Source organism: Streptomyces sp. NPDC005794, assembly GCF_042871445.1.
In the GTDB taxonomy this organism is placed as follows: domain Bacteria; phylum Actinomycetota; class Actinomycetes; order Streptomycetales; family Streptomycetaceae; genus Streptomyces.
The window spans coordinates 113,525-169,556 of sequence record NZ_JBIAIN010000019.1 but is presented as its reverse complement, the minus strand read 5'-3'; the positions used below and the strand labels follow the sequence as shown (position 1 = coordinate 169,556).

Annotated in this window: 53 protein-coding genes (1 of these 53 only partly in view); 38 read left to right on the top strand and 15 right to left on the bottom strand. The window is 72.8% G+C overall.

Annotated features, from left to right (window positions below; genetic code table 11):
- Positions 1-163 precede the first annotated feature (163 nt).
- Positions 164-343 (bottom strand): hypothetical protein, encoded by a 180-nt coding sequence (locus ACFYQ5_RS27815; RefSeq protein WP_389201460.1) that lies wholly within the window; start codon positions 341-343, stop codon positions 164-166.
- 263 nt (positions 344-606) lie between these two features.
- Between ACFYQ5_RS27815 and ACFYQ5_RS27810 the strand changes: the two genes are divergently transcribed.
- The 12 genes from ACFYQ5_RS27810 to ACFYQ5_RS27755 all read left to right on the top strand — a co-directional run bounded on the left by ACFYQ5_RS27810 (position 607) and on the right by ACFYQ5_RS27755 (position 13,350).
- Complete coding sequence (locus ACFYQ5_RS27810) at positions 607-1,866, top strand: NYN domain-containing protein (RefSeq protein WP_389201458.1); 1,260 nt, start codon at positions 607-609, stop codon at positions 1,864-1,866.
- A gap of 127 nt (positions 1,867-1,993) precedes the next feature.
- Positions 1,994-2,977 carry an ABC transporter ATP-binding protein gene (locus tag ACFYQ5_RS27805; protein ID WP_389201470.1) on the top strand — a complete coding sequence of 328 codons (984 nt, stop codon included), beginning with the start codon at positions 1,994-1,996 and terminating at the stop codon, positions 2,975-2,977.
- Between the two features lie 55 nt (positions 2,978-3,032).
- Positions 3,033-3,881, top strand: coding sequence for an ABC transporter permease (locus ACFYQ5_RS27800; RefSeq protein WP_389201456.1), 849 nt, complete (start codon positions 3,033-3,035; stop codon positions 3,879-3,881).
- A 34-nt stretch (positions 3,882-3,915) separates the two neighbouring features.
- A complete protein-coding gene (locus ACFYQ5_RS27795) occupies positions 3,916-4,671 on the top strand; it encodes an ABC transporter permease (RefSeq protein ID WP_389201454.1) in 756 nt (251 codons plus the stop codon).
- A 298-nt stretch (positions 4,672-4,969) separates the two neighbouring features.
- Complete coding sequence (locus ACFYQ5_RS27790) at positions 4,970-5,095, top strand: hypothetical protein (RefSeq protein WP_262346869.1); 126 nt, start codon at positions 4,970-4,972, stop codon at positions 5,093-5,095.
- Between the two features lie 186 nt (positions 5,096-5,281).
- A complete protein-coding gene (locus tag ACFYQ5_RS27785; RefSeq protein WP_389201452.1) occupies positions 5,282-6,643 on the top strand; it encodes an MFS transporter in 1,362 nt (453 codons plus the stop codon).
- A complete protein-coding gene (locus ACFYQ5_RS27780) occupies positions 6,627-7,886 on the top strand; it encodes a tetratricopeptide repeat protein (RefSeq protein WP_389201449.1) in 1,260 nt (419 codons plus the stop codon). Before ACFYQ5_RS27785 ends, ACFYQ5_RS27780 begins: the two co-directional genes overlap by 17 nt.
- 3 nt (positions 7,887-7,889) lie before the next feature.
- Positions 7,890-9,815, top strand: coding sequence for a B12-binding domain-containing radical SAM protein (locus ACFYQ5_RS27775; protein ID WP_389201447.1), 1,926 nt, complete (start codon positions 7,890-7,892; stop codon positions 9,813-9,815).
- Positions 9,815-10,750 (top strand): DUF692 family multinuclear iron-containing protein, encoded by a 936-nt coding sequence (locus ACFYQ5_RS27770; RefSeq protein ID WP_389201445.1) that lies wholly within the window; start codon positions 9,815-9,817, stop codon positions 10,748-10,750. The genes ACFYQ5_RS27775 and ACFYQ5_RS27770 overlap by 1 nt, the downstream gene beginning before the upstream one ends.
- Positions 10,740-11,555 (top strand): hypothetical protein, encoded by an 816-nt coding sequence (locus ACFYQ5_RS27765; RefSeq protein ID WP_389201443.1) that lies wholly within the window; start codon positions 10,740-10,742, stop codon positions 11,553-11,555. The genes ACFYQ5_RS27770 and ACFYQ5_RS27765 overlap by 11 nt, the downstream gene beginning before the upstream one ends.
- Entirely contained in the window at positions 11,552-12,337 is a 786-nt protein-coding gene (locus ACFYQ5_RS27760) for a JmjC domain-containing protein (RefSeq protein ID WP_389201441.1), read from the top strand. The genes ACFYQ5_RS27765 and ACFYQ5_RS27760 overlap by 4 nt, the downstream gene beginning before the upstream one ends.
- Complete coding sequence (locus tag ACFYQ5_RS27755; RefSeq protein ID WP_389201439.1) at positions 12,334-13,350, top strand: metallopeptidase TldD-related protein; 1,017 nt, start codon at positions 12,334-12,336, stop codon at positions 13,348-13,350. Before ACFYQ5_RS27760 ends, ACFYQ5_RS27755 begins: the two co-directional genes overlap by 4 nt.
- Before the next feature lie 98 nt (positions 13,351-13,448).
- Here the strand turns inward: ACFYQ5_RS27755 and ACFYQ5_RS27750 are convergent, their stop codons facing one another.
- From ACFYQ5_RS27750 to ACFYQ5_RS27730, 5 genes are all read right to left on the bottom strand, one after another.
- Positions 13,449-13,772 (bottom strand): TraR/DksA family transcriptional regulator, encoded by a 324-nt coding sequence (locus ACFYQ5_RS27750; protein ID WP_389201437.1) that lies wholly within the window; start codon positions 13,770-13,772, stop codon positions 13,449-13,451.
- Between the two features lie 116 nt (positions 13,773-13,888).
- Positions 13,889-14,389, bottom strand: a complete 501-nt coding sequence (ybaK, locus tag ACFYQ5_RS27745) for a Cys-tRNA(Pro) deacylase (RefSeq protein WP_389201436.1) — start codon at positions 14,387-14,389, stop codon at positions 13,889-13,891.
- Between the two features lie 16 nt (positions 14,390-14,405).
- The gene (locus ACFYQ5_RS27740) at positions 14,406-15,182 is read right to left on the bottom strand and encodes an LON peptidase substrate-binding domain-containing protein (protein WP_389201434.1); all 777 of its coding nucleotides are present in this window, start codon (positions 15,180-15,182) and stop codon (positions 14,406-14,408) included.
- An 11-nt stretch (positions 15,183-15,193) separates the two neighbouring features.
- Complete coding sequence (locus ACFYQ5_RS27735) at positions 15,194-16,228, bottom strand: hypothetical protein (RefSeq protein WP_389201432.1); 1,035 nt, start codon at positions 16,226-16,228, stop codon at positions 15,194-15,196.
- A 221-nt stretch (positions 16,229-16,449) separates the two neighbouring features.
- Positions 16,450-18,051 carry an oxidoreductase gene (locus ACFYQ5_RS27730; protein ID WP_389201431.1) on the bottom strand — a complete coding sequence of 534 codons (1,602 nt, stop codon included), beginning with the start codon at positions 18,049-18,051 and terminating at the stop codon, positions 16,450-16,452.
- Positions 18,052-18,212: 161 nt separating this feature from the next.
- Here ACFYQ5_RS27730 and hisD point away from each other — a divergent pair, with 161 nt between their 5' ends.
- From hisD to ACFYQ5_RS27680, 10 genes are all read left to right on the top strand, one after another.
- Positions 18,213-19,535: a histidinol dehydrogenase gene (gene hisD / locus ACFYQ5_RS27725; RefSeq protein ID WP_389201428.1), complete on the top strand. Its 1,323-nt coding sequence runs from the start codon at positions 18,213-18,215 to the stop codon at positions 19,533-19,535.
- On the top strand, positions 19,532-20,659 hold the full coding sequence (locus tag ACFYQ5_RS27720; protein WP_389201426.1) for a histidinol-phosphate transaminase: 1,128 nt from the start codon (positions 19,532-19,534) through the stop codon (positions 20,657-20,659). The genes hisD and ACFYQ5_RS27720 overlap by 4 nt, the downstream gene beginning before the upstream one ends.
- Complete coding sequence (gene hisB, locus ACFYQ5_RS27715) at positions 20,656-21,249, top strand: imidazoleglycerol-phosphate dehydratase HisB (RefSeq protein ID WP_031098999.1); 594 nt, start codon at positions 20,656-20,658, stop codon at positions 21,247-21,249. Before ACFYQ5_RS27720 ends, hisB begins: the two co-directional genes overlap by 4 nt.
- Complete coding sequence (locus ACFYQ5_RS27710; protein ID WP_164493711.1) at positions 21,246-21,413, top strand: hypothetical protein; 168 nt, start codon at positions 21,246-21,248, stop codon at positions 21,411-21,413. The genes hisB and ACFYQ5_RS27710 overlap by 4 nt, the downstream gene beginning before the upstream one ends.
- Positions 21,414-21,422: 9 nt before the next feature.
- Positions 21,423-22,064 carry an imidazole glycerol phosphate synthase subunit HisH gene (gene hisH / locus ACFYQ5_RS27705; protein WP_389201425.1) on the top strand — a complete coding sequence of 214 codons (642 nt, stop codon included), beginning with the start codon at positions 21,423-21,425 and terminating at the stop codon, positions 22,062-22,064.
- A complete protein-coding gene (gene priA / locus ACFYQ5_RS27700) occupies positions 22,064-22,789 on the top strand; it encodes a bifunctional 1-(5-phosphoribosyl)-5-((5-phosphoribosylamino)methylideneamino)imidazole-4-carboxamide isomerase/phosphoribosylanthranilate isomerase PriA (protein ID WP_147962959.1) in 726 nt (241 codons plus the stop codon). Before hisH ends, priA begins: the two co-directional genes overlap by 1 nt.
- Positions 22,786-23,184 carry a RidA family protein gene (locus tag ACFYQ5_RS27695; RefSeq protein ID WP_389201423.1) on the top strand — a complete coding sequence of 133 codons (399 nt, stop codon included), beginning with the start codon at positions 22,786-22,788 and terminating at the stop codon, positions 23,182-23,184. The genes priA and ACFYQ5_RS27695 overlap by 4 nt, the downstream gene beginning before the upstream one ends.
- The gene (gene hisF / locus ACFYQ5_RS27690) at positions 23,181-23,936 is read left to right on the top strand and encodes an imidazole glycerol phosphate synthase subunit HisF (RefSeq protein ID WP_389201422.1); all 756 of its coding nucleotides are present in this window, start codon (positions 23,181-23,183) and stop codon (positions 23,934-23,936) included. The genes ACFYQ5_RS27695 and hisF overlap by 4 nt, the downstream gene beginning before the upstream one ends.
- A gap of 185 nt (positions 23,937-24,121) precedes the next feature.
- A complete protein-coding gene (locus ACFYQ5_RS27685) occupies positions 24,122-25,054 on the top strand; it encodes an alpha/beta hydrolase family protein (protein ID WP_389201420.1) in 933 nt (310 codons plus the stop codon).
- Positions 25,055-25,313: 259 nt separating this feature from the next.
- Positions 25,314-26,243 carry an alpha/beta hydrolase family protein gene (locus ACFYQ5_RS27680; RefSeq protein ID WP_389201418.1) on the top strand — a complete coding sequence of 310 codons (930 nt, stop codon included), beginning with the start codon at positions 25,314-25,316 and terminating at the stop codon, positions 26,241-26,243.
- Between the two features lie 65 nt (positions 26,244-26,308).
- Here the strand turns inward: ACFYQ5_RS27680 and ACFYQ5_RS27675 are convergent, their stop codons facing one another.
- On the bottom strand, positions 26,309-27,082 hold the full coding sequence (locus tag ACFYQ5_RS27675; RefSeq protein WP_389201416.1) for an alpha/beta fold hydrolase: 774 nt from the start codon (positions 27,080-27,082) through the stop codon (positions 26,309-26,311).
- A 159-nt stretch (positions 27,083-27,241) separates the two neighbouring features.
- Here ACFYQ5_RS27675 and ACFYQ5_RS27670 point away from each other — a divergent pair, with 159 nt between their 5' ends.
- Together ACFYQ5_RS27670 and ACFYQ5_RS27665 are read left to right on the top strand one after the other, a co-directional pair.
- Positions 27,242-30,043, top strand: a complete 2,802-nt coding sequence (locus ACFYQ5_RS27670; RefSeq protein WP_389201414.1) for an AAA family ATPase — start codon at positions 27,242-27,244, stop codon at positions 30,041-30,043.
- Positions 30,044-30,169: 126 nt separating this feature from the next.
- On the top strand, positions 30,170-31,522 hold the full coding sequence (locus ACFYQ5_RS27665) for a PucR family transcriptional regulator (protein WP_389201410.1): 1,353 nt from the start codon (positions 30,170-30,172) through the stop codon (positions 31,520-31,522).
- A gap of 124 nt (positions 31,523-31,646) precedes the next feature.
- On the opposite strand, the gene ACFYQ5_RS27660 is transcribed toward ACFYQ5_RS27665, so the two are convergent.
- Positions 31,647-32,279 (bottom strand): TIGR03085 family metal-binding protein, encoded by a 633-nt coding sequence (locus ACFYQ5_RS27660; RefSeq protein WP_389201408.1) that lies wholly within the window; start codon positions 32,277-32,279, stop codon positions 31,647-31,649.
- An 85-nt stretch (positions 32,280-32,364) separates the two neighbouring features.
- Between ACFYQ5_RS27660 and hisI the strand changes: the two genes are divergently transcribed.
- The 11 genes from hisI (at position 32,365) to lgt (ending at position 41,155) form a co-directional block, all read left to right on the top strand.
- On the top strand, positions 32,365-32,745 hold the full coding sequence (gene hisI / locus ACFYQ5_RS27655; RefSeq protein ID WP_389201405.1) for a phosphoribosyl-AMP cyclohydrolase: 381 nt from the start codon (positions 32,365-32,367) through the stop codon (positions 32,743-32,745).
- Positions 32,746-32,756: 11 nt separating this feature from the next.
- Entirely contained in the window at positions 32,757-34,250 is a 1,494-nt protein-coding gene (locus ACFYQ5_RS27650) for an anthranilate synthase component I (protein WP_389201403.1), read from the top strand.
- 14 nt (positions 34,251-34,264) lie between these two features.
- Positions 34,265-34,924, top strand: coding sequence for a TIGR02234 family membrane protein (locus ACFYQ5_RS27645; RefSeq protein ID WP_389201402.1), 660 nt, complete (start codon positions 34,265-34,267; stop codon positions 34,922-34,924).
- Positions 34,925-35,016: 92 nt separating this feature from the next.
- Entirely contained in the window at positions 35,017-35,268 is a 252-nt protein-coding gene (locus ACFYQ5_RS27640) for an HGxxPAAW family protein (protein WP_389201400.1), read from the top strand.
- An 85-nt stretch (positions 35,269-35,353) separates the two neighbouring features.
- Positions 35,354-35,836 carry a DUF2752 domain-containing protein gene (locus ACFYQ5_RS27635; protein ID WP_389201399.1) on the top strand — a complete coding sequence of 161 codons (483 nt, stop codon included), beginning with the start codon at positions 35,354-35,356 and terminating at the stop codon, positions 35,834-35,836.
- A gap of 113 nt (positions 35,837-35,949) precedes the next feature.
- Positions 35,950-36,759 carry an indole-3-glycerol phosphate synthase TrpC gene (gene trpC / locus ACFYQ5_RS27630; RefSeq protein ID WP_389201397.1) on the top strand — a complete coding sequence of 270 codons (810 nt, stop codon included), beginning with the start codon at positions 35,950-35,952 and terminating at the stop codon, positions 36,757-36,759.
- 10 nt (positions 36,760-36,769) lie between these two features.
- Positions 36,770-36,982, top strand: coding sequence for a tryptophan biosynthesis modulator TrpM (trpM, locus tag ACFYQ5_RS27625; protein ID WP_389201395.1), 213 nt, complete (start codon positions 36,770-36,772; stop codon positions 36,980-36,982).
- Between the two features lie 165 nt (positions 36,983-37,147).
- Entirely contained in the window at positions 37,148-38,428 is a 1,281-nt protein-coding gene (trpB, locus tag ACFYQ5_RS27620) for a tryptophan synthase subunit beta (protein WP_389201393.1), read from the top strand.
- Positions 38,425-39,237: a tryptophan synthase subunit alpha gene (gene trpA, locus ACFYQ5_RS27615; RefSeq protein ID WP_389201391.1), complete on the top strand. Its 813-nt coding sequence runs from the start codon at positions 38,425-38,427 to the stop codon at positions 39,235-39,237. The genes trpB and trpA overlap by 4 nt, the downstream gene beginning before the upstream one ends.
- Positions 39,238-39,312: 75 nt before the next feature.
- On the top strand, positions 39,313-40,134 hold the full coding sequence (locus tag ACFYQ5_RS27610) for a thioredoxin domain-containing protein (protein WP_389201389.1): 822 nt from the start codon (positions 39,313-39,315) through the stop codon (positions 40,132-40,134).
- A gap of 73 nt (positions 40,135-40,207) precedes the next feature.
- The gene (lgt, locus tag ACFYQ5_RS27605) at positions 40,208-41,155 is read left to right on the top strand and encodes a prolipoprotein diacylglyceryl transferase (protein ID WP_389201388.1); all 948 of its coding nucleotides are present in this window, start codon (positions 40,208-40,210) and stop codon (positions 41,153-41,155) included.
- A 75-nt stretch (positions 41,156-41,230) separates the two neighbouring features.
- Here lgt and ACFYQ5_RS27600 read toward each other — a convergent pair whose 3' ends face one another.
- From ACFYQ5_RS27600 to ACFYQ5_RS27570, 7 genes are all read right to left on the bottom strand, one after another.
- Positions 41,231-42,049: an HpcH/HpaI aldolase/citrate lyase family protein gene (locus tag ACFYQ5_RS27600; protein WP_389201386.1), complete on the bottom strand. Its 819-nt coding sequence runs from the start codon at positions 42,047-42,049 to the stop codon at positions 41,231-41,233.
- Positions 42,046-43,242: a CaiB/BaiF CoA transferase family protein gene (locus tag ACFYQ5_RS27595; protein ID WP_389201385.1), complete on the bottom strand. Its 1,197-nt coding sequence runs from the start codon at positions 43,240-43,242 to the stop codon at positions 42,046-42,048. Before ACFYQ5_RS27595 ends, ACFYQ5_RS27600 begins: the two co-directional genes overlap by 4 nt.
- Entirely contained in the window at positions 43,239-44,132 is an 894-nt protein-coding gene (locus ACFYQ5_RS27590; protein WP_389201383.1) for a ribokinase, read from the bottom strand. The genes ACFYQ5_RS27595 and ACFYQ5_RS27590 overlap by 4 nt, the downstream gene beginning before the upstream one ends.
- The gene (locus ACFYQ5_RS27585; protein WP_389201382.1) at positions 44,129-45,496 is read right to left on the bottom strand and encodes an ADP-ribosylglycohydrolase family protein; all 1,368 of its coding nucleotides are present in this window, start codon (positions 45,494-45,496) and stop codon (positions 44,129-44,131) included. The genes ACFYQ5_RS27590 and ACFYQ5_RS27585 overlap by 4 nt, the downstream gene beginning before the upstream one ends.
- Positions 45,493-46,689, bottom strand: coding sequence for an ADP-ribosylglycohydrolase family protein (locus tag ACFYQ5_RS27580; protein ID WP_389201380.1), 1,197 nt, complete (start codon positions 46,687-46,689; stop codon positions 45,493-45,495). The genes ACFYQ5_RS27585 and ACFYQ5_RS27580 overlap by 4 nt, the downstream gene beginning before the upstream one ends.
- Positions 46,625-47,875, bottom strand: coding sequence for an ADP-ribosylglycohydrolase family protein (locus ACFYQ5_RS27575; RefSeq protein WP_389201468.1), 1,251 nt, complete (start codon positions 47,873-47,875; stop codon positions 46,625-46,627). Before ACFYQ5_RS27575 ends, ACFYQ5_RS27580 begins: the two co-directional genes overlap by 65 nt.
- Positions 47,876-47,946: 71 nt before the next feature.
- Positions 47,947-49,029, bottom strand: a complete 1,083-nt coding sequence (locus ACFYQ5_RS27570) for an ADP-ribosylglycohydrolase family protein (protein WP_389201378.1) — start codon at positions 49,027-49,029, stop codon at positions 47,947-47,949.
- Between the two features lie 221 nt (positions 49,030-49,250).
- Between ACFYQ5_RS27570 and ACFYQ5_RS27565 the strand changes: the two genes are divergently transcribed.
- From ACFYQ5_RS27565 to ACFYQ5_RS27555, 3 genes are all read left to right on the top strand, one after another.
- The gene (locus tag ACFYQ5_RS27565) at positions 49,251-49,982 is read left to right on the top strand and encodes a VIT1/CCC1 transporter family protein (protein ID WP_389201376.1); all 732 of its coding nucleotides are present in this window, start codon (positions 49,251-49,253) and stop codon (positions 49,980-49,982) included.
- A gap of 387 nt (positions 49,983-50,369) precedes the next feature.
- Positions 50,370-54,929: a glutamate synthase large subunit gene (gene gltB, locus ACFYQ5_RS27560; RefSeq protein WP_389201375.1), complete on the top strand. Its 4,560-nt coding sequence runs from the start codon at positions 50,370-50,372 to the stop codon at positions 54,927-54,929.
- Positions 54,922-56,032, top strand: partial view of a glutamate synthase subunit beta gene (locus tag ACFYQ5_RS27555; RefSeq protein ID WP_389201374.1) — the 5' portion only. It continues 350 nt past the right edge of the window; only the first 1,111 of its 1,461 coding nucleotides appear in the window; the start codon lies at positions 54,922-54,924; its stop codon lies beyond the right edge, outside the window. Before gltB ends, ACFYQ5_RS27555 begins: the two co-directional genes overlap by 8 nt.

Below are 56,032 nucleotides of genomic sequence, written 5' to 3'. Positions count from 1 at the left end.
CGCCGGCCCCGGGTACCCCCGGCCCCCCCCCCCCCCGCCGCCCGGGGCGGGGGGGGGGGGGCCGGCGGGCGGGGGGGGGGGGGGGCGCCCCCCCCCCCCCGGGGGGGGGGGCCCCCCCCGGGGGGGGGGGCCGCCCCTCTCGGCCTGTGGGCCTTGTCAGCCGTCAGTTGTGGCCGAAGCGCTTCTGGTGCTTACGGGCGACATCGGACGGGCTGCCCTGACCCTGCGACTGAGGCTGGGTCTGCGACTCGTACGCCGTCGACTTGGCCTCCTCCGCGCCACGCTCCGCGGCGGACGCGCGGTCGTGCTGGCTGCTCTGCTTGCGGTTCTTGTGCTTCGCCATCGTGATGCCTCCTGTGGGAGATCTGAGGTCCAGAACCGCTGCCAGACTCACATGTCGCCACAAAAGCCGCATGTTGGATCATTACCGAGCGTAGTAGGCGGGGTATCATGCGCCGTTCTCGGATCCGCCACGCCGATGATCGAGTTCCGGACCTTAACCTCCGCACCGTCGGGCAGACTCGAAGGAAACCCTGAGTGAGCAAACCGGGTCGGCGGACCCACCCCCCAGTCCGGTCCCGCTGACCGCTCCCGAATCGGAAGAGGGTGGAACGCGTGGACCGTTGCGTCGTCCTGGTGGACGCCGGCTACTTGCTGGGCGCAGCCGCGAGCCTGCTGGCCGGAGAGCCCGCCCGTTCCCGCATCACCGTCGACCACGCGGCGTTGATCCAGGGCCTGCGCGAGCGCGCCGTGGCCGACACGGAACAGCCGCTGCTGCGCATCTACTGGTTCGACGGCGCCCCCGACCGCGTACCGCAGCCCGAGCACCGCAGGCTGCGGGTCATGCCGCGGGTGACCGTTCGGCTGGGCGCGCTCACCCGTAGTGACGGGCGGTGGGCGCAGAAGGGCGTCGACGCGGCCATGCACGCCGAACTGACCGAGCTCGCCAGGAACCGGGCCTGCTCCGACGTGGTGCTCGTGACCGGTGACGGTGATCTGCTGCCCGGACTGATGTCCGCCAAGGAGCACGGCGTCGCCGTCCACCTCTGGGCCGTCCAGGCCGCCGACGGCGACTACAACCAGTCCGAGGACCTGGTCGCCGAGGCCGACGAGCGACGGGTGCTCGACCGGGCCTGGATCACCAAGGCCGTACGGGCCAAGGAGACGGGCGGAGTGTGCGCGCCCCCGACCGTCCCACGCCCCGAGATCGCCGCGATCCTGTCCGCGCCGCTGCCCGAGGCGGCCCTGGCCGCCTCCGCCGAGCGGGCATCGGAAGCCCAGGCCGCCGCGGCCCGCAACGGCACCGGTGCGCCGGCCGGAGAAGCCGCCCAGGCCCCCCGGCCCGCGCCCGGCCACAAGAGCGTCCCGACCCCCAAGGATCTGGCCAGCCTGCGTGCGCCCGGGCCGCAGGCCACGCAGCACACCGTCCAGGCGCCGGCCACCAACGCGACCCTGCGCTGGTCGTCCGACAGGGGCTGGGTCGAGCGCGGCGGACCGCTCGGCGAACCCGCCGAGACCGCCTCCCTGCCGACCCTGGCCCAGCTCACCAGCGCGGAACAGCGCTGGGCGGACCGGGAGGAGGACATCACCACCGTCGGCGGTGACCCCTTCGAGGTCGGCCAGGTCTTCGCCCGGCGCTGGATGGAACGCCTGCCGGAGACCGTCCACCTGCAGAAGCTGTCCACCATGTACCCCCGCATCCCGCACCGCATCGACGGCGAACTGCTGCGGTACGCGGCCCGCTTCGGGCTGCTCGCGCACAAGGACGACCAGATCGACGAGCACGACCGCTATGCCATCCGGGCGGGGTTCTGGCGCGAGATCGATGTGCGGGCCGCCGACGAACACGCTCCCGCGGCGGAGTGAGCGGGGCGGCGCTGCCCGGCCCCGGACGCAATACGGGGCATCCGACCCCGTACTCTCGTACCTCGTGAGTACGGGCACAGCACAGGCTACGGGCACGCAGGCTACGGGCACAGCACGAGCGCAGTCCGTGTGCGCGGTGCGTGACCTGGTCAAGACCTATCCCGCCGTCCGCGGCCGGCGCGGCCGCGCCGCGACTCCCGAGGTGCGCGCCACCGACGGGGTCTGCCTCGATGTCCGGCGCGGTGAGATCTTCGGACTCCTCGGGCCCAACGGCGCCGGCAAGTCCACGCTCGTACGCCAGCTCACCGGGCTGATGCGCCCCGACTCCGGGAGCGTCGAGGTGCTGGGACACGACCTGGTGCGCCACCCCGAGCGGGCCTCGCGGCTCATCGGCTACCTCGGCCAGGAGTCCACCGCCCTCGACGAACTGACCGTGTCACTCGCCGCGGAGACCACCGGGCGGCTCAGGGGCCTGCCGGCGCGGGAAGCACGTGCCGCGCGCGACGACGTACTGGAGGAGCTCGGGCTGACCGCGCTCGCCGGACGCCCGCTGAAGAAGCTGTCCGGCGGACAGCGGCGGCTCGCCTGCTTCGCCGCGACGCTGGTCGGTGAGCGCCCCGTCCTGGTGCTGGACGAGCCGACCACCGGGATGGACCCCGTCGCCCGGCGGTCCGTCTGGTCCGCCGTCGACCGGCGGCGGGCCGAGCACGGGGCGACGGTGCTGCTCGTGACCCACAACGTCATCGAGGCCGAGACGGTCCTGGACCGGGTGGCCGTCATGGAACGCGGCAAGGTCATCGCCTGCGACACCCCGTCAGGGCTCAAGGAACAGGTGGCCGGGGAGGTCCGGGTCGAGCTGGTGTGGCGCGAGCGCGCACCGCTGGAGGTCCCCGAGGTGGCCGCGCTCCGCGAGTCGGCGCAGGAGTCGGGGCGCAAGTGGGTCCTGCGGCTCGGACCGGACGAGGCGCGGGCCGCGGTGGCCGCCGTGACCGGTGGGGCGGCCTTCTCCGCGCTCGACGACTTCACGCTGGCCACGCCCAGCCTGGAGGACGTCTATCTGGCGCTCGGCGGGGACGCCGCCAGGGCCACCGAGGGCCTGGTGAAGGCGTGAGCAGGACGGTGAACGTGTCGGGACGCGTGTCGGAGTCGAACGGGAGCACTGCCAGGTGACGAGCATCGTTCCCACGGAGCCCGCGAAGATGTCCGGGCCGAAGGTCCGGACCTCCGCCGTCCTGACCGGCCGGCCCGCCCGTACGGCCCCCGCGGCGCTCGCGCCGCGGGCCAGACTGCTTCCCTCGCTGGCCGCCGTCTACCGGGCGCAGCTGTCGCGGGCGAGGGTCGCGCGGATTCCGCTGCTGTTCGTCGCGACCTTCCAGTCCGTCGGGATCATGGTGCTGATGCGCGGGGTCGTCGACGGCGGCGCGGAGGCCCGGGCCGTCGTCGCCGGGTCCAGCGTGCTGGTCGTGGCCTTCGTCGCCCTCAACCTGCTCGCCCAGTACTTCGGCCAGCTCCGGGCCGGCGGCGGGCTCGACCACTACGCCACGCTGCCGGTGCCGCCTGCCGCGGTGGTGCTGGGGGCGGCGGGGGCGTACGCCTCGTTCACCGTGCCCGGCACGATCGTCACCGCGGTGGCGGGCAGCGCGCTGTTCGAGCTGCCGATGACGCATCTGTGGGTACTCGTCGCGGTCATCCCGCTCTCCGGTGCCGCGCTCTCCGGCCTGGGCGCCGCGCTCGGGCTGCTGGCGCCGCGGCAGGAGCTGGCGACGCTGCTCGGGCAGCTGGGTATGTCGGCCGCGCTGCTGCTGGGCGTGCTGCCGGCCGAGCGGCTGCCCGGCCCTGTCGGGTGGGCGCGCGACCTGCTTCCCTCCACCTACGGCGTCGAGGCGCTGTCCCGGTCCTTCGACAGCCACCCCGACTGGGCGGTCGTCATGCTCGACCTCGCGGTGTGCGCGGCGGTCGGTGTGCTCTCGCTGGCCGTGGCCACGTGGGCGTACCGGCGGGCGGCGGTCCGGTGAGGCGACGCACGCGTCGGCCTGGCACGATGGCACCGTGACCGCACCGTTGACGCCGCCGCACCAGCCCCAGCCGAACGACCCGTGGCAGGCCCCGCCCTCCGGGTCGCATGTCCTGCCCGGCGAGGAGCCGGGCGTGGAAGAGCGGCGGGCGGAGCTCATGCAGGGCGCTGTGATCGCCGCGGTGCTGGCGGTGGCGGGTGTCGTCCTCGGGCTGCTCTGGCTGTGGCTGGCGCCTCGGGTACCGCTCGTCTCCGACGACACCGCCGTGTTCCTCAAGAACAGCGAGGGCGAGGAGGCCATCGGGGCCGACGGCACGTTCGTGCTGCTGGGACTCGCCTTCGGCCTGGTCTCGGCTGTCGCCGTCTTCCTCTTCCGCCGGCGCGGGGGCATCCCGCTGGTGGTGGGGCTCGCCCTGGGCGGGCTGCTCGGCTCCCTGCTGGCGTGGGGGATCGGCACCTGGTTCGGGCCGACGTCCGATGTGGTGGCCCATGCCAAGGAGGTCGGCGAGGGGGTCACCTTCGACGCGCCGCTGGAGCTGCACGCGGTGGGGGCGGCGATGCTCGCCTGGCCCATCGCGGCGATGATCGTCCACCTGGGGCTGACCGCGCTGTTCGGCCCGCGGGACCCTGAGCCGGAGTGGGGAACCTTTCACGGGGCGACCACCTTTTACGAGGCGCCTCAGTCGGAGCCGGGGACTGGGTCCGCGTTCGGGCCGGAGCCCGGGCCCGCCGAGGAGCCGGGAGCCGCGGGCGGCCGGCCGGGGGACGGGCCGGGAACAGCGCGGTCGTAGCGGGCTCCGGAGACGGCGCCTGTCGGCGCCTGCGACGAGAGGCACCGAGCCGGACAACACTCTTTCGAGGGATGGGGAACCGGCCACCGCACACCCTTGCGAATTCTTAATTCACCCTTCCGCTATTGCATTCTGCCAGCTCGTCACCGGTATTCGAAACATCGGGGGCGAGCTGTTCGATGCGTCATTTCAGCCATAAAGGGTGAATGGTATTTTCGAAGCAGGAAGTCCCCGGATAGCATTCTTCACAGCGCTGCGGGAATCAGCCTGCCGCGTCCCTTCCTTTTCAGGAGGAATTATGGGCGAGTCACGCAACGAGCAGACCATCCTCGACGACATCGAAGACCTCGACAGCCTGGAAGTCCTGGAGGCCGAGGACCTGGACGAGAGCGTCGCATTCCACGCGTTCCGCTTCAAGAACTGACCCGAAGGACCGATGCAGGCCTGCCGCCGGCCGGTGAAACCTCCGGTGGCAGGCTTCACGAGAAAGGTCTCGCGCTCCCCGGTGAGAGTATATCTTCAGCTGCTCAGAAATCGGCGTTTTGCCGGGCTCTGCCTTGCGCAGGCTGTTTCTCTGCTCGGTGACGCATTCTTCCCGATCATCGTCGTGGTGGCTGCGGCACGGTCGGGAACGACGGCGGAGACCATCGGAGCGGTATTCGCCGCCCGCTTCATCGCGCTCGGTGGTGTCGTCCTCTTCAGCGGCGCGCTTCTCGACCGCGTCAATCCCGTCGCCTCGGCGGTCACCGCGGATGCCACCCGCTTCCTCGCACTCATCGTGCTGGCCCTTTTCTGGGACGGCCGGCTGGACGCCGTCATTCTCGTCGTCGCCGTCCTCATCGGTCTGTGCGAAGCGGTGAGTGAACCGGCCCTGCTGCTGATCACCCCACGGGTGCTGCGCAAGGACACGCACGCGGCCACGAAGCCGGACGGCGGCAGCGACGCGTCTCACGGCTCCGGCAGCCCCGGCGGCAACGCGAGCCCCGACGGCTCCGGCGGCCCCGACCGCGAGGAAGCCGCGGTCACCGCCGCGTACGGTCTCCTCGAGGGCATGCGCAACACCTCCGGCATCGTCGGCCCCACCCTCGCCGCCGCGCTCGTCGCCGTCCTCAGCTCTTCGGCGGGGGCCGTCGCCGCCGCCGTGGCCTTCGGCCTGTCCGCGGTCGCGACCCGCTGGGCGGGCGCCCGGTACGCGGCACGCCCGGTACCGGACAGCCCCGTACCGGACAGTCCCGCGAAGGCCGGATCCGCCGAACCGGACGCCGACGCGTCCGACTGGCCCGAGGAGCCACTGCTGCGCTCCGCCCTCGGCGGGCTCGCCGTGCTGTGGCGGGTGCGGTGGCTGCGGCATGTGCAGATCCTCGCCGTCGTCCACGTCCTGCTCGCCGTCGGGCCGTGGATGGTCGCCCTGCCGGTGTTCCTGCTCGGAGCGGGACACAGCGCCACCGTCTACGGCTTCGTGCTCGGCGCCTTCGCGGTGGGCACCGTCGTCGGCGCGCTGGTCGGCGGGCGCGTCACCGGCCGGAGCAGGGGACTGTACTCGCTGGCGCTGCTCGGCCTCTTCGGCGTGACCGTGCTGGCACCCGTGGCGACCGGATCGGTGCTGCTGCTCACGGCCGCGTTCGTCGCGGGCGGCATCGGCCAGCAGGCGTTCGACGTCGTCAAGATGGCCGGGCTGCGCCGGGAGGTGCCCGAGCGGCTGCACGGCAGGGCGTTCTCCGCCGACTTCTTCTTCTCCTTCGCCTCGCTGCCCCTCGGCCAGCTCTTCGGCGCGGTGCTGCTCCGCTTCGCCGACGCCCGCACGATCATGCTGGGGGCGGGGGTCCTCGTCCTGGTGACCACCGCTGCCGCGATGCTCAGCCCGGACGCGCGCCGCTTCTCCTCGGCACCCCTGCCCCCCGCCGCGCCACCGCTCGCGCCGGCGCACGCCGCGCCGCTTCCGGAGAGGGCGCCGGATGCAGGGACGCGTTGACCTGTTCGAGGAGCACGGAGAGGTCGCGGCGCTGTGGCCGCAGAGCCCCTACCGCGACCGCACCGTCGTCTGCTTCGACCGTCATCTGGACCTCAAGCCCCTCGCCCCCGGCGGGGAGGAGGCCCTGCGCGCCGCGGCACGTGCCGGGACGTCCCCCGCGGACCTGCTGCGCCGGCTGCCGGTGCGCGGCGTGCCCGGCGCCTTCGGGCTCGACGACTTCTGGTCCGCCGCCGTCCTCGCTGCGGGCCTCACCGACCTGGTGTGGGTGCCGAGCTGGGCCTCGTACGCAGGCTGGGAGAGCAGGGCGGTGGACTGCGTGTCGCTCATCGCCACCGGCGGCGCCCCGGCGGATCCGCTGTCCGGCGGGTGCTGCCTCGCGGTGACGTTGTGCGGCGTACGGCTCTCGGTCGTACCGCCCGATCTCCTCACCCGCCACCTGGACCGGCATGTGACCGGCGACGTCGTCACCGACATCGACCTGGACTGGCTGGTGGACGAGCACGGCAGGCCCGACCACTCCGTGGACGACCTGGCCGACCTGGTGGCGGCCTGCGGGGGCGAACTGTCCGCGATGACCTGGTCCACCCGCTCGGGGTTCCTGCCCGGCGAGTACCGCGGGGTCGGCCCGGACGTCGCGGGGCGGCTGGGGCTGCGGGCCCGGGAGTCCTCCTTCCTGCCCGCCACCCCGTGGCCGGAGGACCTGATGCTGCGCGTCCACCGGGGGGCAGGCCTCCCGGCCCAGGAGGCCGAGGCGGAAGGCGGGGAGCACAGTGGAGCGGATCCCGCAACAGGAGTGGCGGTGGCCCTGCACGGCCTGGCGAACGCCTCCGCGAGCCCCGCGCAGGCCCAGGAATGCTACGAGCGGGCGGCCGCCCAGGGGTACCGGTCGAGCTGGCTGGCGTACAAGATCGGCGCGGCGCACTACGCGCGGGGCGATCACCACGCCGCCAGGGACCGGCTGCGCGAGGCCGTCGCGCTCGACCCGCGCGACACCCTCGCGATGCACGCGCGCGTCCTGTCGGCCCGCGCCACCCTGCGCCTGGAGGGGTCCGGCGCCGCGCTGGCGGAATTCCGTGCCGTGGCCGAGGAGCTCCCGCTGCGCGCCGGGGTCTGGCGCACCGTGCGGGTGCTCGCCGACGCGCGGGGCGACCCGGAGAGCGCGGGGACGGCACGCGACCGTCTGGACCTCATCGAACGGCTGACGCGGGCACGGACCACCGGGCGGAGCACGGGACGAGGATGAGCGATGAGCGACGTACTGCTGGTGATGCCACCTGTGAGCGAGGCCGTTCAGTTCCCGTACCTGGCGCTGCCGCAGCTCGCCGCCGCCTGGACCGCGCAGGGCCACCGGGTCCGCACCCTCGATCTGAACCTGGAGTACCGCGCCCGCGTCCTGGTCCGCCGTCACGAGCCGTCCGCCGCGGACGACCCGGCCCCTGGAGGGGCGGCGCCGAGCGCGGGAGAGATCTACCGGACCGTCAGTGAGCGCTACCGGGCCCGGCACGGCACCCGGCTGCTGGAGACCGCCCGCGACCGCACCACCGGCTTCGCCCAGGAAACGGCCATCCAGGCGACGGTCCGCTACGTCACCCAGCAGGCGTCCCAGGACGGCTGGATCGTCGACGGACCACTGCTGCTGTCCGAACTGGACACATACGTCGAGGCCGGCCGCGACAGCTGGTCGGCGCGCTGGTGCGCCGACCGTCTCGAGGAACTGCTGTCCGACGACCCGCCACGCATGCTGGCCTTCTCCGTGCCCTTCTTCAGCCAGCTCGTCCCCGTCCTCACCCTGTGCGTGCTGCTCAAGGAACGACGCCCCGCGCTGCGGATCGCGCTCGGAGGACCCACCGTGCAGATGTGGGCGGCACCGCTGCGCCGGCACGTCACCGCCTCCCGCGCCGTCGACCACTGGTGCCTGGGCCACGGCGAGGACTTCCTCACCCGCGTCCTGGGCGGTGACACCCGCGTTCCGGAGACCGGCGGGAGAGGCGGCACGCGAGAGGACACCGCCGGCGCGGGCGGCGCCGTGCGGGAGCGGACGGGGCTCGCGGACGGCTTCGTGCTGAGCGAGCAGCCGATGCCGGACTTCGGACCGTTCGACTTCTCCGTCTACACCAACATGGCCCACCAGTTCCCCTACCGGCTCACGGTCGGGTGCTACTGGGGGAAGTGCACCTTCTGCTCGTACGGCAACCGCTACCGCGACGCGCGTGCCTTCCAGCAGATCGACCCGGAGGTGGCCGCCGGACACCTGGTGGCGCTGTCCGGCCTGCTGGGCATGACCGACGTGGCGGTCACCGACGAGAACACCGGCCTGCGCCATCTGCTCCGCGTGACGGAGGCGGTCCGCCGGCGCGGCGCGTCGCTCACCTTCCGGGTCCGGGCGCGTCTGGAGCGCGAACTGGCCGACCCCGCCTTCTGCGAACGGCTGCGCGCGGCCGGCTGTGTGCAGCTGTCGACCGGTTTCGAGACCGCCCACCAAGGCATCCTCGACTCCCTGCACAAGGGCCAGGACGCGGCGCACGCGGAACGCGCCGTACTCAACCTCACCCGGGCCGGGATCGTCACCAACCTGTCGTTCATGGACGGCTTCGACCACGACGACGCCCTCCAGGGCTCCCGTGAGACGGTCGAGGTGGTGCGGCGTCACCCGGCGGACCTGGGCCTGGACACCATGCAACTGGTCGTGGCCGAACCGGGCAGCTACCTGTGGGCCGGCCGGCGGCGCCAGGACGACGACGCCTACCTGATCACCAACGAGGGCCTGGCCTTCGCCGGCGGCCGGGTCGGCGGCGCGCTCCTCGACGACACCGCGACGGAGGAGGCCAGGCAGCGGCTCCTGCGCATGACCGTCGAAGCGGTGCCGGACGCCGAACGGGCCGTCCGCCCCGACCTGCCGTCGCGCGCGCGGGACCGGCCCGCGGCGGTGACGGCGATCACCGGGCCGGCGCTGCGGGCCCGGCCGCGTTTCGGAGTGACGCTCGACTCCGTCCAGGCACGCTGGTTCCTGGCCGACGTCGCCTGGCCACGGATGGCGGCCGTACCCGCGGGAGTGGAGCTCACCCCCGGCGGCGGCCTCACCTCCGACGAGCCCGGAGCGCGCCGCTGGCTGGCGCAGATGGTCGACAAACGGCTGCTCGTACCCGACCCACCGGAAGCGGAGAGTGCCTGATGGACAAACTGGGGCTCGGCCTGGGCATGGACCTCGTCTGGGGCGAACGCATCGGATTCGAGAAGACGGGGGAGGGCCGCCCGACCGACCAGGTGGCGGCGTTCCTGCGGCGCAACGCGCAGGAGTACGACTACATGTTCGTCGCCTTCCAGCCCATCGACTACGGCCCCCTCACACCCGAGCGCTACTTCCCCGCGTACGACGATCTCTTCGCGCTGTTCGGCGACGGCCGCCCGCGCGCCTTCCACCACACCCTGCTCAACACCGGCTCCCCGGACGGGTACGAGCGTGCCGCCGTCGCGGACTTCACCAACGCGCTGGTCGAACGCTACGGATTCCGCTGGATCATCGAGGACCTGGGGATCTGGTCGCTGGGGGGTCGCAGCCTGCCCTACCCGATGCCGCCCGTACTGACCCCGGAGGGGCTGCGGCGCTGCGTCGCCGGGGTCGCGGAGTGGCGCGAGCGGCTGCGGGCGCCGCTGTCCGTGGAGTTCCCCGGCTTCACCGAGGGCGGCAGCTTCCTGGTCGGCACACTGGACGCCTTCGCGTTCTTCGACACCGTCGTCCGGGAGACGGGAGCGCACGCGACGATCGACATCGGCCACATCCTCGCCTACCAGTGGCTGATGGGGCGGACCGGAGCGCGCATGTTCGACGGTCTCGAGGCGCTGCCGCTCGACCGCTGTCACGAGGTGCACCTGTCCGGCTGCCAGATCGTCGACGGACGCTTCCGCGACCTGCACCACGGCGTGCTCCTCGACGAGCAGCTCGCCCTGCTGGAACACCTGCTGCCGAGGATGCCGCGGCTGACCGGCATCACCTACGAGGACCCCAAGTTCACCGCCGACGGGGTGCTCGTGCCCAAGTCGCGACCGAACGCGGAGCGCCTCTTCTCCCTCGTACGCGACTGGAAGGAGACCGCGCATGCCGCATGAGGCCACCGCGGTGGGCGACACGGACGACAGGTACGACATGGACGCGGCCGAGGCCGGGCGGCACGGCCGCATCCTGCGGGTCCTCGACCGGCTGCTGTACGACGAGCGGTTCCGCTCCGCGTTCGTCGCGGACGGCCCCGGCGGCATGCGGCCCCCGCTCGACCCCGACCTGATCGAGGTCTTCGGCCGGGTGGACCCGACGGAGCTGCGGTTGGTCGGGCGCAACATCCGCTCGGCGGTGGTCAGCGGCGGCACGGGCACGGGGCAGGGGCTCAAGGGGGCCTTCCCGCGCACCCTGGAGACGATCCAGGAGCGGCACGGCCACGGGATCAACGCGGTGGCCGAACTCTTCCTCGCCTCACCGCAGTTCCAGCACTTCCGCGACGTCCCCCACTCCTCCCGGGGGCGTGGTCTCTCGCTGCCCGAGTGCTTCCACCGGTTCCTGGCGGACGGACCGCCCTTCGACCCCGAGTGCGCTCTGGAGCCGCTCGCGCACCACGAGGCCGCCTGCGCCGTCGCCCGCGCGATCGCCACGGGCGCGGAGTCCACCTTCGACGTCACGCTGCGCGACTCGGCCTTCCACGGCGGCACCTTCTGCGCCTTCCGCGACTACGCCGAGGCACCCGCCGCCTGGGAACTGCGCCCCACGATGTTCCTCGCGGGTGCGGGGCGCTGCGTCATCGGCCAGGCCGGGCGTCCCCTCTTCGACGCGCTGACCTCCGTCCTGGCCGGACACGACGCGGGTACGGCACCGGACGTACGGGCGAAACTGCTCCAGCGACTGAGGGCCTGGGGGCTGCGATGAACGCACGACCACTGCTGGAGACGGACCGGTTCGACCTGCCCCACTTCTACCGCGAGCACTGGCGCCGCCGCCCGGTCCTCTGGCGCGGCTGCGGCCCGCGCTTCCTCGCCCCCGCCCTCGACTGGCCCGACATCGAGGCCCTGGAGCGCCGCCTCGAAGGGACGCCGCAGGAGCCGGGGTCCGGAGCACAGGTGCGGCGGCGGCCCGACGGCGCGGTGCTCTTCGTCAACCAGGCGCAGCACACCCTGCCCGAACTGGCCGACGCCTGCGCGAAGCTGACCGACCTGTTCGGCTGGGACGAGTGCACGGCGGACCTCTCGGTGACCCGGGGCCGCGGGGCGGGAATCGGCTGCCACTTCGACCACAGCGACAATTTCGTCGTGCAGCAGCGGGGTTCGAAGACCTGGCTGGTGGGTCTGCCCGAGGACACCGCGCCGGAGCGGCAGCGCAGCCGCATGCTGGAGACCAAGGGCTTCGTCCCCTCCGGCCGGCTGCCCGAGGAGCCCTTCCGCGCGGAACTGCGCCCCGGCGACGTGCTCTACCTGCCGCTGTTCGCACCGCACGAGGGCGTGGAGGGGAACGACGGTGAAGGCTCCGTCAGTGTCTCCTTCTCCTACAACGCCCGGAGCGCGCTCTCCCAGCACCTCAAGCCCCTCTTGAGCGCACTGTCGCGGGAACCGGCCTGGTGGCAGCCGATGCCGCTCGGCGCGCCCGACACCGAACGCCTCGGGGAAGCGTTGAGCCGAGCCCTGCGGGCGGCCACGGACGTGCCCTCGCCGTGACCGACGTCCTGGCCGCGGCGTTGGACGCGGCGCGCGCGGAGCTGGGGCCGAGGGCACGGATCGTCCCGGACGAGCGGGACGGGCTGTGGCGGGTGCGCATCAGCCTCGGCGCCCCGCGCCACGGCGCGACGCCCCAGTGGGGCGCCGCCGCCTACAACCCCCCTTTCGTGGCCGGACAGATACGGCAGGGCGTACGGCAACTCCTCGACGACCAGGCCCTGCTGCGGCTGCGCTCACCGCTGGCGGAGCCGGTGGCAGGACCGGCGCTGCTGTCGCCCACGGCCGCCGGGGTACTGGCGCACGAATGCTTCGGGCACACCAGCGAGGCCGACAACTACCTCGCCGACGGCGGCACCCTCGGCCGCGTCCTCGGCGACCGCTGGACACCGGCCGCGCTGACCGTACGGGACCGGCCCCTGGCCCGTCCGTACGCGGGCAGCTACGCGCGCGACGACGAGGGCACCGCCGCGCGGACCGTCACGCTGCTGCGCGAGGGTTACTGGACGGGGCTGCTCACCGACCGGAGCACCCGGGCGCTCAGCGACGGCCGCAGTACCGGGCACGGACGGGGCTGCCGGGGCGCGGTCGTCCCGCGCTGCAGCGTGCTGGAGGTCGCGGCCGGCCGGGACACGGCGGAGGGGCTGCGCGGCCGGCTGGGCGACGGCTGGCTGCTCGGCACGGCGATCGGCGGCTTCTCCGTGCGCGGGCACCTGATCCTGGAACTGCTGTGGGCCCGCCGGGTACGGGCGGGCCGCGCGACCCGGGAGATCGTCGGACCGGTGGCGATCTGCGCCCGCAAGGCCGCGCTGGCCGGCCGGATCACGGCTGTCGGCGACGACGTGACGGTGCACAGCTCGCCCTACACCTGCGTCAAGGCCGGGCACGAGGTCGGCTCGACCCTCATCAGCCCGTCCCTGCTGCTCGAACGCTGCGTCCTGCGTCCGCTCGCGGACGTCGAACGGCTGCTGTCCCGCTCGGGCGCCCCGCCCGTACCCACCGAACGGGACCGGTGACGAATCCGCGGGCGGGGAGTTCCCGACAGCCGGGACGCCGCCGTGGCTGCCGTCACCCACCGGGCGACGAGTGCCGGAGAGAAGCCGGGACGGCCCGGTCAGCGTGGTGCGTCTCCGGCGCAGCCCACACAGGTCGTCGCCGCCGGACGCGCCTCCAGACGGCCCGGAGGTATCGGTTCACGGCACTGCTCGCAGCGCCCGTAGTCGCCTCGCTCCAGACGCTCCAGTGCCCGGTCCACCTTCTCCAGGTGGTCGCTCGCCTGCGCGAGCAACGAGGCGACATGGGCCCGCTCGAAGGCGGTGCTGGATCCCTCCGGGTCGTGCTCGTCGTCGACTGCCACCAGCGCGTTCGCCTCGACGATTCCGTCGAAATCACGGTGCAGCGCCGCGATCCGGGCATCCGTGTCACGGCGTTCCGCCATGAGCCGCGCGTGGGCGGACGCGGAAGAGGATTCGTTCACATGTGCGACAACGGCCGCACCAGGGGTCCGCATTCCGAGTGCCCCCGCGCGGGGGCGTCCCACGCGAACGCCTCCCGCTACGCCCGCCCGATCGGGGCCAGGGCAGCCTGCGTCAGGGTGGCCAGGTCCGTGGGGGAGAGTTCCACCTCCAGGCCGCGGCGGCCCGCCGAGACGCAGATCGTGGCGTGCGATCCGGCCGAGACGTCCAGCACCGTACGCAGGCGCTTGCGCTGGCCCAGGGGGGAGATGCCGCCCCTGACGTAGCCCGTGGTGCGTTCCGCCGCCGCCGGGTCCGCCATGGCCGCCCGCTTGCCGTTCACCGCCGATGCCAGCGCCTTCAGGTCCAGCGATCCGGCGACGGGGACCACGGCGACGACCAGTTCGCCGTCGACGTCGGCGACCAGCGTCTTGAAGACCCGGTCGGCGGAGACACCGAGGGCCGCGGCCGCCTCCTCGCCGTAGGACGGGGACGAGGGGTCGTGGTCGTACGAGTGGACCGCGAACGTGACGCCCGCCCCGGTCAGGGCGACCGTGGCCGGGGTGCCGCCCGGCTGCTGCTTCCTGGACTTCTTCGCCACCTGGCAGGTCCTCGGGTCAGTTGGGGTACGTCGGGTCGCGGGTCAGGTCGGCCGCCGGCAGCGACGGCAGGTGCCGGATGACGGCCGTCTCCTTGCGCAGGAGGGCCAGCTCCTCGCGCAACCGTGTCGCGGTGTCCGGGGCCTGGAGCAGCCGCTGCTTCGTCGGGACGTCGAGCACGGCGGCGGCCGCCACCAGATACGAGACGACGGACGGGTCGTCCGGCAGGTCCGCACCGGTCGTCAGGGAGCGCTCGCTCGCCCCGGCCAGCCGCTTCTGGTAGCTGCGGAAGGCGCGCAGGACGCCCTCCGCCAGGGCCCCCGCCTCGTCCGTGAGTGAGTCCTCACCCTCGGCGGCCCCCGGATCCTCGGGCAGTTCCTCGACCTCGGCCGTCAGGAACGGGCCGCTCGCGTCGACGGAGAGCAGCCGCACCCGGGTGGTGCCGGTCGCCAGGACCTCGTAGCTGCCGTCGGCGCGCTCACGGATCTTGGCCGCGTCCGCGACGCAGCCGACCCGGTGGAAGGTCTGGATGGGATCGGGGCCGAAGCCGTCGCCCGGTGCCCGCTCCGCGGGGGGTGCGGCGGCGACCGTGTCGGGCATCCCGGTGGCCGTCGGAGCGGTCTCGCGGCCGTCGCGGATCGCGACCACCACGAAGCGGCGCGGTCCGTCCTCGTCGGTCGCGAGCAACTCGCGCATCATGGCGCGATAACGCTCCTCGAAGACGTTGAGCGGCAGCACGAGGCCGGGGAACAGCACCGCGTTCAGCGGGAAGAGGGGCAGGCGAGCGGTGGTCACAGCGGCCAAGCCTAATGGCCGTGGCGCCCGCCGTGTTCCGGCCTCCCGCACAGGGGCGTGGAAGAGGCCACCAGGAGCCGCACATCCGCCCGGGCGTCGAGGAATCCCCCGAGGGCCTCCTCGGTCACGGACGCCCACGGGAACGAGGTCGCGTACGGCCCGATCAGCCGGAACTGCTCCAGCGCCTCGGCCGCGCGCCCCCGTGCGAACAGGACGTAGGCGAGGAGGTTGCGGACCTCGGCCGGCCACGGGTCCCCGGCGGGGAATCCGGCCGAGAAGCTGATCGCGAGGTCGGCGGCCGCATCGATCCGGTCCGCCTGTACGGAGGTCGCCCGTGCGGCCGCCCTCTCGTCCCGCAGCAGGGCGAAGGCCGCCCGTACGGGGAGCGCCTGTACCAGGGAGTCACCGGCGGCGTCCTCGGCCGCCCGCTCGGCGAAGTCGAAGCATTCGCGGTGGGAGCCGTACCACTCGGCCGAGAGGTACCGGAGCGCGGCGACATGACTGCCGTAGTGGTGCGGGCAGCGGCGCACGGCCTGCTCCCACAGCGATTCGAAGACCGTGTGCGTGGCATGTGTGCCCCGGGCGTGGTCGAGCGCGAGCCGCCAGGGCACCGGGTCGCGGGGGTCGGCCTCGGCCGCCGCCGTGATCAGCGGGCCCACCTCGCGCAGCAACTCGGCGTGGGCGGGCGACTCCCAGGCGCGGCGCACCGCCAGCGCGGCTTTGACGAGCAGGGCGTCCGGGTCGCGCGGTGCGGCGGCCAGCCAGCCGGTGAGCCAGTCGTCGCGGTTGCGGGCGAAGGCGACCAGCCGGCTCAGGGTGCGGTCGCGAATCTCCCAGTCGGCGGCGTCCCGGGTGGTGGCGAGGAGCTTGGCCGCGGGTTCGAAGTCACCCATGGCCGCGGCGACCAACGCGGGGGAGAGCCGCTCGTCGGGGGCGTCGAGCAGTACCGCGTCGTCCGCCGGCAGCCCGGCCGACAGCCCGGGGCCGTACCGGAACGTGCGCGCGGTACTCAGCAGTACGCGGAGGAAAGCCATGGTGCAGACCATTGAAAAGCCCTGGTGGGAGCGGCGCCAGAGGGCCTCTGTGAAGCTTCTGTGGCGAGTGGAAGGGTTGCCCTGAGCAAGGTCAAGAAAAGGCAAAGGAAGCGGGCGTGGCTGGCTCGATTCCGACCTTCCCGTTGCCTCCGGCCGCCCGTCCTGCCGGGCTTCGAGCGTCCTTTCGGTCGCTGCGCCGCCCGACAAGCCGCCGGGCGGGATGCCACGCTCCGTCAGCCTCGCCGCAGCAGCCGGGACGCGCCCGCCGCCACCGTGGTGGCCAATATCCACCCCACCAGCACCAGAGCCGCGGCCGTCCACTGCCAGCCGCCCTCCAGCAGCCAGTAACCGTCCTGCCCGAGATTGATCACCGGCACCAGCAGATCCAGCGCGTACAGCGCGGAATTCCACTGCGGATGTTCGCCCTCCTTGATCGACTCCGGGTGGTACTGCGCGAAGGCGACCGCCCCCGCCGCCCACAGCACCGCCATCCAGACCAGGGCCCGCCCGGGCCGGTAGCCGTACGCCACCGTCCAGTCCTGCAGGTAGCCCCAGATCCTTCCCGCGGGCGGCAGCGTCTCGCGCCGGCGCCGCTGCTTGGCCAGCAGTACCTCCCGGGCGTCCGCGTCCTCCCCGCAGCTGCGGAGCACCGCCGCGAGGCGCTCGTACGGCTCCGGGACGTACTCCGGGGTCGCGGCCAGCACCCACTCCAGGCGCCGGGACAGCGGGAAATGGCCGTACGGGACGAGGTTCTCGTACACGAAACCGCCCATCGCCAGGCCGCCCGGGCCCGGCCAGCTGGTCGACACGTCGATCAGGGTGACGACCTTCGCGCCGTTCAGCACGACCCGGCCCTCCCGTGGGCGCTCCGCGTTGAACCGCAGCTCGGGGGTGACGATCCGGCGCAGTGACAGCTCCTCGCGGTCGGCGAGCACGAACCGGGCCTTGTGCAGGTCCACCGCGTCCCCGAACCGTCCGTCGTCGAGCCGGACCGCGCCCCGGCACTCGAAGACCTGCGCGCGTGTCCCGCGCGCAGGGCCGCCGCCGCGCGCGACACCGAACGGGGGAGTGGTCCCCTGGTTCCCCGTGTCGACGCTGACCCAGGCCTCCGTCATGTACAGCGTGCGCTCCACGCTCAGCTGCGGGGCGTTCAGCGCCCGCCGCCCGTCCGTGGCGCGCAGCCGGCTGCCGCGCAGGCTCAGCGAGCCGCCGACCTTCGCCCCGCGCAGGCTCAGCTCGCCGAGCGTCTCGATCATCTCGGCCTGCAGGTCCTGCGCCACCGACATCCCGTCACCCACGAAGGCGCGACCGCGCCGGTCGGGGCCGATACGGATCTGGTTGATCAGCAGGTCCGTGCCGATCTGGGCGTCGGTCAGCCGGATGCCGCGTTCGACCCGGCAGCGCGGCAGATGCAGATCGCCCTCCGTGTGCAGCCGGGCCGCGTCCAGCCTCGGCAGCGCGCAGCCCACCATCCGCAGCGTCGTGAAATGGCACTCGGGGAGTACCACCTCCTGCTCGAAGCGGCAGCCCGTCAGTTCTACGTAGGGCGAGACCCGCCCGCCCGCCAGATCCAGTTTCCCCGTGATGCGGACACCCCGGAGCTTCAGCGCGGCCACCCGTCCCGGCCGTGCCGCCGGCCCGCTGAGCAGCAGCCGCGCCACCGTCCGGGCGCCGACACTGCGCTCCGGTCCCCAGCTGTGCGGGGCGAAGGGATCGTCGCGCACCGGATCGTGGGAGCGCAGATCGTAGGTGGTGCCGTTACGGAAGGACTGCCACATACCCAGCTCCGCGGCGCTGAGCCCGTCGGGGATCTCGCCCTCGTGCGGTTCGGTCACTGCCTCACCTCCGCCTGCGCGTTCTGACCCGCGCTTCGTACAGTCGTTCTTCCCTCTGTGTGACGACGTGAACGCTAATGGTCAGCAGTGACAGCCGGGACATGTATCAGCCAGTGATACGGGCGACCGGACGCCGGAAACGGTCTGAGAGAATTGTCGGTGTGATCTCTCGAATCGATCTGCGCGGCACCGCCCTCCCCGAGGGCGGCGCCCTGCGCGACCTGCTGCCCCGTGCCGAGTTCGACGTGGAAGCCGCCCTGGAAACGGTGCGGCCCATCTGCGAGGACGTACGCCATCGTGGCTCCGCGGCAGTGATCGAGTGGGGGGAGAAACTCGACGGCGTACGCCTCGACGCGATCCGTGTCCCGGCCGACGCGATCACCGCGTCGCTGGAACGGCTCGACCCCGCCGTACGGGCGGCCCTGGAGGAGTCGATCCGCCGCGCCCGTCTCGTCCACCGTGAGCAGCGCCGCACCACGCACACCACCCAGGTCGTCCCCGGTGGCACGGTCACCGAGAAGTGGGTGCCCGTCGAGCGCGTCGGGCTGTACGTCCCCGGCGGCCGCTCGGTCTACCCCTCGTCCGTCGTGATGAACGTCGTCCCGGCGCAGGAGGCCGGCGTCGAGGGCATCGCCGTGTCCTCACCGCCCCAGAAGGAGTTCGGCGGCCTGCCGCACCCCACCATCCTCGCCGCCTGCGCGCTCCTCGGCGTCGACGAGGTGTACGCCGCCGGCGGCTCCCAGGCCGTCGCGATGTTCGCGTACGGCACCGAGGACTGCCTGCCCGTCGACCTCGTCACCGGCCCCGGCAACATCTACGTCGCCGCGGCCAAGCGCCTGCTCAAGGGCCGCATCGGCATCGACGCCGAGGCCGGTCCCACCGAGATCGCGATCCTCGCCGACGCGAGTGCCGACCCGGCGCACGTCGCCGCCGACCTGATCAGCCAGGCCGAGCACGACCCGATGGCCGCCGCCGTGCTCGTCACCGACTCCGAGGAACTGGCCGCCGCCACCGAGGCCGAGCTGCGGGACCAGGTCGCCGCGACCAAGCACGTCACGGACCGGATCGAACCCGCGCTGGCCGGCCGGCAGTCCGCGATCGTCCTGGTCAACGACCTGGAGGACGGCCTCAAGGTCGTCAACGCGTACGCCCCCGAGCACCTGGAGATCCAGACGGAGAACGCCGCCGCCGTCGCCGACCGGGTCCGCAACGCCGGAGCGATCTTCGTCGGCCCCTTCTCGCCCGTGTCCCTCGGCGACTACTGCGCCGGCTCCAACCACGTCCTGCCCACCGGCGGCTGCGCCTGCCACTCCTCGGGCCTGTCCGTGCAGTCCTTCCTCCGCGGCATCCACATCGTCGACTACACGCGTGACGCGCTCGCCGAGGTCACCCACCACGTCGTGACCCTCGCCGAGGCGGAGGACCTCCCCGCCCACGGCGCCGCGCTCAAGGCCAGGTTCGGCTGGAAGGTTCCGCAGCAGTGAGCAACGACAGCACCCCGCGCAACGCCTGGGACGACCTCCCGATCCGTGACGAACTGCGCGGCCAGTCCCCGTACGGGGCGCCCCAGCTCGACGTACCCGTCCGGCTGAACACCAACGAGAACCCCTACCCGCTCCCCGACGCGCTCGTCGACCGCATCGCCGAGCGGGTCCGCGAGGCCGCCCGCGACCTCAACCGCTACCCCGACCGTGACGCCGTGGAGCTCCGCACCGAGCTCGCCCGCTACCTCACCCGTACCGCGGGTCACGAGGTCGCCACGGCGAACGTCTGGGCGGCCAACGGCTCCAACGAGGTCCTCCAGCAGCTGCTGCAGACCTTCGGCGGCCCCGGGCGCACCGCGATCGGCTTCGAGCCCTCGTACTCGATGCACGCCCTCATCGCGCGCGGCACCGGCACCGGCTGGATCTCCGGACCGCGCAACGAGGACTTCACCATCGACGTGGAGGCCGCGAAGAAGGCCATCGCCGAGCACCGCCCCGAGGTGGTCTTCATCACCTCGCCCAACAACCCGACCGGCACCGCGGTGGACGCCGGGACCGTCGTCGCCCTGTACGACGCCGCGCAGGCCGCCCGGCCCTCGATGGTCGTCGTCGACGAGGCGTACGGCGAATTCAGCCACCACCCCTCGCTGCTCCCGCTCATCGAGGGCCGCCCCCACCTGGTGCTCTCCCGCACCATGTCCAAGGCGTTCGGCGCCGCGGGCCTCCGCCTCGGCTACCTCGCGGCGGCCCCGGCCGTCGTCGACGCGGTCCAGCTGGTGCGTCTGCCGTACCACCTGTCCTCCGTCACCCAGGCCACCGCGCTCGCCGCCCTGGAGCACACCGATACCCTGCTCGGGTACGTCGCGCAGCTCAAGAGCGAGCGCGACCGGCTGGTCGACGGACTGCGGGAGCTCGGCTTCGCCGTCACCGACTCGGACGCCAACTTCGTCCAGTTCGGCCGCTTCGCCGACAGCCGCACCGCCTGGCAGCAGATCCTCGACCGGGGCGTCCTGGTCCGGGACAACGGCGTACCGGGGTGGCTGCGGGTCTCCGCGGGAACCCCGGAAGAGAACGACGCGTTCCTCGATGCGGTGCGCGAACTGAAGAAGGAGCACGACGCATGAGCCGCGTAGGCAGGGTGGAGCGGACCACCAAGGAGACCTCCGTGCTCGTCGAGATCAACCTCGACGGCACCGGCAAGGTCGATGTCGCGACCGGGGTCGGCTTCTACGACCACATGCTCGACCAGCTCGGCCGGCACGGGCTCTTCGACCTCACGGTCAAGACCGAGGGCGACCTGCACATCGACTCGCACCACACGATCGAGGACACCGCCCTGGCGCTCGGCGCCGCCTTCAAGCAGGCGCTCGGCGACAAGGTCGGCATCTACCGCTTCGGCAACTGCACCGTCCCGCTGGACGAGTCGCTCGCCCAGGTCACCGTCGACCTCTCCGGCCGCCCGTACCTGGTGCACACCGAGCCCGAGAAGATGGCGCCGATGATCGGCGAGTACGACACGACGATGACCCGGCACATCCTGGAGTCCTTCGTCGCCCAGGCGCAGATCGCCCTCCACGTCCACGTCCCGTACGGCCGCAACGCCCACCACATCGTGGAGTGCCAGTTCAAGGCGCTGGCGCGCGCCCTGCGTTACGCCAGCGAGCACGACCCGCGCGCGGCCGGCATCCTTCCGTCCACGAAGGGCGCCCTGTGACCGGCCTCAACACCGTTCTGATCATCGTCGGCCTCTTCCTGGCCGGCGGCGTCTACTCCTTCTGGAAGCAGGGCATGCCCAAGGGCGTCGTCGTGCTCCTCGGGATCGGCTCCGTGATGTGCCTGGTTGCGGGCATCATGCGGATCCAGGGACTCTGGGACTGAGGTAGCACTGTGAGCGACAAGAAGAAGATCGTCGTCTTCGACTACGGCTTCGGCAACGTCCGTTCCGCCGAGCGGGCCCTCGCCCGCGTGGGCGGCGACGTGGAGATCACCCGCGACTTCGACACCGCGATGAACGCCGACGGGCTCCTCGTCCCCGGCGTCGGCGCGTTCTCCGCCTGCATGGCGGGGCTGAAGCAGGCACGCGGCGAATGGATCATCGGCCGCAGGCTGGCCGGCGGCCGGCCCGTCATGGGCATCTGCGTCGGCATGCAGATCCTGTTCGAGCGCGGCATCGAGCACGGCGTCGAGACGGAGGGCCTCGACGAGTGGCCCGGCACCGTCGGACCGCTGAAGGCCGACGTCGTGCCGCACATGGGCTGGAACACCGTCGAATCCCCCGAGGGCTCCCAGCTCTTCGCGGGGATGGACCCCGAGTCCCGCTACTACTTCGTGCACTCCTACGCGGCGCACGACTGGTCCCTCGAAGTGACCAACGCCAAGATCCGTGCCCCCAAGGTCACGTGGTCCACGCACGGAGAGCGGTTCGTGGCGGCCGTGGAGAACGGCGCGCTGTGGGCCACCCAGTTCCACCCCGAGAAGTCCGGCGACGCCGGCGCCCAGCTGCTGACCAACTGGATCGAGACGCTGTAATGCCGAAGCTTGAACTGCTCCCCGCCGTAGACGTCCGCGACGGACAGGCCGTCCGCCTCGTGCACGGCGAATCCGGCTCCGAGACCTCCTACGGCTCCCCGCTCGAGGCCGCTCTCGCCTGGCAGAGCTCCGGCGCCGAGTGGCTGCACCTCGTCGACCTGGACGCCGCCTTCGGCACCGGCGACAACCGTGCGCTGATCGCCGAAGTGGCCGGCGCCATGGACATCAAGGTCGAACTCTCCGGCGGCATCCGCGACGACGCCTCGCTCGCCGCCGCCCTCGCCACCGGCTGCCGCCGCGTCAACCTCGGCACCGCCGCCCTGGAGACCCCCGAGTGGGTCGCCAAGGTCATCGCCGAGCACGGCGACAAGATCGCCGTCGGCCTCGACGTCCGCGGCACGACGCTGCGCGGCCGCGGCTGGACCCGCGACGGCGGCGACCTCTACGAGACGCTCGCCCGCCTCGACTCCGAGGGCTGCGCCCGCTACGTCGTGACCGACATCGCCAAGGACGGCACGCTGCAGGGCCCCAACCTGGCCCTCCTGCGGGACGTCTGCGCCGCCACCGACAAGCCCGTCGTGGCCTCCGGCGGCGTCTCCTCGCTCGCCGACCTGCGCGCGATCTCCCTGCTCGTCCCGGAAGGCGTCGAGGGAGCCATCGTCGGCAAGGCGCTGTACGCCGAGGCGTTCACCCTCGAAGAGGCACTCAAGGCGGTCGCCGCATGACGGACTCCGTACGCCGCGTCTCCTCGGACGGCCCGTGGGAGGAGAAGTTCGGCTACTCCCGCGCGGTCCAGCTCCCGAACGGACTCGTCCTGGTCTCCGGCTGCACGTCGGTGGTCAACGGCCAGATCTCCGCGGGCAGCCCGTACGAGCAGGCCGTCGCCTCCTTCCGGGTCGCCTTCGACGCGCTGAAGCAGGTCGGACTCGGCCGTGAGGACGTCGTCCGCACCCGGATGTACCTCACCCACGCCCGGGACGTCGACGAGGTGGGCCGCGCCCACAAGGAGCTGTTCGACGACGTCCGCCCCGCAGCCTCCATGATCATCGTGTCCGGCTTCGTCGACCCCTCCCTGGTCGTCGAGGTCGAGGTCGAGGCCTACCGGGCAGGTGAGCGATGACTCTCGCCGTACGGGTCATCCCGTGCCTCGACGTCGACAAGGGCCGCGTCGTCAAGGGCGTCAACTTCCAGAACCTGCGCGACGCGGGCGACCCCGTCGAGATGGCGAAGCTGTACGACGCCGAGGGCGCCGACGAGCTGACGTTCCTCGACATCACCGCCTCCAGCGGTGACCGCGAGACGACGTACGACGTGGTGCGCCGCACCGCCGAGCAGGTCTTCATCCCGCTCACCGTCGGCGGCGGGGTCCGCACCCCCGACGACGTCGACAAGCTGCTGCGCGCCGGGGCCGACAAGGTCGGGGTCAACACCGCCGCCATCGCCCGCCCCGACCTCATCCAGGAGATCGCCGAACGCTTCGGGCGCCAGGTGCTGGTGCTCTCCGTCGACGCGCGACGCACCCCCGAGGGCACCTTCGAGGTGACCACCCACGGCGGACGCCGGGGCACCGGCATCGACGCCGTCGAGTGGGCGCACCGGGCGGCCGAGCTCGGCGCGGGCGAGATCCTGCTCAACTCGATGGACGCCGACGGCACGAAGGACGGCTACGACACCGAGATGATCAAGGCGGTGCGGGCCCACGTCACCGTCCCCGTCATCGCCTCCGGAGGTGCGGGCCGGCTGGCGGACTTCCCGCCGGCCATCGACGCGGGCGCCGACGCGGTCCTCGCGGCGTCCGTCTTCCACTTCGGTGACCTGCGGATCTCCGAGGTCAAGGGCGCTCTGCGCGAGGCCGGACACCCCGTTCGCTGACCCGGTCAGGGGATCGCCGGTCGCGAAGACCGGCGATCTCGCCGATGTCCGCCCGGAGGGTGGGCCACCAGAGTGGCGCCGTCAGCACATGACGGCGCCACCCACGCGGTGCTCCCCCGACGGCCCGGACGACGGGCCGCCGGCTGCCGCGGTGTGGTGCGCCACAACCGAGAGGATCCCCCCTCGTGCAGCAGCACCTCCCCTCCGGCGACATCTCCCCCCGCCGCCACCGGATGTCGAAGAGCCGCTCCCGCACCATCAAGCTCGCCGTCGCCGCGGCGGCCGCGACGGCCGGTCTGGTTACGGCGCTGATGCCGGGCGCCCAGGCCGCCGACAATCCGTACGAGCGTGGTCCGGCCCCGAGCAACTCGAGCATCGAGGCGAGCCGCGGGTCGTACGCGACGTCCCAGGCGACCGTCTCCTCGCTGAGCGTCAGGGGCTTCGGCGGCGGGACGATCTACTACCCGACGTCCACCTCGGACGGGACGTTCGGCGCGATCGCCATCTCGCCCGGCTTCACCGCCTACCAGTCGAGCATCGCCTGGCTGGGACCGCGCCTCGCGTCGCAGGGCTTCGTGGTGTTCACCATCGACACCAACACCACGTCGGACCAGCCGGCCAGCCGTGGCGACCAGCTGCTCGCCGCGCTCGACTACCTCACCGAGGACAGCTCGGTGCGCAGCCGGATCGACTCCTCCCGGCTCGGAGTGATGGGCCACTCCATGGGCGGCGGTGGCACGCTCGAGGCCGCCAAGGACCGTCCGGCCCTCCAGGCGGCGATCCCGCTGACCGGCTGGAACACGGACAAGACGTGGCCGGAGGTGCAGACCCCCACGCTGGTCGTCGGCGCGGACGGTGACACGGTCGCGTCCGTCACCACGCATTCGAAGCCGTTCTACAACTCGCTGCCGAGCTCGCTGGACAAGGCGTATCTGGAGCTGCGGGGAGCGTCCCACTTCACTCCGAACACGTCGAACACGACGATCGCGAAGTACAGCATCTCGTGGCTGAAGCGCTTCATCGACAATGACACCCGCTACGAGCAGTTCCTCTGCCCGATCCCGTCGGCCAGCCTGACGATCGCGGAGTTCAAGGGCAACTGCCCGCACACCTCCTGACCCACAGGAGCAGGGGCCGGCCCGCGTCACGCGGTCCGGCCTCTCGTGCTGCCCGGCCGCTCGCCCCCGGCCCGGCCGTTCACGGGATCCGGGGAGAAGACCGGCGATTGCGCCGATGTCCGCGCGGGGGAGCCACCGCGAAAGTGGCTGCAGGCCGACGAACGACGGCGCGACCGACACGGTGTACCCCCGAAGGCCCCCGGACGACGGGGCTGCCGGCCGCCCCGGCGCGCTTCCGTCACAACCGAGAGGAATCCCCGTGCAGCAGCACCTCCCCTCCGGCGACATCTCCCCCCGCCGCCACCGGGTGTCGAAGAGCCGCTCCCGCACCGTCAAGGGTGCTCTGGCAGCCGCGGCGGCGACCGCCGGTCTGCTCACCGCGCTCGTCCCCGGCGGAGCGCAGGCCGCCGACAACCCGTACGAGCGTGGTCCGGCCCCGAGCAACTCGAGCATCGAGGCGAGCCGCGGGTCGTACGCCACGTCCCAGACCTCCGTGTCCTCGCTGAGCGTCAGGGGCTTCGGCGGCGGGACGATCTACTACCCGACGTCCACCTCGGACGGGACGTTCGGCGCGATCGCCATCTCGCCCGGCTTCACCGCTTACGAGTCGAGCATCGCCTGGCTGGGGCCGCGCCTCGCGTCGCAGGGCTTCGTGGTGTTCACCATCGACACCAACACCACCCTGGACCAGCCGGCCAGCCGTGGCGACCAGCTGCTCGCCGCGCTCGACTACCTCACCGAGGACAGCTCGGTGCGCAGCCGGGTCGACTCCTCGCGGCTGGGTGTGATGGGCCACTCCATGGGGGGTGGAGGCACCCTGGAGGCCGCCAAGGACCGTCCCTCGCTGAAGGCGGCGATCCCGCTGACCGGCTGGAACACGGACAAGACGTGGCCGGAGGTGCAGACCCCCACGCTGGTCGTCGGCGCGGACGGTGACACGGTCGCGTCCGTCACCACGCATTCGAAGCCGTTCTACAACTCGCTGCCGAGCTCGCTGGACAAGGCGTATCTGGAGCTGCGGGGAGCCTCCCACTTCACTCCGAACACGTCGAACACGACGATCGCGAAGTACAGCATCTCGTGGCTGAAGCGCTTCATCGACAAGGACACCCGCTACGAGCAGTTCCTCTGCCCGATCCCGTCGGCCAGCCTGACGATCGCGGAGTACCGGGGCAACTGCCCGCACTGATCCGGGGGGCGACCGGGCCGGACCGCGCGTACCGCGGTCCGGCCCTTTCGCGCCGCCGGGGCAGTTCACTCCTCGGCGAAGAACCGGGCGAGGGAACCGGCGAAGCCAGGGTCGCGTACGGCGGTCAGATGGTCCCCGGGCAGCACGACCAGCTCCGCCCCCTCGATCGCGTCGGCCAGGACCCGGGGGCGCACGGCCAGGGGATCGCTCTCGCCGGCCAGCACCAGCGTGGGCACCGTGATCCGGTCCAGCGGCAGCGCGCCCCGGTGCACCGCCCGGATCTGAGCGGCCAGCGCGTGACGGTCGGCGCCCGAGGAGTCGGCCAGCAGCCTGAAGCCCCGGGCCCGCTCGGGTACGTCCGCGGCGTCGTCGGCGGTCAGCGCGGCCGAGACCAGCTCCGGTGGCATCGCCCGGGTGTCCAGGCCGCCCACCTCCACCGCGCCGGCGCCTATCCCGCCCACCACCAGGCGGCTGATCCGGGCATCCTCCGCCGCGGCCAGGACCGCCACCACGGCGCCCATGGAATAGCCCGCGAGATGCACGTGGTCCGCGCCGATCCGGTCGATGAGCAGCCGGACGTCACGGACCATCAGGGACTCGCCGTAGTGCGTGTCGTCGTGCGGCCGGTCGGACTCGCCGTGGCCACGCGCGTCCAGGGCGTACACCCGCCGGCCCCGTGCCACGAGCGCCTCGACGACACCGGGGCCCTCCCAGTTGAGCCGGGCGTGCGCGGCGAAGCCGTGCAGCAGCACCACCGGGGGCAGGGCCTCGTCCGGGTCCCGCGACCAGGACCAGTAACGCAGGGTCAAACCGTCGTGTGTACGCAATTCATCAGCCATGCACCGACGTTACGGGCGGCCGCTGCGGAACGGGCCCGGGGTGTGCCCCCGCACAGCGCGAACGCCGTTCCGTTGGGAGACCGCACCGCTCCGGGCCGACCGGGAACAGGGAGCGGACGCGGGCCTTCCGGCCCTGTTTACGCCGAGTAACATGAGCGCGTGACCCCATCGACGACCGTGCACAGTCCGCTCCGGCTGTACGGCCGCAGCGGTGAACTGGCCATCCTGGAAACCTTGTTGGGCCAACTGCGGGCGGGGGGCGGCGGAGCCCTCGTCCTGACCTCGCCGCCCGGCCTCGGCCGCACCGCCCTGCTGCGGCAGGCCGCCGCCCACTACCTCGGAGAGCACGGCGGCCCCGTGCTGTACGCCTCCGCTGCCCCCACCGAACAGCGACTGCCCTACAGCGGGCTGCACGCCCTACTCTGCTCCGCCCCCGGACCGCTGCCCGTCACGCCCGACGCGATCCTGGGCTCGGGGATCACCCCGGGTGGGCTGCTCGGTCTGCTGCGGGGCCTGGGGGCCGAACAGCCCCTGCTGGTCTGCGTGGACGACGCGCACGCCTGGGACCCCGACTCCCGTGCCGCGCTCGGCTTCGCCGCCCGCAGACTCGGCGCGGGCAGCCGGGTCGCGGTGGTGATCGGCGCGGCCGACGAGACCGCCTTCGCCGGACTGCCCGCGCTGCGCCTCGGCCCGCTCGACGACGACGCCGCGGCCGCGATCCTGGACCGGCTCACCGACGGCACGGCCGATGTCGACCCCGTCGTACGCGGCGAACTCCTGCGCGAAGCGGCCGGCAACCCGCGGCTTCTGGCGGGGCTGACCGGCCGTCTCACCCCCGGCCAGCTGGCCGGGCGCACCGCACTGCCGTACCCGCTTCCCGGGGCCGAGAGCGTCCTGGACGCCCATGCCGCGCACCTGGACGGACTGTCCCCCGACACCCACACCCTGCTCCTGCTGGCCGCGGCCGCGGAGGAGCACGAGCCGGACGGGGCCGGCGCCGACGCGGCCCTGCTGCTGCGGGCCGGCGCCCGGGCGGGACTGGCCACCGCGCACCTCGACCGGGTGCTCTTCGCGCCCGCCGGAACGGCCGGAGCCCTGCAACGCGCGGGCAGCCGCGTGCACTTCAGCCACCCGCTGCTGCGCCGCGCGGTCCTGCACCGGGCACCGCCGGGCCGCCGCCGTGCCGTGCACGAACTGCTGGCCGGGCTGCTCGCCGGGCCCGGCCAGGCCCCGCTGCCCGCGCTCGTCCAGCGGGCCTGCGCCGCACCCGGCCCGGACGCCGCCCTCGCCGGGCAGCTGGAGGCGGCGGCCGCCGCGCCACGGCCGCACAGCGAACGGTCGGCGGCGCTGGCCCGTGCCGCCGCGCTCTCCACCGACGACACCCTGCGCGCCGCCCGGTTCACCGCCGCCGCCGAGCAGGCGCGACTGGCCGGCGACACCGGCCGGGCCCGCGCCATGCTGGCCCGTGTCGGCCCCCACCTCGCCGGGGGCGCCGCGCCCTACGTACGCGGCATGCTCGCCCTGCGCGACGGACCGGCGGCCGACGCCCGCGAGGCGCTGCTGACCGCGGCGGAGCTGCTCGCCCCGCACGACCCGCGCCGCACCCTTGACGCCCTGTTCGGCGCGGCTGAGGCGGCCTGGGACATGGGGGACGCCATCGCGTACCTGGACGCCATGAACCGTGTCCCCGTCGCCGCGGCCGACCGGTCCATGGCGCAGTACCGCGCCGGGATGTGCGCCGTGCTCGCCGGGCACCCCGACCGGGGTCACGCCCTCCTGCGGTGCTGCCTCGACTCCGCCGACCGCGCCGAGGACGCGGACGAGCTCCTGCGGGCGGGTGCCTCGGCCCTCGTGCTCGGTGAGGTCGACGCGGCCTGCCGGGCAGGGGCCCGCGCACTCGCCGTCGTACGCACCCGGGGCCCCGAAGCCCTGCTGCCGCACGCCCTGGAGCAGCTGGCGTACGCGGAACTGCGTGCCGGGCAGCACGCCAGGGCCCGGGCCCACGCGCTGGAGGGGCTGCACGCGGCCCGCCGCACCGGGCAGCGGAACTCCGCCACCCATCTGCACGCCGTGCTCGCGCTCGCCGCCTCGGTGGAGGGTCCCGCGGAAGCGTGCGCCGCCCACGCCGACGCGGCCCTGGCCGGGGCGGGCCCGCACGGCCTCGCCCAGGCGGCCATGCTCGCCACCTGGGCGGTCGCCCGTGCGGATCTGGCGGCCGGGCGGCCGGGTGAGGCGGCGGCCCGGCTCGGCCCCCTGGTCAGACCGGGGCCAGGGACGGGACACTTCGCCACCCGGATGCTCGCCGTACCGTGCTACATCGAGGCGATGGCGCTCTCCGGCCGCGCGGACGAAGGCGCCGGTGAACTCGCCGTCGCCGTGGAGGAGTTCGCGCTGTGGACCGCCCGGACGACCGACCCCCAGGTCCCCGCCCAGCTGGCCCGCTGCCGCGCCCTGCTGGCGCCGCCCGAGCAGGCCGCCGCCCGGTACGAGGAGGCGCTGGCCCACCACGACCGCGCGGGCGGTGACTTCGAGCGCGCCCGCACCCAGCTGCTCCACGGCCAGCTGCTGCGCCGTCTGCGCCGCACCCGAGAGGCCCGCGGCCCGCTGCGCGACGCGCTGGTCGCGTTCGAACGCTGCTCCGCCCGCGTCTGGGCCGAACGGGCCGGAGGGGAACTCCGGGCCGCCGGGGAGGCGGTGGACGTGCCGGACCAGAGCGGCCCCGGGCCGCTGGCCGGACTGACCCCGCAGCAGCAGCGGATCGCCCGCTGCGTCGCGGAGGGTGCCACCAACCGGGAGGTGGCGGTGCGGCTCTCGGTGAGCCCCCGGACCGTCGACCACCACCTCCGCAACGTCTTCGCCGCTCTCGGTGTCCGGTCCCGGACCGAGCTCGCGAGGCTGCTGGACCGCGAGGGCGCGGCGAGGTTGCAGGACCGTGATGAGAAGAAGCGCGCAGACCTCTAGGTACCGACCGGGCGGTATGCCATTCTGCGGTCGTCAGGATCAATCGGTGTGCGCCCGCCCGATGAGGGCCGGGCGCACACCGGGGCCGGCCCAACCGCAGCCGGCCGATTCCCGGTGGAGGCCGCCATGCCGCAGGTCGTACGTTCACGGATCAGGGCGCTGCACGGGCCGCCCCCCGTAGCACCGTTGCCGCACCGAGTCCGCTCCCTGGCCGACCCTGAGGCCGTAGCGGTGCTCCACCGCGCGGCCCGTGGGCTGCTGGAGGCGCTGCCTGAGCTCACGGACCGGCTTGTCGAGGCGCTGAGGGAGCAGGAGCCCGCCTACCGCGCCGCGTTGGAGACCGAGCCCACCGAGATCTGGCAGGAGGTCCACCACTCGCTGCGGCACAACGTCGCCTCCCTCATCCAGCCCCGGGAATTCAGGGAGGCCGCCCACCGCACCTCCCGGTGGATCGGCGAGAGCCGGGCCGAGCAGGGCGTACCGCTCGACGCGGTCATGCACGCCTTCCGGATGGGCGGCGCGATGGTCTGGCGGGACCTGGTCGACGACACGGCCGGACGCCACCCCGAGGACACCCGGCTGCTGGTCCATGTCGCCGCGGACGTCTGGAACTTCGTCGACGAGCACTGCGGAGTGGTGGCCGAGGCGTACCGGCAGGCGGAGCGGCGGCTCTCCTGGCGCCGCGAGAACCAGCAGCGCCTGATGACGGCGGCCCTGCTGGACGGCACCGCCCGGATCGCGGACCTGCCGGACGCCGCAGCGATGCTGGGACTTCCGGTGCAGGGGCGGTACGCGGTACTCGCGGTCGCCGGCGCCCGCCGTGCCCCGCACGGCGCCGGACGCCCGCCACTGGAGCTGGCCGAGGGGGCGCCCGTGCTCTGGCACTCGGCGCGGGGCGTGCAGCTCGCGATCCTGCCGCTGGGGACTGCGCCGGTGGCGGCCGAGGAGGAACCGGGGAGCGACGTCGGCACCGACAGCGTGCCCACCCCCGGCCCGGCTTCGGAATCCGACGGCGAACTCTCCGCACTCGCGGCGGATCTGACGATGCCGCGAGGAACCCGCGTGGGCGTCAGCTCCGTGGTCGACGGGCTCGCCTCCGTCGGTGACGCACGACGCCTCGCCGAGACGGCACTGCGCGCCTGCCCCGCGTCGGGCGGCACCGTCCTGCTCGACGAGCACCTCCCCGCGGCCCTCGTCGTGTCCTCGCCCGGCCTCGGAACAGCGCTCGCCGACCGGGTCCTCGGACCGCTGGACCGGCTCGACCCGGCGGACCGGGACGTGCTCATCGAGACGCTGACCGCGTGGCTCGACTCGGACGGCTCGGCGCAACGGGCGGGGGCGAAGCTCTACTGCCATCGCAACACCGTGCTGAACCGGCTGCGACGCTTCGAACAGCTGACGGGACGCTGTCTCACCCGGCCGTCGGACGCCGTCGAGGTGTCCCTGGCGCTCGCGGCGCGGCGGCTGCTGACGGGCTGAGTCCACACCGGCGGCCGGTACCGCTCAGCCTGCCGTTGTGCGGGCGCGCAGACCTGCGCCGGGCGGGCTGTACCGGCGCCGCACCCCGCCCCCGCCCCCTGTGCCGCCCACGCCCCGGAAGGGGCTACAGGCCGAGCTCGGCCGTGTGCAGCCGGGCCAGCGCGTCCTTGTCGCCGTCCAGCTCCACCCGCGCCGCGTCCTGCCGCCCCGTGGCGAACAGCAGCAGCTCACCCGGCTCCCCGGTGACCGTCACCACCGGGGTGCCCTTGTGGGCCACCGCCGTCTGGCCGTCCGGGCGCCGCAGCACCAGACCCACCGGAGCCCGGCGGCCCAGCATCCGGGCCGTCTTCTCGGTGCGCGACCACAGCACATCGGCGAAGACCGGATCGAGGTCCCGCTGCGACCAGTCGGGCTGGGCCCGCCGCACGTCCTCGGCGTGGAGGTAGAACTCGACGGTGTTGGCCGCCTCGTCCAGCTGCTTCAAACCGAAGGGCGAGAAGCGCGGCGGACCCGTACGGATGAGCTGGATCAGCTCCTCGTACGGCTTGGCGGCGAATTCGGCCTGGACCCGTTCCAGCCGGTTCTTCAGAGCACCCAGCATGATCCCGCCCGCCGCGTCCGCACGGCGTTCACGGACCACGACATGGGCGGCCAGGTCACGGGTCTTCCAGCCGTTGCACAGGGTCTGGGCTTCGGGACCCGCCGCTTCCAACAGGTCGGCGAGCAGAAGACGTTCACGCTTCGCATGGGTCGACATGCCCGCCAGCGTACGACCGCCGCCCGCGGTCCGCCCAATGGACGCACGGCCGGGTGGCCCCGCCCGGCGCGGCACAATGGGGCGCATGACCAGCACGCCCGGCTCCACGCCCGCCAGTGACCTCGACCCCGCCGTCGCCGCCCGTCTCAAGCGCGGCCCCGACGGACTGGTCCCGGCCATCGCCCAGCAGTACGACACGGGCGAGGTGCTCATGCTCGGCTGGATGGACGACGAGGCGCTGCACCGCACCCTCACCACGGGCCGCTGCACCTACTGGTCCCGCAGCCGCCAGGAGTACTGGGTCAAGGGCGACACGTCCGGCCACACCCAGCAGGTCGTGTCCGTCGCCCTGGACTGCGACGCCGACACGGTCCTGGTGAAGGTCGACCAGACCGGTGCCGCCTGCCACACCGGCGACCGCACCTGCTTCGACAAGGACGTCCTTCCGCTCACCGCGCCCCGATAGGGTCAGCCGCCATGGATCTCGAGACCTTCCGCAAGCTCGCCGTCGACCGCCGCGTCATCCCCGTCAGCCGCAGGCTCCTCGCGGACGGTGACACCCCCGTGGGGCTCTACCGCAAACTCGCGGCCGAACGTAGCGGTACGTTCCTCCTGGAATCGGCGGAGAACGGCCGCACCTGGTCCCGCTACTCCTTCATCGGGGTACGCAGCGCCGCCACCCTGACCGCCCTCGACGGGCAGGCCCACTGGCTCGGCACCCCGCCTGTCGGGGTCCCCCTCGACGGCGACCCGCTGCAGGCCCTGCGGGCCACCGTCGAAACCCTGCACACCCCCCGCGACCTGGTCGGCGACGACGGTCTGCCGCCCTTCACCGGCGGCATGGTCGGCTACCTCGGCTACGACGTCGTGCGCCGCCTGGAGCGGATCACCGAGCACGGCGGCGACGATCTGAAGCTCCCCGAGCTCACGATGCTGCTCACCTCGGACCTCGCCGTGCTCGACCACCAGAACGGCACCGTCCTGCTGATCGCCAACGCGATCAACCACAACGACCTGGACACCGGGGTCGACGAGGCGTACGAGGACGCGGTCGCCCGGCTCGACGCCATGGAGAGCGACCTGTCCCGGCCCGTGGAGAACGCGCCCGCCGCACTGCCGCCCTCCGAGCTCCCGCCCTACAGCGCACTGTGGGGAGGCCAGGCCTTCATGGACGCCGTCGAGGACGTCAAGGAGCGCATCAGGGCCGGTGAGGCCTTCCAGGTCGTTCCCTCCCAGCGCTTCGAGACGCCGTGCACGGCGAGCGCGCTCGACGTCTACCGGGTCCTGCGGGCCACCAACCCGTCCCCGTACATGTACCTCTTCCGCTTCGACGGCTTCGACGTCGTCGGCTCCAGCCCCGAGGCGCTCGTCAAGGTCGAGGACGGCCGGGCGATGGTCCACCCGATCGCCGGGACCAGGCACCGCGGCGCCACCCCGCAGGAGGACCAGGCGCTCGCCGACGAACTCCTCGCCGACCCGAAGGAACGCGCCGAGCACCTGATGCTCGTCGACCTCGGCCGCAACGACCTGGGCCGCGTCTGCGAACCCGGCAGCGTCGAGGTCGTCGACTTCATGTCGGTCGAGCGGTACTCGCACGTGATGCACATCGTCTCCACCGTCACCGGCCGCGTCGCCAAGGGCCGCAGCGCCTTCGACGTACTCACCGCGTGCTTCCCCGCAGGCACCCTCTCCGGCGCCCCCAAGCCCCGCGCCCTGCAGATCATCGAGGAGCTCGAACCCACCCGCCGCGGCCTGTACGGGGGCTGCGTCGGCTACCTCGACTTCGCCGGGGACTCCGACACGGCCATCGCCATCCGGACCGCCCTGCTCCGTGACGGCACCGCGTACGTCCAGGCCGGCGCCGGCATCGTCGCGGACTCCGACCCCGCGGCCGAGGACACGGAGTGCCGTAACAAGGCCGCCGCCGTCCTGCGGGCCGTGCACACGGCGAACCGGCTCGGAGCACACTGAGCCGGTAGGGGATAGTGGAGTACGTGAGTGCTGTCCCCGTACCCCAGCCCCGTGCCCGAGCCGCCTCCGCGCCCGACAGCGCAGGAAGCCGCCGAAGCCTGGCCGCCGGCCTGCTCCTCGGGGCGGCCGGCGCCACCGTCGTCCTCCTCGCCTCCGGGCAGACCTGGGCCGAGGGCGAGGCGGCCGTCGGCGGCGGCACCCTGCCCCTCAGCGCCGACGGCCAGGACGTCACCGGTCTCCCGGCCGCCCTGGCGGTCGTCGGCCTGGCCGCCCTCGTCGCCGTCTTCGCCGTCCGCGGCGCCGGCCGGCTGCTCGTCGCCGGACTGCTGGCCCTCAGCGGCCTCGGCGCCGGACTGAGCGCTTACGCCGGCGCCTCGGACAGCGCGGCGCTGGACGAGCAGGCCGCGCAGACCACGGGCAACACCTCGGCCACCATCGGCGCCCTCAGCCACACCGCCTGGCCCTACGTCACCGCGGCCGGCGGGCTGCTGATCCTGCTCGCCGGACTCCTCGCACTGCGCTACGGCAGGCGCTGGCCGGCCATGTCGGGACGGTACGAGCGCGACGGGACCCCCCGCCCCCGCAAGGCCGCCCGCACCGCCCCGGACCCCGACCGGCCCGAGGATCTGTGGAAGGCCCTGGACCGGGGCGAGGACCCGACGCGCGAGGCATGACCCCCAGCCTCACGTCCACCGGCGCGTACGGGACAATGGAAGCAAGCTTTCGAGCGCGACACCTTCAGCGCAACACCAACAAGGAGCAACTCATGGCGGGCAGCAGCCACGGACACACCCCGGCCGCCTGGACCGGTGTCATCATCTCCTTCATCGGCTTCTGCATCGCGGGCCTCTTCATGGTCTCGGCGAACACGCTCGGCTTCTGGGCCGGTATCGCCGTGACGCTCCTCGGCGGGGTCGTCGGTCTCGCCATGAAGATGGCCGGCCTCGGCATGCCGAAGGAGTCCGCCGAGATGGCGGCCGCCCGTGCCCGTGCCTCGCAGGCGCAGATCACGGCCTAGCCAGGCCGAGTCCGTTCCAGGACACGACGCGAGGCGCAGCCCGGACCGGGCTGCGCCTTTCCGCGTGAGCGGGGACAATCGGCGCGTGGACGCCTCAGCCTCTCCCGCAGCCGCCGCCCCGGACCCGGCCTCGACGCCTGGCCCGGGGCCCGTGCCTCCCCCCGCCCCGGTCTCCCGGCTCCGGCGGCTCGCCGTTCCCGTCGGGGCCATGGCCGCCGCCGTCGCGGCCTTCGGCTACGTCGCCGCAGTCGACCCCAACGAGCCAGGCCACTACCCGGTCTGCCCCATGCTCCGGTTCACCGGACTGCTCTGCCCCGGATGCGGCGGGCTGCGCAGCGCCCACGCCTTCGCCCACGGTGACCTCGCCACCGCCCTCGGCTCCAACGCCCTGGCCGTCGTCGGCTACGTCGTCCTCGCCGTGGTCTGGCTGCTCTGGACGGTCCGCGCGAGCCGGGGCAGGCCCCTGCGGATCGGTGTCGCGCCCGTCTACTGGTGGGGCATCGGCGCGGTGCTGCTGGTGTTCTCCGTCGTCAGGAACCTGCCGTTCGGGTCGGCGCTGGCTCCGTGAATGACCAGGTACTGGGACGCGAGGACACCGGATGCGAACCCTGAGTCCTCCTGCGGATATCATCGAGAGGGTTGATCCTGTACCTATCACCGCTTCGGAAGGGGGCCGCTCGCGTGAGTGTGCTCGACGAGATCATTGACGGCGTACGCGCCGACCTCGCGGAGCGGCAGGCGCGCGTCAGCCTCGACGAGCTCAAGGAACGCGCGGCGCGCGCTCCCGAGGCCAAGGACGGAGTCGCCGCCCTGCGCGGCGAGGGTGTGACCGTCATCTGCGAGGTCAAGCGTTCCAGCCCCTCGAAGGGGGCCCTTGCCGCCATCGCCGACCCGGCCGCGCTCGCCGCGGACTACGAGGCCGGCGGGGCGTCCGTCATCTCGGTCCTCACCGAGGAGCGCCGCTTCGGCGGCTCGCTCGCCGACCTGGAGGCCGTCCGCGCCAAGGTCGACATCCCGGTCCTGCGCAAGGACTTCATCGTCACCTCGTACCAGCTGTGGGAGGCCCGGGCCTACGGCGCCGACCTCGCGCTGCTGATCGTCGCCGCCCTCGACCAGGAGGCCCTGGTCTCGCTGATCGAGCGCGCCGAGTCGATCGGCCTGACGCCCCTCGTCGAGGCGCACGACGAGGAGGAGGCGGAGCGCGCCGTGGACGCCGGGGCGAAGATCATCGGTGTCAACGCGCGCAACCTCAAGGACCTCAAGGTCGACCGTTCCACCTTCGAACGCGTCGCCCCCGAGATCCCCGACCACATCGTCAAGGTCGCCGAGTCCGGCGTCCGGGGCCCGCACGACCTCATCGCCTACGCCAACGCCGGCGCGGACGCGGTGCTCGTCGGCGAGTCCCTGGTCACCGGCCGCGACCCCCGGGCCGCCGTCGCCGACCTGGTCGCCGCCGGCGCCCACCCCGCGCTCCGGCACGGACGGGGCTGACACCCTCCCCATGACCGCCGACCGTCCCGCGTCCCGCGTCCGGCCGGGCCTGCGCCTCGCCAGGGCCGCCCGGGACCCGCACGCGCCGCTGGCGCGCGGCTGCCGCCCCCGCGGTTGCCGCGCCCCCGCCCGGCGTGTGCACGGCCGGCGCGTGCGGTACGTCATCGGTGACGAGCCCGGACAGGTCAACGGCATGCGATGGCGCACGGGGTCCGCGCCGTAGCGAGCCCCGGCCGTCGCTCCCCGGTACAAGGGAATCCTGTACGGGCAATCCCCGTACAGGGGAGCCGCACGCCCCACACCGCACCGACCGTCCACCGGCCGGCGTGGCGCTCAGCTCATGGCGCATACGGTGACATCACCCGTTGCGATTCGAGGAGCACGTCGCATGTCGTCCGACTTCTTCATTCCGGACCCCGAAGGTCTGATCCCCAGCGCCGAAGGCTATTTCGGCGCGTTCGGTGGCACGTTCATCCCGGAGGCACTGGTCGCCGCCGTGGACGAGGTGGCCGTCGAATACGACAAGGCCAAAGCGGACCCCGCCTTCGCCGCCGAGCTCGATCAGCTCATGGCCGACTACACGGGCCGTCCCAGCGCGCTGACCGAAGTCCCGCGCTTCGCCGAGCACGCCGGAGGCGCCCGCGTCTTCCTCAAGCGCGAGGACCTCAACCACACCGGCTCACACAAGATCAACAATGTGCTCGGGCAGGCCCTGCTCACCAAGCGCATGGGCAAGACCCGGGTCATCGCGGAGACCGGAGCGGGCCAGCACGGTGTCGCCACCGCGACCGCCTGTGCCCTCTTCGGCCTCGAGTGCACCATCTACATGGGTGAGATCGACACCGAGCGGCAGGCGCTGAACGTGGCGCGGATGCGGATGCTCGGCGCCCAGGTCGTCGCCGTCAAGTCCGGCTCCAGGACCCTCAAGGACGCCATCAACGAGGCGTTCCGCGACTGGGTCGCCAACGTGGACCGCACCCACTACCTCTTCGGCACCGTCGCCGGGCCGCACCCCTTCCCGGCGATGGTCCGTGACTTCCACCGGGTGATCGGCGTCGAGGCCCGCCGCCAGATCCTGGAGCGCACCGGCCGGCTGCCGGACGCCGCGGTCGCCTGCGTCGGCGGCGGCTCCAACGCCATCGGCCTCTTCCACGCCTTCATCCAGGACGCGGACGTCCGGCTGATCGGCTGCGAACCCGCCGGGCACGGGGTGGAGACCGGCGAGCACGCGGCGACCCTGACCGCGGGCGAGCCCGGAATCCTGCACGGCTCCCGCAGTTACGTCCTCCAGGACGAGGAAGGCCAGATCACCGAGCCGTACTCGATCTCGGCCGGGCTCGACTACCCGGGCATCGGCCCGGAGCACGCCTACCTCAAGGACATCGGCCGCGGTGAGTACCGCGCGGTCACCGACGACGCCGCCATGCAGGCGCTGCGCCTCCTCTCCCGCACGGAGGGGATCATCCCGGCCATCGAGAGCGCGCACGCGCTGGCCGGGGCACTGGACGTGGGCAAGGAGCTCGGGAAGGACGGGCTGATCCTGATCAACCTGTCCGGCCGCGGCGACAAGGACATGGACACGGCAGCGCGGTACTTCGGGCTGTACGACGGTGCCGACGCGGTCGTCGAGGCCGATGTGGCCGACGGAGAGGAAGAGGTCACCAAGTGAGCGGCAACCGAGAGCTTCTCGAATCGACGCTGGCCAAGGCGGCATCCGAGGACCGGGCGGCGCTCATCGCCTACCTGCCCGGCGGCTTCCCCAGCGTCGACGGCGGCATCGCGGCAGTCAAGGCGGCCGTCGCGGGCGGCGCCGACGTCATCGAGGTGGGACTCCCGCACAGCGACCCGGTGCTCGACGGGCCGGTCATCCAGACCGCCGACGACATCGCGCTGCGCGGCGGCCTCAAGATCGCCGACATCATGCGCACGGTCCGTGAGACCCACGAGGCGACGGGCGCGCCGATCCTCGTCATGACGTACTGGAACCCGGTCGACCGGTACGGCGTGGAACGCTTCACCGCCGAGCTCGCCGAGGCGGGCGGCGCCGGGTGCATCCTGCCCGACCTGCCGGTCCAGGAGTCCGGACTGTGGAGGGAGTACGCCGAGAAGCACGGTCTCGCCACCGTCTTCGTCGTCGCCCCGAGCAGCCAGGACGCGCGCCTCGCCACCATCACGGCGGCGGGCTCCGGCTTCGTGTACGCCTCCTCGCTGATGGGGGTCACCGGCACCCGCGAATCGGTCGGCGAGCAGGCCCAGGACCTGGTGCGGCGCACCCGCGCCACCACGGACCTGCCGGTCTGCGTCGGCATCGGCGTATCCACCGCCGAGCACGCCCGGCAGGTCGCGGGCTTCGCCGACGGAGTGATCGTCGGCTCGGCCTTCGTCAAGCGGATGCTGGACGCCCCGGACGAGGCCGCGGGTCTCGCCGCCGTCCGGGCGCTGGCGGCCGAACTGGCCGAAGGCGTTCGAAAGCGCTGACAGCACGCGTCACCCGTACGGGTGGACATGGGGCCGGGGAGGCGCTCGCGCGCCTCCCCGGTTCGTTTGCCCGGTGTGAGCGAGAAGAACCAAGACCGAAGCAGAGCCGCGCGTGACCGGCTCGTCCAGCAGCGTGAGCAGGACCGGGCGCGGGAGCGCCGGCGCCGCACGCTGATCGTCGCGACCGCCGTGGTGGGGGTGCTGGCGCTGGCAGCCGTGATCGGTGTGATCGCCGCCAACGCCGGGAAGAACGACAAGGACACCGAGGCCGGGCCCGCCGTCACCCCGTCCGGGGCGATGGGGGCGGACGGACTCGCCCTCCAGGTCGGGGCCGACGACGCGCCGTCCACGCTCACCATCTGGGAGGACTTCCGCTGCCCGGTCTGCGCCCAGTTCGAGAACGCCTTCCGCGACACGATCACGGAGCTCGCGGACAGCGGGCAGCTCAAGGTGGAGTACCACCTGGCCACGATCATCGACGGCAATCTCGGAGGCAGCGGATCGCTCCGCGCGGCCAACGCGGCCGCCTGTGCCCAGGACGTCGGCACGTTCGCGCCGTACCACGACGTCCTCTACCGTAATCAGCCCGCGGAGACCGACGACGCCTTCGGTGAGAACAGCAAGCTGATCGAGCTGGCCGGCACGGTGGACGGCCTGGACACCCCCGCCTTCCGCACCTGTGTGGAGGACGGCACGCACGACAGCTGGGTCGAGAAGTCCGACAAGGCGTTCGCCGAGGGCGGGTTCGAGGGCACCCCCACCGCGCTGCTCAACGGTGAGCCGATCTTCCCGAAGAAGGGGAACGAGCAGATCTCCGTGGCCCATCTGAAGAAGTGGGTCGCGGAGGCGAACAAGGGCAAGAAGCCGGGCACCGTCGGGGCGACGCCGTCGTCGTAGGGGCTCCCGTTACCCAGAAGTTGCCGGACGGCTTGCCGCGCGGCCCGTCCGGCAAGGTAGCGTCGACCCCGTCATGAACCTTGCCTTCATTCCCAGCCCGTCGACCGGGGTGATCGAGCTCGGCCCGATCCCGCTCCGCGGCTACGCGTTCTGCATCATCATCGGTGTCTTCGTCGCCGTATGGCTCGGCAACAAACGCTGGGTCGCCAGGGGCGGCAAAGCCGGCACCGTCGCCGACATCGCCGTATGGGCCGTGCCCTTCGGCCTGGTCGGCGGCAGGCTCTACCACGTGATCACCGACTACCAGCTGTACTTCAGCGACGGTGAGAACTGGGTGGACGCCTTCAAGATCTGGGAGGGCGGCCTCGGTATCTGGGGCGCGATCGCACTCGGTGCGGTCGGTGCCTGGATCGGCTGCCGCCGCCGCGGGATCCCGCTCCCGGCCTGGGCGGACACCCTGGCCCCCGGTATCGCCATCGCCCAGGCGATCGGCCGCTGGGGCAACTGGTTCAACCAGGAGCTGTACGGCAAGCAGACGGATGTGCCCTGGGCGCTGAAGATCAGCGAGGGCCCGAACCGGGTCGCGGGCACCTACCACCCGACGTTCCTGTACGAGTCGCTGTGGTGCGTCGGTGTCGCACTCCTGGTCATCTGGGCGGACCGCCGCTTCAAGCTCGGACACGGCCGGGCCTTCGCGCTGTACGTCGCGGCGTACTGCGCGGGCCGCGGATGGATCGAGTACCTGCGCGTCGACGAGGCGCACCACGTCCTGGGTCTTCGGCTCAACGTGTGGACCGCGATCATCGTGTTCGTGCTCGCCGTCGTCTACATCGTGATCTCGGCGAAGACGCGCCCCGGCCGCGAGGAGATCGTCGAACCCGCCGCGGTGAGCCCGGCGGACGACGACGGGAAGACCACCGACGCCGACTCGGCCGAGGACGCCCCCACCGACGCCGAGGCCGCCCCCGAGGCGCAGGCGCCGGAGGCCGACGAGAGCCCGCAGAAGGCCGACAGGAGCTGACGCTCCACCCCGCACCCGCGCGAAGGGGGCCCCGGACCACAGAGGTCCGGGGTCCCCTTCGCACACGGACCGGTCTCAGCGGCGCCGCGCCAGCGAGAGCGTGCGTTCCGCGCTCGCCACCACCGCCGCGTCGACGAACCTCCCGTCCGGCAGGGCCTGCGCACCCGCCTCGGTCCGGAACGCCTCCAGGAGCTGCTCCGCCGCCTCGGCCTCGCGCGCCGTGGGCCGGAACGCCCGCTCGATGACCGGCAGCTGCCGAGGGTGGATCGCCGCCCGGCCGAGCAGACCGAGATCCCTCCCGTGCGCACAGGACGACCGCAGCCCGGACAGGTCCCGGACATCCGGGTACACCGACATCACCGGCGGGGCGAGCCCGGCCGCCCGGGCGGCGATCACCACACGGCTGCGCGGCCAGTCGAGACCGGCGTCGTCCCGCACCCCCAGATCCGCCCGGAGGTCCGCCTCGCCCAGCGCGATGCCCCGTACGGCGTGATGCGCCCCGGCGATCGCATACGCGTGCTCGATCCCCAACGCCGACTCCAGCAACGGATACAGCGGCACCCCCGGCGCGAGAGCCGCGACATGGTGCACGGACGCCGCGTGGGTGATCTTGGGAAGCCGCATCCCCGACAGCCCCGGCAGACCCACCAGCGCCTTCACGTCGTCCTCGCCGTGGACCCGGACATGGACCGGCACCGCCATCGGGTCCGCCGTGACCGGATCCGCGAGGAGCTCCGCCGTCGCCGACCGCGCGTACTCCTTGCGGTCCGGGGAGACCGCGTCCTCCAGGTCGACGATCACCACATCCGCGCCCGAGCCGAGCGCCTTGCGGACCACCTCGGGCCGGTCCCCGGGAACGTACAGCCAGGTCAGCGCCACCTTCGGGCTGCTCACAGCGCGCCTTCGTCCCGCAGCGCCGCGATGGCCGGCGCGGGGAGGCCGAGCTCCGCCAGGATCTCGTCCGTGTCCGCTCCGTGCGGCCGGCCGGCCCAGCGGATCGCCCCCGGTGTCTCCGAGAGCCGGAACAGCACGTTCTGCATCCGCAGCGGCCCCAGCTCGGGGTCGTCGACCTCGGTGATCGTGCCCAGCGCCCGGTACTGGGGATCCTCCATCACATCCCGTACGTCCTGGATCGGCGCGATCGCCGCCTCGGCCTTCTCGAACGCGTCCACCGCCTCGTCCCTGGTGCGCCGGGCGATCCAGTGACCCACCGCGTCGTCGAGTTCGTCGGCGTGCTCGGCGCGTGTGGTCCCGGCGGCGAACCACGGTTCCTCGATCAGTTCCGGGCGTCCCACCAGACGCATCACGCGTTCCGCGACCGACTGGGCGGAGGTCGAGACGGCCACCCAGTGGCCGTCGGAGGTGCGGTACGTGTTGCGCGGGGCGTTGTTGCGGGAGCGGTTGCCGGTGCGCGGCTGGACGTATCCGAGCTGGTCGTACCAGAGGGGCTGCGGCCCCAGCACGGTCAGGATCGGCTCGATGATCGCCATGTCCACCACCTGTCCGCGCCCGGTGCGGTCCCGGCCGGCCAGTGCCGCCATCACCGCGTACGCCGTGGCGAGCGCGGCGATCGAGTCGGCGAGCCCGAACGGCGGCAGGGTCGGCGGTCCGTCCGGTTCCCCGGTGACGGCGGCGAAACCGCTCATCGCCTCGGCGAGCGTGCCGAAGCCCGGCCGGTGCGCGTACGGGCCCGTCTGCCCGAAGCCCGTGACCCTGGTCAGCACCAGCCGCGGGTTGACGGCACACAGTTCCTCCCAGCCGAGCCCCCAGCGCTCCAGGGTGCCGGGCCGGAAGTTCTCGACGATCACATCGGTGTCGGCGGCCAGCCGCAGCAGCACGTCCCGGCCGCCGGGGGCGGACAGGTCGAGGGTCAGCGTGCGCTTGTTGCGGCCGAGAAGCTTCCACCACAGGCCGACCCCGTCCTTCGCGGGGCCGTGCCCACGCGAGGGGTCGGGCTTCCGGGGGTGCTCGACCTTGATGACCTCGGCCCCGAAGTCCCCGAGCATGGTGGCGGCGAGCGGCCCGGCGAAGAGGGTGGCGAGATCGAGGACCCGCAGGCCGGTGAGGGGCGCGGTCGTCGTGTTCATGCGGCTCCGATCCCGCTGCGGTACGGCAGGGACGCCGAGGTGCCGGGCCGCTGCACGCGGAGCGCGGCCGCCGCCGAGGCCCAGGCCAGCGCCTCTGGTACGGCCCGGCCCTCGACCAGTGCCACGGCGAGCGTGCCGACGAAGGTGTCCCCGCCTACGTCGGCTCCGGTCGTGTCGACGGCGGTGCTCTCGGGGGCCGGGAAGAGGACCGGCTCGCCGTCCCGGGCCGCGTACAGGCAGCCCTTCCGGCCGAGCGTGATCACGACCTCGGGGACCTGCCGGAGCAGGATCTGGGCCGCGCCGTGCGGATCCACGCACCCGGTGAGCGCGGCCGCCTCGTGCTCGTCGGGAACCAGCAGGTCGACGGCGTCCAGGAGCCCGGAGGGCAGGGCCTGTACGGGGGAGGGGGTGAGGATCGTCCGTACACCCCGGTCCCGTGCGGTCCGCGCTCCCTCCGTCACGACGGAGAGCGGGAGCGCCCGTTGCAGGAGCAGCAGGCCGGCCGCCGCGACGGCGGCCTTCTCGCCGGGGCCGAGCGCGGTCACGGTGCCGTTCGCACCGGGGATCACCACGACCGTGTTCGATCCCTCGTCGTCGACGACGACGTGCGCGGTGCCGCTGGGCCCCGCGACGGTGTGCAGCAGTTCCGTGTCCACGCCGGCGTGCTCCAGATTCGTCCGGAGCAGCGAGCCGTACTCGTCGGTGCCGACCGCGCCGATCATCACGACATCGCCTCCCGCACGGGCCGCGGCGACGGCCTGGTCGGCCCCCCGGCCGCCGGGGACGGTCCGCAACTCCCGTCCGGTGACGGTCTCCCCGCGTCCGGGTGCCCGGGCGACGTAGGCGACCAGGTTCATATGGGTGCTGCCGAGCACCGCGATCGCTGTCATGGGCGGCGTACCTCCTGATGAGTCAGTTCCGCGAGGGTGTCGAAGCCGATGGAGCCGAAGCCGGCTACGGAGGTGGCGAGGCGGTTCTTGAGCGGGGCGGTCCAGTGGTCGGGCAGTGCGGTCGCCCGGCCGGCCAGCAGCCCCGCGAGCGAGCCGGCCGTCGCGCCGTTGGAGTCGGTGTCCCAGCCGCCGGACACCGCGCAGCCGACGGAGCGGGCGAAGTCCCCGTCCGCGTGGGTGAGGGCGGCGGCGAGCAGCGCCGCGTTGGGCAGGACGTGGACCCAGTGGTGGGTGGAGCCGTAGGCGGCGTGGAGACGGTCCACGACCGTGTCGAAGTCCGGTTCGTCACGGGCCGCCTGGATTCCGAGGCGCACCGCGACCGCGTACCGGGACCGGGGCGGCACCACACGGAGCCCGGCCGCCAGGCAGCCGTGCACATCCGTCTCGCCGTCGGCGGCCTCGGCGAGGGCGGCGGCGGTGAACATCGCCCCGTACACCCCGTTGGCCGTGTGGGTGAGGACGGCGTCCCGGTGGGCCTGTTCCGCTGCGGCTCCCGGGTCGCCGGGGTTGGTCCAGCCGTGCACATCGGCCCGGATCTGGGCGCCGATCCACTCCCGGAACGGGTTGCGGTGGCGTGCGGTGTCCGGGGGCTCGACGCCGTCGAGCAGATTGCGGTACGCGATGCGCTCAGCCGTGAAGACACGGCCCGCCGGGAGTTCGTCGAGCCACAGCCGGGCGAGGTCGGACGTGCGGAACCCCCGGCCGTGTCTCTGGAGCAACAGCACCGTCAGCAAGGGGTAGTTGAGGTCGTCGTCCTCCGGCATCCCGTCGATGTTCTCGGCGAGGGAGGTGGGCGCCGAGCGGCGGTTCCAGGGGTACTGCGCGGTCAGCCCGGCGGGCAGCCCGCGGGCGGTGAACCAGGTGGTGAGCGGCCAGTTACCGGTGGCTCGGGCCAGCGCGCGGATGCCGGCCAGCGGCAGCTTCTCGACCGGTTTGCCCAGCAGACAGCCGGCGGCCCGGCCCAGCCAGGCCGCGTGCAGACGGTCCGGCCCGAGGGATACCGGGCGGGTGCGCGGGGCGGGCCAGCGCGGGCAGGCGGCCCGGATCAGGTCCAGTCCGGTCGGCTCGTCGTCGGCCGACGGGCTGTCCAGCAGGGCGAGTTCGTCCAGCAGACGCTCGGCGAGCGCACGCAGTCGTGGCGGTGCGGCGGGTGCCGAGGCCCCCGCGCGCTCCGGGGCGGGGGCGCCGCCCGCCGCGTACCAGCGCCGCTCGATGTCCCCGGCGTCCCGGCCGTCCTGCGCGGCCTGGCGCAGCTCGTGGCCCACCAGGTCCTCCGGCTGGACCCAGGTCAGGCGTACGGTCACCTGCCGTCGCCCGCCAGCACGGCGAACGCCGCCTCGTGCGCGCGCCGTCGTGCCGTGTCCCGCAGGAAGACCTCGCGGGCGACCTCCGCCAGGGCCCGCGCCGGTGCGTGCAGATCGAGGCGGCTGGCCTCGCCGACCGTCTTCACCCAGGCCGCGGGGATCGCCTGCTCGCCGTGCAGCGCACCCGCGAGCGCGCCGCTCATCGTGGCGATCGAGTCGCAGTCACGGCCGTAGTTGACCGAGCCGAGCACGGTGTGCCGGTAGTCGCCGCCGCCGACGAGCAGCATGCCGAGCGCGACCGGCAGCTCCTCGATCGCGTGCAGCCGGGAGGGCCGCCGGGCGCCGAGCGAGGGATCGCGGTAGTGCGGCCCCACCGTGTCGAACGGGGCGACGGCGGTGCGCAGCGGTACCAGCGCGGACTCGAAGTCCGTGTAACGGGAGGCCACTTCGCACACCGACTCGATCGCTGACCGGGTGCCGTCCTTGGCCAGGGCCAGGGCGGCCTCGACGACCGAGGCGGGGGTCGCGTCCGGTGCGCACGCGGCGGCGACGGCGGCCGCCAGGACCCCGGCCGCCTCCCGTCCGTACGAGGACTGGTGGGCCCCCGCGACATCCAGTGCCTCCGCGTACGCGGCCTCCGGATGGGCGGCGTTCACCAGCCCGACCGGCGCCATGTACATCGCCGCCCCGCAGTTGACGATGTTCCCCGACCCCGCCTCGCGGGGGTCGGCGTGCCCGTAGTGCAGCCGTGTGACGATCCACTTCTCGGCGAGGAAGATCCGCTGCAGGGGGAGTGCCTCGGCCTCCAGCTCCGGGATCCACCGGGGCCGTGACATCAGGTCCGGTACGAGGTGGTCGGCGACGGCGTACGCGTCGAGGTGGCCGCGCACCGTCTCGTACACCCGGACCAGCGCATGGGTCATCAGGGTGTCGTCGGTGACGTGCCCGTCACCCTTGTGGTACGGGGCGATGGGGCGCGCGGTGCGCCAGTCGTCGCCGTACCAGGGCCCGACGACGCCGGTCACCCGGCCGCCGTGACGCTCCGCGATCTGCTCGGGTGTCCAGCCCTCGACGGGGCCGCCGAGCGCGTCCCCCACGGCCGCGCCGACGAGGGCTCCGGTGACGCGTTCATCCAGGGTGAGCGTGGTGGTGGTCGTGCCGGCCGCGAGCGATGCGGGTTGTTTGTGTGTCATGCCGGAATTGTCCACCCGGGGTGGCCGGTTCCGTGGCTGCGAGCAGCCCGGCGAGTTCGACGAGATCCGTGCCCGCGAGCCGGGGCAGCGCGCATCCGGCCAGCGTCCGGCATGCCTCCCGCCAGCCGGCGGGCACGGTCGCCGCCCCGCCCAGCGCCCCGGTCAGGGCCCCGGCGAGCGCGGGCGCCGAGTCCGCGACCCGGGACAGACAGGCGGCGGCGGGCACGGCCTGGGTGAATTCACCCCGGGCCGCGGTCGTGAGGGCGAGGGCGACCGGCACGGTCTCGGCCGCGGCGATCCCGTAGCTGTAGACGTGGTCCACGATCTGATGCTCCAGCACCGGGACGAGCGCGAAGGCGCCCGCCGCCTCGTCGGCGAACTCCCGGGCCAGCCGCACGGCGTGGACGGCGTTGCGGGCGATCTCGGTGCCGTCCGGGAGCTGGTCGAGCGCGGCATCCACCACCGTGTCCACGTCCGCCCCGGCCAGGGCTTCGGCGATCGCCGCGGCGAGGGCGCGTGCGCCGTGCACCCCGTCACCGTCCTGGGTGTAGCGGGCGTCGAACTCGGCGAGCTCGGCCGCCGCCGCCGGGTCGCCGGGGTGCATGACCGCGAGCACGGCCGCCCGCACGCAGGCCGCGTCGTCGAAGTAGTGCGGATTGTCGTGTCCGGTGGCGGGCGGGCGCAGTCCGGCGGCCAGATTGCCGAGTCCGGCCCGAACGGAGATCCGGGCCCGCAGCGGCAGGACGGCGGACTCGACCTCGGGCGCCCGGGCGCTCGCGGCGGCGACCTTCGCCGCGAGCGCGTTCCACGACCGGTCGACCGCGTCCCGCACCCGGTGGCCGGGGGAGAGGCCCGGCGCGTGGTCGGCGGCGGCGGCCAGCACCGTCCGGGCGGCGAACGCGGCCCACTCGGCGTCGTCGGACGGGCCGAGCCGCAGGGGTTCCGGCGGCTGGTTGAGGGCGATGGGCACGGGCAGCGTCGTCGTCGCGTTCTGTTCCGCGAAGGTGTCCAGTTCCCGGGTGAGCCGTCGCGTCCACTCCGGCATCCGTGCCGCCCGGTGCCGCGCGGCCGGCCACCCCGCGGCGTCCCCGGAGGCCAGCCCGAGCAGCAGCCCCTCGATCCTGGCCCGCCTGCCCGGAGCGCGGCGGCCCCCGGTGCCGCTCGGGGCCGCCGGTTCGGCGCTGATCCGGACGGCCACGTGCGGGGCGGACTCCGCCGGGCCGGCGGGCGCGTCCTGCGGGGCGCGGTCGGCGGCGGTCACCGGGTGTCCAGCCGGACGCCGGAGAGGGGAGCGGCGGCGGGCTCCCGTCCCGGGGCGGGCGGCGCCCCCGGCGGATCCTCGCCGTCGTCCGGGGTCAGCAGCTCCGCGATGTCCAGGACGTGATAGCCCCGCATCGACGGCAGACAGCTGCCGCGCACCGGGCCGATCGCCGCAGCCCAGTCCCGGGGGATCGCCGACGCCCCGTGCAGGGCACCGGCCAGCGCACCCGCCACGGCGGCCGTGGTGTCGGCGTCCCGGCCCATGTTCACGGCCGTGAGCACCGCCGTACGGAAGTCACCGCGCGCCGCGGTGAGGGCGCCGAAGGCCAGGCCCACCGCCTCCGGCGCCAGATCCGTCCAGGGGTAGCCGCCGATCACCACCGCCGAGCGCACCGCGCGTTCCCCGGTCAGCGGGTCCGGGTACGAGCGCTGCGCGGCCGTGACCGCGCGGCGCAGCGAGCGGGCCGTCCAGGAGTCCATCGGTACGACCGACAGCGCGGCGGCGATGACGGAGGCGAGCCCCGCCCCCACCATCGCGGCCGCCACCCCCGCCGCGACCGCCTGCCCGCCGTAGATGCCCTCCCCGTCATGGCTGACCCGTCCGTCCACCGCCACCAGACGCGCGGCCTCGGCGGGCCGGCCCGCCGCGAACACCCCGAACGGCGCCGCCCGCATCGCGAGACCGTCGCTCCAGGCGTGCCGGTGCTGGGCCGAGATCGGCGCGGCGAGGCCGCGCCGCAGATTCTCCAGCGTGCCGCGCTCGCTGAATCCGGCGCCCCGGAACGGGCCCTCGTCCAGATCGGCGATCCAGTGGTGCCAGGCCCGTTCGACATGCGAGACAGTGAGCGCCGAGCCGTGCCTGGCCAGCAGCAGCCCGGAGAAGATCGCGTACTCGGTGTCGTCGGTCCCGGCCGGGTCGTCGCTGACGAAACCCTCGATGCGGCCCCAGCGGCTGCGGATCTCGGACGGGCGCATGTTCTCCGCCGGGGCGCCGAGCGCGTCCCCGACCGCGAGACCCAGCAATGCCCCCCGGGCCCGGTCACCCGTGCTCGCCGCCGCGCTGTCCGCCATGAGCTCCATCGTGTCGACCCTTCGCTCGCACCCGGAAAGACCGGATACGCGAGGTTTCCCCGATCGCGGCGAAGAGAGGCTCGTATGTCGTACAGATCGGCCGCCCGGGTGACGCTCTCAGGGCAGGTAAGTTCGGCCTTCCTTGCTGGCGGGAGGCCTTTTTCGTGCGTACTTTCGACGGTGTGGAGTGGCAGGAGCACAGGGGCCCGCTCCCGGAGAAGGGGAGAGCTGTGTCCATCATCGAGACCGACGCCGTACTGCACGAGGCGCACCGGGACAACCACACCCACCGTGACGTCAACGGCGGCTGGCTGCGGCCCGCGGTGTTCGGCGCCATGGACGGCCTCGTCTCCAACCTCGCCCTGATGACGGGCGTCGCCGGAGGGGCGGTGTCCCAGCAGACCATCGTCATCACGGGCCTGGCCGGGCTCGCCGCCGGCGCGTTCTCGATGGCCGCGGGGGAGTACACCTCCGTCGCCTCGCAGCGCGAGCTCGTCGAGGCCGAGCTCGCCGTCGAGCGGCGCGAGCTGCGCAAACACCCCAAGGACGAGATGCGGGAGCTCGCCGAGCTCTACGAGTCCCGCGGAGTCGAGCCCGCGCTCGCCCAGGAGGTCGCGCGGCAGCTGTCCAAGGACCCGGAGCAGGCTCTCGAGATACACGCCCGCGAGGAACTGGGCATCGACCCGGGCGACCTGCCCTCGCCGCTCGTGGCAGCCGTGTCCTCCTTCGGGGCCTTCGCGCTGGGCGCCCTGCTGCCCGTACTGCCCTTCCTGCTCGGCGCCACCTCGATGTGGCCCGCCGTGCTGCTCGCCCTGGCCGGCCTGTTCGGCTGCGGAGCGGTCGTGGCCAGGGTGACGGCACGCAGCTGGTGGTTCAGCGGGCTGCGCCAGCTCGTGCTCGGCGGGGCCGCCGCGGCGATCACGTACGGACTGGGCGCGCTGTTCGGTGTGGCCGTCGGCTGAGATCCCGGGCCGGCGGTGCCGCCTCGGTGTGACATACGTCCTGACGCACGTCACTGGGCGGACGGGTATGTCCACCGTAAAATGAGACGCTATGCGGCGCTACACATAAGTAGCCGTTACTCGGCGGTTTCGATCGCATGACCGCCGGGCAAGAGCCGTAGACACTCGCGGGCAACGACGCCTGCTCTCTGCGGTCTCCCCGGACGGTGATCCACAAGGATCCCTCCTACCGTGACCCACTCGCACCACGACTCCGTGGTGTCCGCATGTTGGAACAAACTTTCCGCTTTTTGAGAAGCGTTCCATCATGTAACCTGCACGAAATTTCGCAGAGGGCCAGAGTCGTCCCTCGGCACAGCACATGCCACGACGACGACGGGAGAGCCGATGCGTTCCGACGCCTGGTCGCCCATGGACGGTCGCCCTGTCCAGCAGGGGATGTACGACCCCCGTAACGAGCACGACGCCTGTGGTGTCGGGTTCGTGGCCACTCTGACCGGTGTGGCCAGCCATGAGCTGGTCGAGCAGGCGCTGACCGTACTGCGCAACCTCGAACACCGCGGCGCCACAGGATCCGAGCCCGACTCGGGTGACGGTGCCGGCATTCTCCTCCAGGTCCCCGACGCCTTCCTCCGCGAAGAGGCCGCGTTCGAGCTCCCCGAGGCCGGCTCCTACGCCGTGGGCATCGCCTTCCTGCCCGCGGACGACACCACCGACTCCGCCCAGCAGATCGAGAAGATCGCCGCCGAAGAGGGCCTCGACGTCCTCGGCTGGCGCGAGGTCCCGGTCACGCCGGACATCCTCGGCAAGGGCGCCCGCGCCACGATGCCCGAATTCCGCCAGCTGATCGTCGCCGACGGCACGAGCACCGGCATCGTCCTGGACCGCAAGGCCTTCGTCCTGCGCAAGCGCGCCGAGCGTGAGGCCGGGGTGTACTTCCCCTCGCTCTCCGCACGCACGATCGTCTACAAGGGCATGCTCACCACCGGGCAGCTGGAGCCGTTCTTCCCGGACCTCTCCGACCGCCGCTTCGCCACCACGGTCGCCCTGGTCCACTCCCGCTTCTCCACCAACACCTTCCCGAGCTGGCCGCTCGCCCACCCGTACCGCTTCGTCGCGCACAACGGCGAGATCAACACGGTCAAGGGCAACCGGAACTGGATGAAGGCCCGCGAGTCCCAGCTCGCCTCCAGCCTCTTCGGCGAAGCACAGCTCGACCGGATCTTCCCCGTCTGCACCCCCGACGCCTCCGACTCGGCCTCCTTCGACGAGGTCCTGGAGCTGCTCCACCTCGGCGGCCGCTCACTGCCGCACTCGGTGCTGATGATGGTCCCCGAGGCGTGGGAGAACCACGCGTCCATGGACCCGGCCCGCCGCGCCTTCTACCAGTACCACTCCACGATGATGGAGCCCTGGGACGGCCCGGCCTGCGTCACCTTCACCGACGGCACCCAGGTCGGAGCGGTCCTCGACCGCAACGGCCTGCGCCCCGGCCGCTACTGGGTCACCGACGACGGCCTCGTCGTCCTCTCCTCCGAGGTCGGCGTCCTGGACATCGACCCCGCCAAGGTCGTCCGCAAGGGCCGCCTCCAGCCCGGCAAGATGTTCCTCGTCGACACCGCCGAGCACCGCATCATCGAGGACGACGAGATCAAGGCGTCCCTGGCCGCCGAGAACCCGTACCAGGAGTGGCTGGAAACAGGCGAGATCGAGCTCGAGGACCTCCCCGAGCGCGAGCACATCGTCCACACCCACGCCTCGGTCACCCGACGCCAGCAGACCTTCGGCTACACCGAGGAAGAGCTCCGCGTCCTCCTCGCCCCGATGGCCCGCACCGCCGGTGAACCCCTCGGCTCGATGGGCACCGACTCGCCGATCGCCGCGCTCTCCGAGCGCCCCCGGCTGCTCTTCGACTACTTCACCCAGCTGTTCGCCCAGGTCACCAACCCGCCGCTGGACGCCATCCGCGAGGAGCTCGTCACCTCGCTGCGCTCCACGCTCGGCCCCCAGGGGAACATCCTGGAGCCGACCGCCGCGGCGTGCCGCGCGGTCACGCTGCCCTTCCCGGTGATCGACAACGACGAGCTGGCCAAGCTCATCCACATCAACGCCGACGGCGACATGCCGGGCATGAAGGCCGCGACCCTCTCCGGCCTCTACCGCGTCAGCGGCGGCGGCGAGGCGCTCGCCGCCCGGATCGAGCAGATCACCACCGAGGTCGACGCCGCCATAGAGGACGGCGCCCGCCTCATCGTCCTGTCCGACCGGCACTCCGACGCCGAGCACGCGCCGATCCCCTCGCTGCTGCTCACCTCGGCCGTCCACCACCACCTCATCCGCACCAAGCAGCGCACCCAGGTGGGCCTGCTGGTCGAGGCCGGCGACGTCCGCGAGGTCCACCACGTCGCGCTGCTCATCGGCTACGGCGCCGCCGCCGTCAACCCCTACCTCGCGATGGAGTCCGTCGAGGACCTCGTCCGCGCCGGTACGTTCATCGAGGGCATCGAGCCCGAGCTGGCCATCCGCAACCTGATCTACGCCCTCGGCAAGGGCGTCCTGAAGGTCATGTCCAAGATGGGCATCTCGACCGTCGCCTCCTACCGAGGCGCCCAGGTCTTCGAGGCCGTCGGCCTCGACGAGGGCTTCGTCGCCCAGTACTTCAACGGCACCGCCACCAAGATCGGCGGCGCCGGACTCGACGTCGTCGCCCAGGAGGTCGCCGCCCGGCACACCAAGGCGTACCCCGCCTCCGGCATCGCCGCCTCGCACCGCGCGCTGGAGATCGGCGGCGAGTACCAGTGGCGCCGCGAGGGTGAGCCGCACCTGTTCGACCCGGAGACGGTCTTCCGCCTCCAGCACGCCACCCGCAACCGCCGGTACGACATCTTCAAGAAGTACACCGGCCGGGTCAACGAGCAGTCCGAGCGCCTGATGACGCTCCGCGGGCTCTTCGGCTTCAAGAGCGGCCGCGAGCCGATCTCCATCGACGAGGTCGAGTCCGCAGCAGACATCGTCAAGCGCTTCTCCACCGGCGCCATGTCGTACGGCTCCATCTCCCAGGAGGCGCACGAGACGCTCGCCGTCGCCATGAACCAGCTGGGCGGCAAGTCCAACACCGGTGAGGGCGGCGAGGACTCCGAGCGTCTCTACGACCCGGCACGCCGCTCGTCCATCAAGCAGGTCGCCTCCGGCCGCTTCGGTGTCACCAGCGAATACCTGGTCAACGCGGACGACATCCAGATCAAGATGGCGCAGGGCGCCAAGCCCGGCGAGGGCGGCCAGCTGCCCGGCCACAAGGTCTACCCGTGGGTCGCCAAGACCCGGCACTCCACCCCGGGCGTCGGCCTGATCTCACCCCCGCCGCACCACGACATCTACTCCATCGAGGACCTGGCTCAGCTGATCCACGACCTCAAGAACGCCAACCCGGCGGCCCGCGTCCACGTGAAGCTGGTCTCCGAGGTCGGCGTCGGAACGGTCGCCGCGGGTGTCTCCAAGGCCCACGCGGACGTCGTCCTCATCTCCGGCCACGACGGAGGCACGGGCGCCTCGCCGCTCACCTCGCTCAAGCACGCGGGCGGCCCCTGGGAGCTCGGCCTCGCCGAGACCCAGCAGACCCTGCTGCTCAACGGCCTGCGCGACCGCATCGTCGTCCAGACCGACGGCCAGCTCAAGACCGGCCGCGACGTCGTCATCGCCGCGCTGCTGGGCGCCGAGGAGTTCGGTTTCGCGACCGCGCCGCTCGTCGTCTCCGGCTGCGTCATGATGCGCGTCTGTCACCTGGACACCTGCCCGGTCGGCATCGCCACCCAGAACCCCGTCCTGCGCGACCGGTTCTCCGGCAAGGCCGAATACATCGTCAACTTCTTCGAGTTCATCGCCGAAGAGGTCCGTGAGATCCTCGCCGAGCTCGGCTTCCGCACGATCGAGGAGGCCGTCGGCCACGCCGAACTCCTCGACACCGAGCAGGCCGTCACCCACTGGAAGGCGCAGGGTCTCGACCTCGAGCCGCTCTTCTACGTGCCCGAGCTCCCCGAGGGCGCGGTGCGCCACCGGATCGCCGAGCAGGACCACGGACTGGCCAAGGCCCTCGACAACGAGCTGATCAAGCTCGCCGCCGACGCCCTGGGCGCCGACAGCGCCGAGGCGGCCCAGCCCGTCCGGGCCCAGGTCGCGATCCGCAACATCAACCGCACCGTCGGCACCATGCTCGGCCACGAGGTGACCAAGAAGTTCGGCGGCGCGGGCCTGCCCGACGACACCATCGACATCACCTTCACCGGGTCCGCGGGCCAGTCCTTCGGCGCCTTCGTACCGCGCGGCGTGACGCTGCGCCTGGAGGGCGACGCCAACGACTACGTCGGCAAGGGCCTCTCCGGCGGCCGCGTCGTCGTCCGCCCGGACCGCGGCGCCGACCACCTCGCCGAGTACTCCACCATCGCCGGCAACACCATCGGCTACGGTGCGACCGGCGGCGAGCTGTTCCTCCGCGGCCGGACCGGCGAGCGCTTCTGCGTCCGTAACTCCGGTGCCACGGTCGTCTCGGAAGGCGTGGGCGACCACGGCTGCGAGTACATGACCGGCGGCCACGCCGTCGTCCTCGGCGAGACCGGACGTAACTTCGCCGCAGGCATGTCCGGCGGAGTCGCGTACGTCATCGACCTCGACCTCGACAACGTCAACACCGGCAACATCGACGCCGTCGAGACCCTCGACGACACCGACAAGCAGTGGCTGCACGACGTCGTGCGCCGCCACCAGGAGGAGACCGGATCCACGGTCGCCGAGAAGCTGCTGACCGACTGGGACTCCGCGGTCGCCCGCTTCAGCAAGATCATCCCGTCCACCTACAAGGCAGTGCTCGCCGCCAAGGACGCCGCTGAGCTCGCCGGTCTCTCCGAGCAGGAGACCACCGAGAAGATGATGGAGGCGGCGACCAATGGCTGACCCCAAGGGCTTCCTGACCACCGGACGCGAGGTCGCCGAGACCCGCCCCGTCGGCGAGCGCGTCAAGGACTGGAACGAGGTCTACGTTCCGGGCTCGCTGCTCCCGATCATCAGCAAGCAGGCCGGCCGCTGCATGGACTGTGGCATCCCGTTCTGCCACAACGGCTGTCCGCTCGGAAACCTCATCCCCGAGTGGAACGACTACGCCTACCGCGAGGACTGGTCGGCGGCGTCCGAGCGCCTGCACGCCACGAACAACTTCCCGGAGTTCACGGGCCGCCTGTGCCCCGCTCCGTGCGAGTCGGCGTGCGTCCTCGGCATCAACCAGCCGGCCGTCACCATCAAGAACGTCGAAGTCAGCATCATCGACAAGGCGTGGGACAGCGGCGACGTCACCCCGCAGCCGCCCGAGCGCCTCTCCGGCAAGACCGTCGCCGTCATCGGCTCGGGACCGGCGGGCCTCGCCGCAGCCCAGCAGCTGACCCGGGCCGGCCACACCGTCGCCGTCTTCGAGCGCGCGGACCGCATCGGAGGCCTCCTCCGTTACGGCATCCCCGAGTTCAAGATGGAGAAGTCGCACATCAACCGCCGCATCGAGCAGATGCGGGCGGAAGGCACCAAGTTCCGCACGGAGGTGGAGATCGGCAAGGACATCGACGCCGCCAAGCTCCGCCGCCGCTACGACGCGGTCGTCATCGCCGCCGGTGCCACCGTCTCCCGCGACCTGCCCGTGCCGGGCCGTGAGCTGAACGGCGTGCACTTCGCGATGGAGTACCTCCCGCTCGCCAACAAGGTGCAGGAGGGCGACCTGACGGTCTCCCCGATCACCGCCGAGGGCAAGCACGTCGTCGTCATCGGCGGCGGCGACACCGGTGCCGACTGCGTCGGCACCGCCCACCGGCAGGGTGCGGCCTCCGTCACCCAGCTGGAGATCATGCCGCAGCCGGGCGAGGAGCGTAACGCCAACCAGCCCTGGCCGACCTTCCCGATGCTCTACAAGGTCACCTCCGCGCACGAGGAGGGCGGCGAGCGGCTCTACTCCGTCTCCACCACCCACTTCGAGGGCGACGAGGACGGCAACGTCCAGTCCCTGCACCTCATCG

Excerpts from the sequence above, each read along its gene's own strand:
- ACFYQ5_RS27815 (WP_389201460.1), bottom strand. The coding sequence starts at position 343 with ATGGCGAAGCACAAGAACCGCAAGCAGAGCAGCCAGCACGACCGCGCG.
- ACFYQ5_RS27790 (WP_262346869.1), top strand. The coding sequence starts at position 4,970 with ATGGGCGAGTCACGCAACGAGCAGACCATCCTCGACGACATCGAAGAC.
- ACFYQ5_RS27780 (WP_389201449.1), top strand. The coding sequence starts at position 6,627 with ATGCAGGGACGCGTTGACCTGTTCGAGGAGCACGGAGAGGTCGCGGCG.
- ACFYQ5_RS27775 (WP_389201447.1), top strand. The coding sequence starts at position 7,890 with ATGAGCGACGTACTGCTGGTGATGCCACCTGTGAGCGAGGCCGTTCAG.
- ACFYQ5_RS27770 (WP_389201445.1), top strand. The coding sequence starts at position 9,815 with ATGGACAAACTGGGGCTCGGCCTGGGCATGGACCTCGTCTGGGGCGAA.
- ACFYQ5_RS27765 (WP_389201443.1), top strand. The coding sequence starts at position 10,740 with ATGCCGCATGAGGCCACCGCGGTGGGCGACACGGACGACAGGTACGAC.
- ACFYQ5_RS27760 (WP_389201441.1), top strand. The coding sequence starts at position 11,552 with ATGAACGCACGACCACTGCTGGAGACGGACCGGTTCGACCTGCCCCAC.
- ACFYQ5_RS27750 (WP_389201437.1), bottom strand. The coding sequence starts at position 13,772 with ATGGCGGAACGCCGTGACACGGATGCCCGGATCGCGGCGCTGCACCGT.
- ACFYQ5_RS27735 (WP_389201432.1), bottom strand. The coding sequence starts at position 16,228 with ATGGTCTGCACCATGGCTTTCCTCCGCGTACTGCTGAGTACCGCGCGC.
- hisB (WP_031098999.1), top strand. The coding sequence starts at position 20,656 with ATGAGCCGCGTAGGCAGGGTGGAGCGGACCACCAAGGAGACCTCCGTG.
- priA (WP_147962959.1), top strand. The coding sequence starts at position 22,064 with ATGCCGAAGCTTGAACTGCTCCCCGCCGTAGACGTCCGCGACGGACAG.
- ACFYQ5_RS27695 (WP_389201423.1), top strand. The coding sequence starts at position 22,786 with ATGACGGACTCCGTACGCCGCGTCTCCTCGGACGGCCCGTGGGAGGAG.
- hisF (WP_389201422.1), top strand. The coding sequence starts at position 23,181 with ATGACTCTCGCCGTACGGGTCATCCCGTGCCTCGACGTCGACAAGGGC.
- ACFYQ5_RS27675 (WP_389201416.1), bottom strand. The coding sequence starts at position 27,082 with ATGGCTGATGAATTGCGTACACACGACGGTTTGACCCTGCGTTACTGG.
- ACFYQ5_RS27665 (WP_389201410.1), top strand. The coding sequence starts at position 30,170 with ATGCCGCAGGTCGTACGTTCACGGATCAGGGCGCTGCACGGGCCGCCC.
- ACFYQ5_RS27660 (WP_389201408.1), bottom strand. The coding sequence starts at position 32,279 with ATGTCGACCCATGCGAAGCGTGAACGTCTTCTGCTCGCCGACCTGTTG.
- hisI (WP_389201405.1), top strand. The coding sequence starts at position 32,365 with ATGACCAGCACGCCCGGCTCCACGCCCGCCAGTGACCTCGACCCCGCC.
- ACFYQ5_RS27650 (WP_389201403.1), top strand. The coding sequence starts at position 32,757 with ATGGATCTCGAGACCTTCCGCAAGCTCGCCGTCGACCGCCGCGTCATC.
- ACFYQ5_RS27640 (WP_389201400.1), top strand. The coding sequence starts at position 35,017 with ATGGCGGGCAGCAGCCACGGACACACCCCGGCCGCCTGGACCGGTGTC.
- trpM (WP_389201395.1), top strand. The coding sequence starts at position 36,770 with ATGACCGCCGACCGTCCCGCGTCCCGCGTCCGGCCGGGCCTGCGCCTC.
- trpB (WP_389201393.1), top strand. The coding sequence starts at position 37,148 with ATGTCGTCCGACTTCTTCATTCCGGACCCCGAAGGTCTGATCCCCAGC.
- lgt (WP_389201388.1), top strand. The coding sequence starts at position 40,208 with ATGAACCTTGCCTTCATTCCCAGCCCGTCGACCGGGGTGATCGAGCTC.
- ACFYQ5_RS27595 (WP_389201385.1), bottom strand. The coding sequence starts at position 43,242 with ATGAACACGACGACCGCGCCCCTCACCGGCCTGCGGGTCCTCGATCTC.
- ACFYQ5_RS27590 (WP_389201383.1), bottom strand. The coding sequence starts at position 44,132 with ATGACAGCGATCGCGGTGCTCGGCAGCACCCATATGAACCTGGTCGCC.
- ACFYQ5_RS27580 (WP_389201380.1), bottom strand. The coding sequence starts at position 46,689 with ATGACACACAAACAACCCGCATCGCTCGCGGCCGGCACGACCACCACC.
- ACFYQ5_RS27570 (WP_389201378.1), bottom strand. The coding sequence starts at position 49,029 with ATGGAGCTCATGGCGGACAGCGCGGCGGCGAGCACGGGTGACCGGGCC.
- gltB (WP_389201375.1), top strand. The coding sequence starts at position 50,370 with ATGCGTTCCGACGCCTGGTCGCCCATGGACGGTCGCCCTGTCCAGCAG.